This window comes from Myxococcus sp. CA051A, from assembly GCF_013336705.1.
GTDB classification, from domain to species: domain Bacteria; phylum Myxococcota; class Myxococcia; order Myxococcales; family Myxococcaceae; genus Myxococcus; species Myxococcus llanfairpwllgwyngyllgogerychwyrndrobwllllantysiliogogogochensis.
In genome coordinates this window covers 111,624-169,294 of record NZ_JABUMS010000020.1, presented here as the reverse complement: position 1 = coordinate 169,294, position 57,671 = coordinate 111,624, and the positions used below count along the sequence as shown (strand labels likewise).

At 68.0% G+C, this 57,671-nt stretch carries 47 protein-coding genes and 2 tRNA genes (2 of these 49 cut by a window edge); 16 read left to right on the top strand and 33 right to left on the bottom strand.

Annotated features, from left to right (window positions below):
• From HUA74_RS38675 to HUA74_RS38660, 4 genes are all read right to left on the bottom strand, one after another.
• Window positions 1-1,867 carry the 5' portion of an amylo-alpha-1,6-glucosidase gene (locus HUA74_RS38675; protein WP_174458591.1) on the bottom strand. It extends 152 nt beyond the left edge of the window, so the window shows 1,867 of its 2,019 coding nt (coding positions 1-1,867); it begins with the start codon at window positions 1,865-1,867; its stop codon lies beyond the left edge, outside the window.
• Window positions 1,864-3,768 (bottom strand): malto-oligosyltrehalose trehalohydrolase, encoded by a 1,905-nt coding sequence (gene treZ, locus HUA74_RS38670; protein ID WP_174458590.1) that lies wholly within the window; start codon window positions 3,766-3,768, stop codon window positions 1,864-1,866. Before treZ ends, HUA74_RS38675 begins: the two co-directional genes overlap by 4 nt.
• A gap of 303 nt (window positions 3,769-4,071) precedes the next feature.
• Window positions 4,072-5,103, bottom strand: coding sequence for a sugar phosphate nucleotidyltransferase (locus tag HUA74_RS38665; protein ID WP_174458589.1), 1,032 nt, complete (start codon window positions 5,101-5,103; stop codon window positions 4,072-4,074).
• A 28-nt stretch (window positions 5,104-5,131) separates the two neighbouring features.
• Window positions 5,132-6,172: an aminoglycoside phosphotransferase family protein gene (locus tag HUA74_RS38660; RefSeq protein ID WP_141642399.1), complete on the bottom strand. Its 1,041-nt coding sequence runs from the start codon at window positions 6,170-6,172 to the stop codon at window positions 5,132-5,134.
• A gap of 374 nt (window positions 6,173-6,546) precedes the next feature.
• Between HUA74_RS38660 and HUA74_RS38655 the strand changes: the two genes are divergently transcribed.
• The 4 genes from HUA74_RS38655 (at window position 6,547) to HUA74_RS38640 (ending at window position 10,962) form a co-directional block, all read left to right on the top strand.
• A complete protein-coding gene (locus tag HUA74_RS38655; protein ID WP_174458588.1) occupies window positions 6,547-7,914 on the top strand; it encodes a pyridoxal-phosphate dependent enzyme in 1,368 nt (455 codons plus the stop codon).
• A gap of 135 nt (window positions 7,915-8,049) precedes the next feature.
• Window positions 8,050-9,558 carry an AlkA N-terminal domain-containing protein gene (locus HUA74_RS38650; RefSeq protein WP_174458587.1) on the top strand — a complete coding sequence of 503 codons (1,509 nt, stop codon included), beginning with the start codon at window positions 8,050-8,052 and terminating at the stop codon, window positions 9,556-9,558.
• The gene (gene ogt, locus HUA74_RS38645) at window positions 9,551-10,087 is read left to right on the top strand and encodes a methylated-DNA--[protein]-cysteine S-methyltransferase (RefSeq protein WP_174458586.1); all 537 of its coding nucleotides are present in this window, start codon (window positions 9,551-9,553) and stop codon (window positions 10,085-10,087) included. The genes HUA74_RS38650 and ogt overlap by 8 nt, the downstream gene beginning before the upstream one ends.
• A gap of 59 nt (window positions 10,088-10,146) precedes the next feature.
• Window positions 10,147-10,962, top strand: coding sequence for an isocitrate lyase/phosphoenolpyruvate mutase family protein (locus HUA74_RS38640; RefSeq protein WP_174458585.1), 816 nt, complete (start codon window positions 10,147-10,149; stop codon window positions 10,960-10,962).
• Between the two features lie 162 nt (window positions 10,963-11,124).
• On the opposite strand, the gene HUA74_RS38635 is transcribed toward HUA74_RS38640, so the two are convergent.
• Window positions 11,125-11,583, bottom strand: a complete 459-nt coding sequence (locus HUA74_RS38635) for a MaoC family dehydratase (RefSeq protein WP_174458584.1) — start codon at window positions 11,581-11,583, stop codon at window positions 11,125-11,127.
• A gap of 187 nt (window positions 11,584-11,770) precedes the next feature.
• On the opposite strand from HUA74_RS38635, the gene HUA74_RS38630 reads away from it, so the two are divergent.
• Window positions 11,771-12,034: a hypothetical protein gene (locus HUA74_RS38630; RefSeq protein WP_174458583.1), complete on the top strand. Its 264-nt coding sequence runs from the start codon at window positions 11,771-11,773 to the stop codon at window positions 12,032-12,034.
• A gap of 221 nt (window positions 12,035-12,255) precedes the next feature.
• On the opposite strand, the gene HUA74_RS38625 is transcribed toward HUA74_RS38630, so the two are convergent.
• From HUA74_RS38625 to HUA74_RS38610, 4 genes are all read right to left on the bottom strand, one after another.
• Window positions 12,256-13,254: a hypothetical protein gene (locus HUA74_RS38625; protein WP_174458582.1), complete on the bottom strand. Its 999-nt coding sequence runs from the start codon at window positions 13,252-13,254 to the stop codon at window positions 12,256-12,258.
• A gap of 164 nt (window positions 13,255-13,418) precedes the next feature.
• Window positions 13,419-15,014, bottom strand: a complete 1,596-nt coding sequence (locus HUA74_RS38620; RefSeq protein ID WP_174458581.1) for a caspase family protein — start codon at window positions 15,012-15,014, stop codon at window positions 13,419-13,421.
• Window positions 15,011-15,781 (bottom strand): hypothetical protein, encoded by a 771-nt coding sequence (locus HUA74_RS38615; protein WP_174458580.1) that lies wholly within the window; start codon window positions 15,779-15,781, stop codon window positions 15,011-15,013. The genes HUA74_RS38620 and HUA74_RS38615 overlap by 4 nt, the downstream gene beginning before the upstream one ends.
• On the bottom strand, window positions 15,778-16,329 hold the full coding sequence (locus tag HUA74_RS38610; protein ID WP_174458579.1) for an RNA polymerase sigma factor: 552 nt from the start codon (window positions 16,327-16,329) through the stop codon (window positions 15,778-15,780). The genes HUA74_RS38615 and HUA74_RS38610 overlap by 4 nt, the downstream gene beginning before the upstream one ends.
• Before the next feature lie 205 nt (window positions 16,330-16,534).
• Between HUA74_RS38610 and HUA74_RS38605 the strand changes: the two genes are divergently transcribed.
• Window positions 16,535-17,542 (top strand): hypothetical protein, encoded by a 1,008-nt coding sequence (locus HUA74_RS38605; protein WP_174458578.1) that lies wholly within the window; start codon window positions 16,535-16,537, stop codon window positions 17,540-17,542.
• Between the two features lie 10 nt (window positions 17,543-17,552).
• On the opposite strand, the gene HUA74_RS38600 is transcribed toward HUA74_RS38605, so the two are convergent.
• Complete coding sequence (locus HUA74_RS38600; RefSeq protein WP_141642409.1) at window positions 17,553-18,206, bottom strand: TetR/AcrR family transcriptional regulator; 654 nt, start codon at window positions 18,204-18,206, stop codon at window positions 17,553-17,555.
• 55 nt (window positions 18,207-18,261) lie between these two features.
• On the opposite strand from HUA74_RS38600, the gene HUA74_RS38595 reads away from it, so the two are divergent.
• From HUA74_RS38595 to HUA74_RS38585, 3 genes are all read left to right on the top strand, one after another.
• Window positions 18,262-18,993, top strand: coding sequence for a nitroreductase family protein (locus tag HUA74_RS38595; protein ID WP_174458577.1), 732 nt, complete (start codon window positions 18,262-18,264; stop codon window positions 18,991-18,993).
• Between the two features lie 93 nt (window positions 18,994-19,086).
• A complete protein-coding gene (locus HUA74_RS38590) occupies window positions 19,087-20,277 on the top strand; it encodes a hypothetical protein (RefSeq protein ID WP_174458576.1) in 1,191 nt (396 codons plus the stop codon).
• Window positions 20,278-20,351: 74 nt separating this feature from the next.
• Window positions 20,352-21,851, top strand: coding sequence for a tail fiber domain-containing protein (locus HUA74_RS38585; protein WP_174458575.1), 1,500 nt, complete (start codon window positions 20,352-20,354; stop codon window positions 21,849-21,851).
• 148 nt (window positions 21,852-21,999) lie between these two features.
• On the opposite strand, the gene HUA74_RS38580 is transcribed toward HUA74_RS38585, so the two are convergent.
• The 3 genes from HUA74_RS38580 to HUA74_RS38570 form a co-directional block, all read right to left on the bottom strand.
• Complete coding sequence (locus HUA74_RS38580; RefSeq protein ID WP_174458574.1) at window positions 22,000-23,877, bottom strand: metallophosphoesterase; 1,878 nt, start codon at window positions 23,875-23,877, stop codon at window positions 22,000-22,002.
• Window positions 23,878-24,068: 191 nt separating this feature from the next.
• Window positions 24,069-25,214 carry a cystathionine gamma-synthase gene (locus tag HUA74_RS38575; RefSeq protein WP_141642414.1) on the bottom strand — a complete coding sequence of 382 codons (1,146 nt, stop codon included), beginning with the start codon at window positions 25,212-25,214 and terminating at the stop codon, window positions 24,069-24,071.
• Between the two features lie 49 nt (window positions 25,215-25,263).
• Window positions 25,264-26,025 (bottom strand): crotonase/enoyl-CoA hydratase family protein, encoded by a 762-nt coding sequence (locus HUA74_RS38570; protein ID WP_174458604.1) that lies wholly within the window; start codon window positions 26,023-26,025, stop codon window positions 25,264-25,266.
• 613 nt (window positions 26,026-26,638) lie between these two features.
• Here HUA74_RS38570 and HUA74_RS38565 point away from each other — a divergent pair.
• Both HUA74_RS38565 and HUA74_RS38560 read left to right on the top strand, forming a co-directional pair.
• Window positions 26,639-28,894: an SIR2 family protein gene (locus HUA74_RS38565; RefSeq protein ID WP_174458573.1), complete on the top strand. Its 2,256-nt coding sequence runs from the start codon at window positions 26,639-26,641 to the stop codon at window positions 28,892-28,894.
• A gap of 383 nt (window positions 28,895-29,277) precedes the next feature.
• A complete protein-coding gene (locus HUA74_RS38560) occupies window positions 29,278-30,279 on the top strand; it encodes a class I SAM-dependent methyltransferase (RefSeq protein ID WP_174458572.1) in 1,002 nt (333 codons plus the stop codon).
• Window positions 30,280-30,313: 34 nt separating this feature from the next.
• Here HUA74_RS38560 and HUA74_RS38555 read toward each other — a convergent pair whose 3' ends face one another.
• Window positions 30,314-31,504: a hypothetical protein gene (locus HUA74_RS38555; protein WP_141642417.1), complete on the bottom strand. Its 1,191-nt coding sequence runs from the start codon at window positions 31,502-31,504 to the stop codon at window positions 30,314-30,316.
• Between the two features lie 235 nt (window positions 31,505-31,739).
• On the opposite strand from HUA74_RS38555, the gene HUA74_RS38550 reads away from it, so the two are divergent.
• Entirely contained in the window at window positions 31,740-32,405 is a 666-nt protein-coding gene (locus HUA74_RS38550) for an RNA polymerase sigma factor (protein ID WP_174458571.1), read from the top strand.
• Complete coding sequence (locus HUA74_RS38545) at window positions 32,392-34,224, top strand: FecR domain-containing protein (RefSeq protein WP_174458570.1); 1,833 nt, start codon at window positions 32,392-32,394, stop codon at window positions 34,222-34,224. The genes HUA74_RS38550 and HUA74_RS38545 overlap by 14 nt, the downstream gene beginning before the upstream one ends.
• Before the next feature lie 29 nt (window positions 34,225-34,253).
• Here the strand turns inward: HUA74_RS38545 and HUA74_RS38540 are convergent, their stop codons facing one another.
• Window positions 34,254-35,447: a DTW domain-containing protein gene (locus tag HUA74_RS38540; RefSeq protein ID WP_174458569.1), complete on the bottom strand. Its 1,194-nt coding sequence runs from the start codon at window positions 35,445-35,447 to the stop codon at window positions 34,254-34,256.
• A 146-nt stretch (window positions 35,448-35,593) separates the two neighbouring features.
• On the opposite strand from HUA74_RS38540, the gene HUA74_RS38535 reads away from it, so the two are divergent.
• Together HUA74_RS38535 and HUA74_RS38530 are read left to right on the top strand one after the other, a co-directional pair.
• Window positions 35,594-36,358 carry a 16S rRNA (uracil(1498)-N(3))-methyltransferase gene (locus HUA74_RS38535; RefSeq protein ID WP_174458568.1) on the top strand — a complete coding sequence of 255 codons (765 nt, stop codon included), beginning with the start codon at window positions 35,594-35,596 and terminating at the stop codon, window positions 36,356-36,358.
• A 33-nt stretch (window positions 36,359-36,391) separates the two neighbouring features.
• Window positions 36,392-38,014 carry an aminopeptidase P family protein gene (locus HUA74_RS38530; protein WP_174458567.1) on the top strand — a complete coding sequence of 541 codons (1,623 nt, stop codon included), beginning with the start codon at window positions 36,392-36,394 and terminating at the stop codon, window positions 38,012-38,014.
• A 114-nt stretch (window positions 38,015-38,128) separates the two neighbouring features.
• On the opposite strand, the gene HUA74_RS38525 is transcribed toward HUA74_RS38530, so the two are convergent.
• From HUA74_RS38525 to HUA74_RS38440, 18 genes are all read right to left on the bottom strand, one after another.
• The gene (locus HUA74_RS38525) at window positions 38,129-39,298 is read right to left on the bottom strand and encodes a winged helix DNA-binding domain-containing protein (RefSeq protein WP_254625447.1); all 1,170 of its coding nucleotides are present in this window, start codon (window positions 39,296-39,298) and stop codon (window positions 38,129-38,131) included.
• 273 nt (window positions 39,299-39,571) lie between these two features.
• Entirely contained in the window at window positions 39,572-40,129 is a 558-nt protein-coding gene (locus HUA74_RS38520; protein WP_141642423.1) for a DUF4123 domain-containing protein, read from the bottom strand.
• A gap of 14 nt (window positions 40,130-40,143) precedes the next feature.
• On the bottom strand, window positions 40,144-40,674 hold the full coding sequence (locus HUA74_RS38515; protein WP_174458565.1) for a hypothetical protein: 531 nt from the start codon (window positions 40,672-40,674) through the stop codon (window positions 40,144-40,146).
• Window positions 40,675-40,724: 50 nt separating this feature from the next.
• On the bottom strand, window positions 40,725-42,155 hold the full coding sequence (locus HUA74_RS38510; RefSeq protein ID WP_174458564.1) for a DUF2914 domain-containing protein: 1,431 nt from the start codon (window positions 42,153-42,155) through the stop codon (window positions 40,725-40,727).
• Between the two features lie 77 nt (window positions 42,156-42,232).
• Window positions 42,233-42,553, bottom strand: a complete 321-nt coding sequence (grxD, locus tag HUA74_RS38505; RefSeq protein WP_141642426.1) for a Grx4 family monothiol glutaredoxin — start codon at window positions 42,551-42,553, stop codon at window positions 42,233-42,235.
• Window positions 42,554-42,569: 16 nt separating this feature from the next.
• Entirely contained in the window at window positions 42,570-42,827 is a 258-nt protein-coding gene (locus tag HUA74_RS38500) for a BolA family protein (protein WP_141642427.1), read from the bottom strand.
• Window positions 42,827-43,372 (bottom strand): YqgE/AlgH family protein, encoded by a 546-nt coding sequence (locus tag HUA74_RS38495; RefSeq protein ID WP_141642428.1) that lies wholly within the window; start codon window positions 43,370-43,372, stop codon window positions 42,827-42,829. Before HUA74_RS38495 ends, HUA74_RS38500 begins: the two co-directional genes overlap by 1 nt.
• An 86-nt stretch (window positions 43,373-43,458) precedes the next feature.
• On the bottom strand, window positions 43,459-43,920 hold the full coding sequence (locus HUA74_RS38490) for a response regulator (protein WP_141642429.1): 462 nt from the start codon (window positions 43,918-43,920) through the stop codon (window positions 43,459-43,461).
• A 93-nt stretch (window positions 43,921-44,013) separates the two neighbouring features.
• Complete coding sequence (locus HUA74_RS38485) at window positions 44,014-44,826, bottom strand: ABC transporter permease subunit (RefSeq protein WP_174458563.1); 813 nt, start codon at window positions 44,824-44,826, stop codon at window positions 44,014-44,016.
• A 193-nt stretch (window positions 44,827-45,019) separates the two neighbouring features.
• Window positions 45,020-45,904 carry an ABC transporter permease subunit gene (locus HUA74_RS38480; RefSeq protein WP_141642431.1) on the bottom strand — a complete coding sequence of 295 codons (885 nt, stop codon included), beginning with the start codon at window positions 45,902-45,904 and terminating at the stop codon, window positions 45,020-45,022.
• A 160-nt stretch (window positions 45,905-46,064) separates the two neighbouring features.
• Entirely contained in the window at window positions 46,065-47,651 is a 1,587-nt protein-coding gene (locus tag HUA74_RS38475) for a peptide ABC transporter substrate-binding protein (RefSeq protein ID WP_217443681.1), read from the bottom strand.
• Between the two features lie 242 nt (window positions 47,652-47,893).
• The gene (gene lon / locus HUA74_RS38470; RefSeq protein ID WP_141642433.1) at window positions 47,894-50,344 is read right to left on the bottom strand and encodes an endopeptidase La; all 2,451 of its coding nucleotides are present in this window, start codon (window positions 50,342-50,344) and stop codon (window positions 47,894-47,896) included.
• A 198-nt stretch (window positions 50,345-50,542) separates the two neighbouring features.
• Entirely contained in the window at window positions 50,543-52,612 is a 2,070-nt protein-coding gene (locus HUA74_RS38465) for a prolyl oligopeptidase family protein (protein ID WP_254623996.1), read from the bottom strand.
• Between the two features lie 288 nt (window positions 52,613-52,900).
• A complete protein-coding gene (gene clpX, locus HUA74_RS38460) occupies window positions 52,901-54,184 on the bottom strand; it encodes an ATP-dependent Clp protease ATP-binding subunit ClpX (RefSeq protein WP_141642435.1) in 1,284 nt (427 codons plus the stop codon).
• Window positions 54,185-54,399: 215 nt separating this feature from the next.
• Complete coding sequence (gene clpP / locus HUA74_RS38455; RefSeq protein WP_141642436.1) at window positions 54,400-55,020, bottom strand: ATP-dependent Clp endopeptidase proteolytic subunit ClpP; 621 nt, start codon at window positions 55,018-55,020, stop codon at window positions 54,400-54,402.
• 51 nt (window positions 55,021-55,071) lie between these two features.
• Window positions 55,072-56,349, bottom strand: a complete 1,278-nt coding sequence (gene tig, locus HUA74_RS38450) for a trigger factor (RefSeq protein ID WP_174458560.1) — start codon at window positions 56,347-56,349, stop codon at window positions 55,072-55,074.
• Between the two features lie 101 nt (window positions 56,350-56,450).
• Window positions 56,451-56,532, bottom strand: a tRNA-Leu gene (locus tag HUA74_RS38445).
• A gap of 115 nt (window positions 56,533-56,647) precedes the next feature.
• Window positions 56,648-56,720, bottom strand: a tRNA-Lys gene (locus HUA74_RS38440).
• 392 nt (window positions 56,721-57,112) lie between these two features.
• Between HUA74_RS38440 and bet the strand changes: the two genes are divergently transcribed.
• Window positions 57,113-57,671, top strand: the 5' portion of a protein-coding gene (bet, locus tag HUA74_RS38435) for a phage recombination protein Bet (protein ID WP_174458559.1). Its footprint extends 533 nt past the window's final position; 559 of the gene's 1,092 nt are visible here — the first part of the coding sequence; its start codon is at window positions 57,113-57,115; its stop codon lies off the right edge, out of view.

The window sequence follows — 57,671 nt, the reverse complement described above, 5'->3', positions numbered from 1 at the left end:
CGTCACGCACGTGCGCGCGGGCCGGCTGAACCCTGAGCGCGGCGTCCACGTAGTGGCCAATCAGCCAGCTCCACACCGTGCCCTGGTGGTACGCCGCGTCACGCGCGCGCAGGTCTCCGTCATACGTGGCCTTGTAGTCGTCGTGGTCCGAGGCCAGCGAGCGCAGCCCCACCGGGGTGAGCAGCTCCGTCTCCACCTTGCGCAGTACGTCCGACCAGTGGTCCGGGTTCAACACCGGGTACTTGAGAGACAGGGCGAAAATCTGGTTGGGCCGCACGGCGGCGTCATTGCCGCCCCCTTGCGCGTCCACCACGTCGAACAGGCACCCCTCGGCCGGGTTCCAGAAGCGCCGGTTGAAGGAGTCCTGCGCCTGTTGCGCGGCCATCGCGTAGGGCGTCCCGTCCAGTCCCTGGAGCGCGGCCCACTCCGCCATCAGCCGCATGGCGTTGAACCACAGGGCGTTGAGCTCCACGGCCTTGCCGCGTCGGGGCGTCACCACCCAGCCGTCCACCTTCGCGTCCATCCAGGTGAGCTGGTAGCCCTCTTCGCCCTGCGTCAGCAGCCCATCCGTGGGGTCGATGCGGATGTTGTGGCGGGTGCCCTGCTGGTGCCTGCGGACGATGTCCTCGAACGTCGGGTAGAACTCCCGCAGCAGCTCCAGGTCCCCGGAGGCCGTCACGTAGCGGTCCACCGCGTGGAAGAACCAGAGCGTCGCGTCGGCCGTGTGGTAGAGCCCGTCGGCCTCTCCCTCCGGGAAGAGGTTGGGCAACAGCCCGTCCTTCACGTGGTGACGGAACGTGCGCAGAATCGCCGCCGCCTCACGGAAGCGCCCCGTGGACACCGTCAGGCCCTCCAGCGAAATCATCGTGTCGCGGCCCCAGTCGGTGAACCAGGGGTAGCCCGCGATGACGCTGCGGGCATCCTCGCCAATGGCCCGGGCCCACGCATCGTCGCGCGGACGCATGGGGTCGACGATGAACTGGTCGCCCGCGAGGACCAGGCGCGCCGCCGTGCCCGTCCTCGCCGCCACGGGCGCGCGCTCCAGCAGGCGCCACTCGCGCTCGCGCTCCATGTCGAAGCTCATGGACGGGTCCCGGTCCAACAGCGCCCAGTCATCCACCGTGGCACCGAGCGACAGGCGACTGCCTGGCCTCACCGTGCACTCGAAGTAGCCAGGGCTCGCCTGCGTCTCGATGTGGGGCATCCCCCGGGAGCGCTCCGTCCGGTAGAGCAGGGGTGAGGAAATCTCAGGCATCGCCACGAAGGGCACGATGCCATCGCCGTACAGCCGCAGCCGCAGCGAAGGCGCATCCTTCGCCGCCTGCATCTCGATGCGCTCTCCCTGGAGAATGACCTTCGGCTGGCAGTAGTCGTGCGGGAAGTCGTGCTCGTGCACTCGAAACACCGGGAAGGGCCGCAGCCGGAGCTTCACCGGAGGGCCGGACAGGTGCGCCCACTCGATGAAGAGCGTGTTCTCCCCGTGCACCAGCACCAGCCTGCGACGCAGACGGGAGGCGCCCAGGACGTACTCCCATTCGGGAATGAGGCCGTCGAGCCGGAAGGAGCGCAGCAGCGAGGCGTCCCCCATCAGCGCGCCGTCCGCCCGCACCTCGCCGTCCAGTCGGCACGTCTGCCCCTCCACCCGGGCCGTCTCCACCAGGCGGGACAGCATGACGGTGCGGCCCCGCTCGGGCAGGGTGGGGATGAAGAGGCCGTGGTAGCGGCGCGCGTTCACCCCCGCCAGGGTGCTGGACGCATAGCCCCCCAGGCCGTTCGTCATCAGCCACTCCCGTCCGAGCACCTCGATGGCCGGCGCTCCCACCGGCCATGCGAACTTCAGCTCCGGCAGCCCGCGCACCCGGCTCATCCGGCCTTCTGTGGGCCGAGCCCCTGGCCGCTCCTCCCGGTGCTCGTCATCCACAGGGCGGTCATCCCCGGTACGCGCCACGACGTCTCGACCCTCAGTGACTCCAGTGAGCAAGACCCTGCACCTCCGAATCGAACCTCTTCACTCGACAGTCCAAGACGCCACCCTTCATCCCGAGGTGGTGCGAGTAATGGTTCGGGGCACGGAGAGAGCTCCAGCTCGCCCCCCAGGTTGACGAGCAGCAGCCGGTCGCCTTCCTGTTCGCTGCCCGAGTAGCGCAGCACGAGCGCGAGCGGGGAGAGGACCGCGCCGGTGAGCTGGCCGCTGTCCTGCCGGGCAAGCACGGAGTCCTCGCGGCGCAGTCGGAGCAGCTCCCGGTGCAGGGTGAGCGGCCCGGTGTGGCGCTCGCGCTCGCTCCAATCGAGCCGGGAGAGGGTGAACGCCTTCTCGTCCACGTGCTCCACGTAGCCCTCGTGCTCCAGCGCGTGACGGGCGCTCTCGAACTGGCCGAGGAACTGGTCCCGACCCTTGCGCACCAACGGCTGCAGCTCCGGCTTGTGGTCCACGAAGTAGAAGAAGGGGGAGTTCGCGAACCACTCCTGGCCCATGAAGAGCAGCGGCGTCTGGGGCAGCAGCAGCCACAGCGTGGTGAGCGCGCGCGCCAGTCGCTCGCCGCAGATGCGGTGCAGCCGCTGGCCCTGGAGCATGTTGGCGAGCTGGTCGTGGTTCTGGAGGTAGAAGACGCACGCGCTCGCGGGCACGCGCAGCAGTGGACTGCCTCGGGCCTTCTTCTGCCAGCGGTAGTACTGCCCCTGATAGAGCGAGTTGCGCAGCGTGCACGACAGCAGCTCCTGCGCGGTGCCGCGATAGTCCTGGAGGTAGGCCTCCGCGCGTCCCGTGGCGGCGACACGGGCGGAGTGGTGGAAGTCATCCACCCAGAGGGCATCCGTGCCCCAGCCGCCCCGCTCCACCGACCTCACGCACAGTTCGTCCTGGGGCTCGTTCTCGGCGATGACGAGCACACCGCGGCCAGCCGCGGCCTCGCGCACGGCGCGCGTCAGCTCCTGGACGATGTGGCACGGCCCGTCGTCATACAGGGCCTGCGTCGCATCCAGGCGGAGCCCGTCGAAGTGATACTCGGCGACCCAGGCGCAGGCGTTCTGGATGAAGAAGTCGCGGCTGGGGCCCGCGGCGGCGCCGTCGTCGAAGTTCGTCGGCTCGCCCCACTCGTTCTCGTACTTGCGGGTGAAGTAGTCCGGTGAGTACTGGGCCAGGTAGTTCCCGTCGGGCCCCAGGTGGTTGTAGACGACGTCCACCAGCACGCCGAGCCCCAGCGCGTGCGCGGCCTCCACGAAGGCGCGCAGGTCCTCCGGCCGGCCGTACTGCCCGCTGGGCGCGAAGAGCTGCGCGCCGTCATAGCCCCAGTTGAAGCGCCCGGGGAACGTGTGCAGCGGCATCAACTCCAGGCAGGTGACGCCCAGCTCCTTGAGCAGCGGCAGCTTGGCGATGGCCGCCCTGTACGTCCCCTCGGGCGTGAAGGCGCCCAGGTGCAGTTCGTAGAGCACCTGCCCCCGGATGCAGGACACGCCCTTCCAGTCGCCGTCCGTCCACGGGTGCGCGTACGCGTCGACGACCTCGCTGAAGCCATGCGGGCCCTCGGGCTGGAAGCGCGACGCGGGGTCTGGGAACTCCTCGCTCGAATCCAGGCGGTACTTGTACAGCGCCCCCACGGCCACCGGATGCACGGCCTCGAAATAGCCCTGGGCGTCCCCCGCGAGTGGGAGCGGGCGGGAGCCTCCCTTCACCACGACCTCCACACTGCGCCTGCGTGGCGCCCACACACGGAAGTGAGTGCTGTCTCCCCCCGCCGGCCTGGCCCCCAGAGAACCTCGCCACTTCATGCCCCAGACCTCCCCTTGTTCCCCGCCGGAAACCCCCGGCGCAGGCAGGCTGTCCGTGGCGAAAGGTAGGGCCCATTGTCCGAAACGGCGACCTTCGTGCGGACGACAGAGCTCGCTCGCACGCCGTGCGGTAACAGACCCTTCCCGCGCGGGGTTCGTGCGCGCGCGGACAGGAGTCGACAGGCCACACCGTGCGGCCCGCCCCACGCGCTCGCGGCGACGGCACGCGCGAGCGGGCAGCGCACGGCACCCGCTGGCCGCGCACGCGGTCAGCTCATCCGAGGGCCTGTCGGCTCGTGCGAGTCAGCGCCCCGAAAGCGGCGCGGGAATCCGATGCTCCCGCCACGCGAGCAACTCCGTGAGCGACTCACCCGCCGCGATCACGGTCTGCTCGAAGACGGCGGCGTTCTGGAGGCGAGCCTCCGCGTCCACCTTCACTCCGGCGCCCAGCGCCACGGACTCGCCGACGACGGCGCCCTCCGCCACCGTGACGCCCCGGCCAAAGTACGCGGGGCCCTCCACCTTCGCGCCACACACATTCGCGTCGGGATGCGCCCACGAGGACCCCGGCCCTCGCACCGTGCCAGCGAGCGGCGAGTCCGCCCCCAGCCACTCCAACCGCACGCGGCCGGCGAGCACGTCCCGCACCGTGGCCAGATACCGCGACGGCGTGCCCAAATCGGACCAGTAGCCATCCACGCGCACGCCTCGCACCACCTGTCCCTGGGACATGGCGCGCGCGTAGACCTCGCGGTTGATGTCCTCGGGTCCTTGCGCGCTCATGAAGTCGAAGACGCGCGGGGACATGACGTGCACGCCCGTGAAGTGCCACGGCGTCAGGCCCTCGCCTCCAGGCCCGTGTCCCGCGATGCGCCGCACCCGTCCGGACGCATCCAACTCCACCGACGCGTACTTCTCCCCCTCCGGCATGGGCAGCAACACCATCGTCGCCAGCGCACCGGACGCCTGGTGCACGGCCACCACCGGCCGCAGGTCCACCGGGTAGAGGATGTCGCCGTTGTAGACGATGAAATCTCCGTCCGAGAGGAAGTCGCGCAGGCCCCGGATGCCGCCGCCGGTGCCCTGGATGACGGGCTCGCGCACCACGTGCAGCGCCAGCTTCGCGCGCGCGCACTCCTCGCGAGCCACCTCCTCCATCGTGTCCGGCAGGTGGTGGGTGTTGATGCCCACCGCCGTGACACCCGCGGCCTTCAGCACCGCCAGGTGGTAGCGCAGGAGCGGCTGCCCCAGGAACGGGAGCGCCGGCTTGGGCCAGCGCTCCGTCAACGGACGCAGGCGGGTTCCCAGACCCGCGCAGAGCACCATCGCCTTCATTGTCGACTCCCCTCCCCCGCCAATGGGCTCAGGCCGCCAGCTCCGGGACGTACTTCGCCACCAGCTCCTGCAGCCCTCGCAGCTCCGGCCGCTGACGGAATGCCTCGCGCACGTAGCGCAGCGACGCGGGGATGGAGACGAGGAAGCCCGGATTGCCCTTCACGCGGTTGATGTACTCGAAGCGGCCCGCGTCCTTCAGCTTGCGCTGCACGGTGAGCAGGTCGAAGAACGCCTTGAACTCCACCGCGTTGATGCGCTCGCCGCTCGCCTCCTGGAACGTGGCGATGTAGCGGTCCAGCATCGCGTCCACGAAGGCCCGGTCCAGCTCCACGTAGCTGTCGCGCAGGAGCGCCACCAGGTCGTACTGCCTGGGGCCCTGGAGCGCGTCCTGGAAGTCGATGACCACCAGCTCGCCCTCCTTCACCATGATGTTGCGGCTCTGGTAGTCGCGGTGCGTGAAGCCCCGGGGCGCGGCGGCCAGCTGCTTCGCGATGTCCCGGAACGTCGCGTCCAGTTGCGCGCGCTCGGCGTCCGTGGGCAGCTTGCCGCTCCACGCCTCCAGGCCCCACTCGCGGAAGTGGTGCAGCTCCCAGTCGTACAGGTCCTCGTCGAACGAGCGCGTGAAGGCCAGGCAGTCCGGGTCCTGGTGCTTCTCCGCCTGCACCCGCAGCCGCGCCAGCAGGTCCACCGCGCGCGTGTAGAGCGCCTCGTTGTGCTTGCCGCCTTCCAGCGCGGACTCGAAGGTGATGTCGCTCAGGTCCTCAATCACCATCATCCCCGCCGGCTCGTCGTAGCGGAGGATGGCGGGCACGCGCACACCGAGCTTGTTCAGGTAGCGGTGCACGTTGACGAAGGGCAGCTCCTTCGGAGGCTCACCCTTGGTGGCCTCCTCGCTCTTCTTCGTCGCGTCCAGCGGCATCACCATCACCACCCAGCTCTCCGGGGGCGCGCCGACGCGGTAGTACGAGCGATTGCTCGCGTCTCCCTTCAGCTTCTTGATGGGAGCATGGGGCACGGGACGGCCAGTGGCCTGTCCCACCTGGTCGCGCAGGGCGGCCTCGAGTTCCATATCGACGGGGTTCTCCAAGGGGGTTGGGAGAAGAGGCTTGCGAGTATGGGAGGGGCGACTTTCCGCGTCAAAGGCCCGGCGCGGCGATTGCCCCCTGGCCCCTCGGGCTGTCACGTAAGCGACGGCGAAACCTTGAGCCCCCAGTTCCCGTCGCGACGCGTCGCGCGCCCGGCCGCCCCCTGACGAAGCAGGCCCGTCCCTGCTGGCAGGTCGCCAGGAGACACCCCGGGTCCTGCTGCTCCAGGGGTGCGGGGGAAGTGCCCAGGACGGGGCACTGTTACTTCTCGACCGGGGAGATGGACTCCCGCTGTCGACCGGGCCCCTCCGGCGGCATATAAGACGCGCCGCGAACCCCCTTTTTTCTGGAAGCCCCGATGGACATCCACGACACCATTCTCTCCGCCATTGGCAACACGCCCCTGGTCAAGCTCAACAAGCTCGTCGGACCGAACGATGCGACTGTTCTGGTCAAGTGCGAGTTCATGAACCCGGGCGCGTCCATCAAGGACCGCATGGCGCTGTACATCATCGAGAAGGCCGAGCGGGAGGGGAAGCTCAAGCCCGGCGGGACCATCGTGGAGAACACGTCCGGCAACACCGGCATGGGCGTGGCGCTGGCGGCCGCGGTGAAGGGCTACAAGTGCATCTTCACGATGCCGGACAAGATGTCGCTGGAGAAGATCAACCGCCTGAAGGCGCTGGGCGCGCAGGTGGTGGTGACGCCGACGAACGTCGCGGCCGAGGACCCCCGCAGCTACTACGAGACGGCCAAGCGGCTGCACCGTGAGACGCCGGGCGCGTTCATGCTGAACCAGTACCACAACCCCGACAACATCGAGGCGCACTACCAGCTCACCGGTCCGGAGATCCTGGAGCAGACCGGCGGCAAGATGGACTACTTCGTCTCCGGCCTGGGCACCGGCGGGACGATGAGCGGCGCGGGCAAGTTCCTCAAGGAGAAGATCCCCGGCCTGAAGAACGTGGGCGTGGACCCCGAGGGCTCCGTCTACGAGGGCTACTTCAAGACGGGCAAGCTGACCGAGCCGCACGTCTACAAGGTGGAAGGTATCGGCGAGGACATGCTGTGCGGCGCCATGGACTTCAAGGTCGTGGACGACGTGCGCCAGGTGGATGACCGCCAGTGCTTCGCGGCGGCGCGGCGGCTGGCGCGCGAGGAGGGCATCTTCGCGGGTGGCTCCTCCGGCGCGGCCGTGCACGTGGCCGTGCAGCTGGCGAAGGAAGTGGGCAAGGGCAAGACGATTGTCGTCGTGCTCCCCGACTCCGGCAGCAGCTACATCAGCAAGTTCCACTCCGATGAGTGGATGCGCGACAACGGCTTCGCCGAGGACAAGAGCACCGGCACCGTGCGCGACATCATCGGGAGCAAGCAGCGCGACGTGAAGACGGCGCGCAAGGGCGACCGGGTGGACCAGGTCGTGGAGACGATGCGCGGTCACGGCATCAGCCAGATGCCCGTGGTGTCCGAGGACGGCCGCGCGGTGGGCATGGTGCACGAGTACGACCTGCTCAACGCGCTGGTCGCCGGGAAGGCGAAGTTCGCCGACACCATCGACGCCATCGTCTCGCCGCTGCAGGGCGCGCTGTCGCCGGACACGAGCATCGCCCGCCTGCGGGAAATCTTCGCGCAGGACAACGTGGCCGTCGTGAAGGAGGGCGAGAAGGTCATCGCCATCGTCACGAAGATCGACCTCATCGACTTCCTGCACCGCACGGCGGCCTAGTCGGCCTCCAGGCGGTCGCGTCTTGAAGAGGGCCTCTCACCGGTGGTGGGAGGCCCTTTTCGCGTCCGGAGGGCGCGTGCCATCGATGTCCGAAAACCGCGAGCGCGCACGGCGCCCCGATGACACTGTCTGGTCATGGACCTGCTCGATTCCGACGCCTGCTACCGCGTGCTCCAGACGCGGGATGCCCGCTTCGACGGCCGCCTCTTCGTCGCGGTGACGTCGACCGGCATCTACTGCCGGCCCATCTGCCCCGCGCGCACTCCGAAGCGGGAGAACTGCCGCTTCTTCGCCTCCGCCGCCGCGTCCCAGGAAGAGGGCTTCCGGCCGTGTCTGCGCTGCCGGCCGGAGACGGCCCCGGACCTCGCCTCCTGGCGGGGCACCTCCAACACCGTGTCGCGCGCGCTGGCCCTCATCGCGGAGGGCGCGCTGGACGGAGGCGAAGCGGGCGTGGACGCGCTGGCGGAACGGCTGGGCGTGGGAGGACGACAGCTCCGCCGTCTCTTCAAGCAACACCTGGGCGCCACGCCGGTGGCCGTCGCGCAGACGCGGCGCGTGCTCTTCGCCAAGCAGCTCATCCAGGAGACGCGGATGCCGCTGGCCGAGGTCGCGCTCGCCGCGGGCTTCGGCAGCATCCGGCGCTTCAACGAGACGTTCCAGGACCTCTACCAACGGCCCCCCAGCGCCCTGCGCCGCAAGCAGGCGGTGGAGACGACCTCCAGCGCGGCGGCGGAAGCGGGCGTCACGCTGCGGCTGCGCTACCGGCCGCCGTATGACTGGGCGGCGATGCTCGCCTATCTGTCCGCGCGAGCCATCCAGGGCGTGGAGCAGGTGTCCGACTCGCGTTACCTGCGCACGGTGTCCCAGGACGGCGCGGTGGGCACGGTGGAGGTGTCCCACGAGCCCGCGAGGAACAACCTCGTGGCGAGGATTCGCTTCCCGCGCGTCCAGTCGCTCCCCGCCATCGTCGCGCGCGTGCGCAGGGTGTTCGACGTGGGCGCGGACATCGAGGTGATTGGCGCGCACCTCTCCAGGGACCCCTTCCTGGCGCCCCTCGTGGCGCTGCGTCCCGGGCTGCGGGCCCCTGGCGCATGGGACGGGTTCGAGCTGGCGGTCCGCGCGATTCTGGGCCAGCAGGTGACAGTGGTGGCCGCGCGCAGGCTCGCGGGCCAGTTGGTGGGACTGTGCGCTGACGCCCCCGTGGACGGACTTGCTCCGGGCCTGTCGCGGGCCTTCCCTTCACCGGAGCGCGTCGTGGCGACGGACCTGGGAGCGCTGGGAATGCCCTCCGCGCGCAAGGCGTCGCTGAAGGCCCTGGCGGAAGCGGCGCTCGCGGACCCGCTGTTGTTCCAGCCGTTCGGCACGGTGGAGGAAGGCGTCGCCCGGCTGCGCTCCATCCGAGGCGTGGGCGAGTGGACCGCGCAGTACATCGCCCTGCGCGCGCTGCGCGAGACGGACGCGTTCCCCGCCAGCGACGTGGCGCTCTTGCGGAGCGCGGCGACCGACACGGGCGCGCGTCCCACACCCGAGGACCTGCTTCAACGCGCGGAACCCTGGAGGCCCTGGCGGGCCTATGCCGCGCAACACCTGTGGGCCGCGGACCCGGGCCTGCTTCCACGACTTCAAGAGGTGCGTCATGGCTGAGACTCTCCGCTTCCTCATCGACAAGACGGACACCCCCATCGGCGAGCTGGTCATCATCGCGGACCGCGACGGACACCTGCGCGCCGTCGACTGGACGGAACACGAAGGCCGCATGCGGCAGCTGCTGCGCCTGCACTACGGGGCCGGAGGCTTCGAGTTGGACGCCGCGCGAAATCCGGGCGGACTCACGGAGACGATGCGGACGTATTTCTCCGGGCGGCTCGACGCCATTGAGGGACTGTCGGTCCGCACCGAAGGCACGCCCTTCCAACGCGAGGTGTGGGCGGCGCTGCGGGGCATTCCCTGCGGCGCGACGGTGTCCTACTCGGAGCTGGCGAAGCGCATCGGCCGTCCCGCGGCCGTACGCGCGGTGGGCCTGGCGAACGGCGCCAATCCGGTGGGCATTGTCGTGCCGTGTCATCGCGTGGTGGGTGCCAATGGCTCCCTCACCGGCTACGGAGGTGGCATCGAGCGCAAGCGCTGGTTACTCGACCACGAGTCGCGAGTGCGACGGACATCCACGGCCTGAAGCGCTCTGCGTATCATCCGGCCCCGCTCCACACCCCTGTCGAAAGAGGACCTCTGCCCATGCCTGTCGCTCCGCCGAACTCCGCCCGGGACTTCCGTCAGTTGCACGAAGCGGGCTTGTTGCTGCTGGTCAACGCGTGGGACGCCGGAAGCGCCCGCGTCATGGAGAGCCTGGGGGCCAAGGCCCTCGCCACGACGAGCGCGGGCGTGGCCTGGGCCCAGGGATACCCGGACGGCGACCTGCTGCCGGTGAGTCGACTCCTGGACACCGTCGCCGCCATCACCCGCCTCGTGAAGGTGCCGCTGACGGTGGACATCGAAGGGGGCTACTCGGAGGACCCTCACGCGGTGGGCGAAGTGGCCGCGGGGGTGCTGGAGGCGGGCGGCGTCGGCATCAACCTGGAGGATGGCTCGGGCTCGGTGGACCTGCTGTGCGCCAAGATTGAAGCCGTGAAGCGCGCCGCCGCGCGAAAGGGCGCGGACCTGTTCGTGAACGCGCGCACGGATGTGTTCCTGCGGGGCATTGGCCCGGCGGAGCGCCGCGTCGAGGAGACGCTGGCCCGGGCCCGTCGCTATCGCGCCGCGGGCGCGGATGGGCTCTTCGTTCCGGGCCTGAAGACGCCGGTGGACATCAAGGCCATCGTCACGGAAGCGGGCCTGCCCTTGAACCTGATGGCGATTGGCGGCCTGCCTCCCGCGTCGGAGCTCGCCTCGCTCGGCGTGCGTCGCGTCAGCGCGGGCGCGGGCATGGCCCAGTCCATCTTCGGCCGCATCGCGGCGCTCAGCGCGGACTTCCTGCGGGACGGCGCCTCCGCGCCTCCGCCCGAGGCGGGCATCAACTATCCCGCGCTCAATGCCCTGATGGCCCAGCGCTGAGCCGCCGTCGCGCGGGCGGACAACAAGACGGCGCGGTGTCGCTCGCCCACGTGGAGGGGCGCACCGACGTCGGGTCCAGCCAGCGCCAGGCAGGTGAAGCGTAGCCGCGCCGATGAATGGCGCGGCCCTTGCCACCGGTGGTTCCCGAAAGATGGCTCGCGGCTACTTCGCCGCGCCGCCCTCGGGCCGTCGGGCGAACAGCGCGTTGGCGACCTCCGTCATCACCACTTCGCCATTCTGGTTGCGGACCTCGAAACGGAACTTGATGGCGCCGCGGTCCGGCTTGCTGCGCGACGGCGTGGTGGAGAGGACCTCGAAGCGCGCGCTGAGCGCATCCCCGGGACGCACCGGCCGCAGCCAGCGCAGCTCGTCGAGCCCCGGTGAACCCAGGCTCGCGGACTTGCCCAACAGGCTCTCCACCGCGAGCTTGTGGCAGATGGAAGCGGTGTGCCATCCACTGGCGATGATGCCGCCGAAGATGCCCTCCCGACCTCCCTCATCACTCAGGTGGAAGGGCTGCGGATCAAACTGCTTCGCGAAGGCGATGATCTCCTCCCGGGAGACCACGTAGGGCCCGGCCTCAATCGCCTCACCAGGTTGGAAGTCGTCGAAGTAACGCATGGGACTCCTCGGATACGGGTGACTCTTGCTGCGTGGCCCCCTGGCGCATTGCATAGGCCGCTCGCGGGGCCAGGGCAACGCATTGCGGCGCCCTCTCCCTCGCGAACCAACTATCCTCGACTTTCTGGACTGGTTGTTTTCATGACAGACTGGCGTGGCCTCGTCAGGCACTGCCAAGGAGACACGCATGTTCGCGAAGCTGCTCAAGAGCCAGTGGTCCATGGTGCTGTGCATGTTGCTCGTGGTGGGGCTCGCCGCCCTGTCCATGGGTGAGCCTCAGGCCGCGCTCGTCGAAGTGGAAGGAGACGCGACGTGTGACCTGGAAGTGAGCACGCCGCCGGAGGGCATGCTGCTCGCCGACAGCGAGCACGCCAACGCGGCCTGTCGTCCCGGCTGCGTGGGTCCGTGCTGGTTCTGCCTGCTGGGTGTCTGTGAAAACCGCTGTATGTAGACAGTCCTCGGAGCGTTGAGCCACCCAGCATGGATGGACGCGGCCAATCTCTGCTCAGAAGTGCCCCATGAATCCGTCGCCTGGGATTCATGGGCTCGCGGAGTCAGGGGTCGCGGTCCTCGTCACGACAGGCTGTGACACTCGGAAGTCTTCCGTGCCGCCGTCGGGTGACTCGTCGCGAAGGGGCAGCGCACCCGGCCTGCCCCCTCGCGGTCCTCACCTCAGGGCGCGGTCACCGGGCAGGGCCACCACGCGGGAGGAGAGGCCCGGTCATCCCAGGCGCCATCCCAGTAGTCTCGCAGCGTGTACGCCACCGTGTTCGCGGCGGTGCAGAAGCGCTCCGGATGGGGGTTCACGAGCAGCACCTGGTCGAGGCGCGACACGGGACGGATGTACGTGCCGCAGCGCTGGGTGCTCCCCGGCGGTGGCGGCCCCATGGTGGAGGCGCGCACCGAGTCCACGAGGACGCTCGCGTTGGGCAGCTCACAGGCCATCTGCTGGAGGGCCTGGCTCGCCTTCAGGACGACGTTCACGTCCACCTTGCGCGTCGTCACGAAGCACTCCTCGGAGGTAGGCGTGTAGCGCATCGTCACCACGGAGTACCCCTGGGGAATCTCCGGGCAGTTCGGGAAGTCCAGGTGGAAGAGCGGGTGGAGCGCGCCCTCGCGAAACATGATGAAGGAGCTCTCCGTCTGTTCTCCGTCGAAGCCCTCCTGAAACCCGACGACGATGTCAGGGCTGGAAAGAGCCTCGGTCGGGACTCGGTCCAGCTTGCCGTTGCCGTTGCCGTCCACGTAGGCCATCACATAGGCCATGCCCAGCCGGGAGCCTTCCTCCCCCATCAGTGCTCCAGGCTCCGGCAGGCGATTGAGGGGCATGCTGAAGGAGTTGGGGAACCGGCCGTTCACCTTCACGTCCACCCCGGGATGGTGGAACGACGACCTGGGGCTCAGCCGCGCGCACTTGGAGATGCCCTCCGGGTACGTTTGCTGGACCAGGCAGTCCACGACGACCTTGGGCCAGGTGTTCCAGAGCAGCGCCGCTCGCAGCCGGTCGGAGTTGGAGTTGCCCAGATCGAATGAAGCGCTGGATTGAAGCGTCCCCTCCAGCGTGAGCAGCGGCTCATCCCCCGCCTCGTCCCCCAGGACACCGCCGCACCCCGCCAATGCCAGTGAAAGCAGGCCCCACTTCCAGAAACCGCGCTCCAGCCTCGTCGTCATATGGCCTTCCTCTCGGTGCATGGGAGCAATCCCATGTCGCGTGACAGACACCGGCCAGGAGACACGCGCGCCGTGCTTCGAATGCGCTCGGGCCACCTGAACGATGCGAGAAAGGAGACGCGCGGACAGCGAGGCGTGGGACATCCCTTTCACGCGCTTCCGTGTCACAGCCCCCAGGTGCAACCCAGCAGCAGTTGTGGCGCGAGTTGCGTGCGGAGCTTTTCATCCTCGCGCATCAACGCGACATGGCCGCCCAGCCGAGCGAAGAGGCCCGTGCGCGCCCCCACCGGCACCTCCGCGGAGAGCGAGGCGAACGCGGCTGCTCCCGCGCCCGTGCGTGTCCGCCGCGCGGGCAGCCCCAGCTCCCGGCGTCGCTCCGCGTCCGGGCTCGTCGCGCGTTGAACCAGGCCCAGCACTCCGAGGCCCGCATGGGCTCCGGCCCAGACACGTCCCAAGGAGCCCGCCACGCCCAGGCCACTCCACAGCCCCAGCTCCAACTGCTCCAGGTCCTGAGCGGTGGTTGAGCCCCGGGTGGCTCCCAGCGTGAGGCCCCCGAGGAAGGACACTCCCAGCCCTCCCGTGCCCTCGCGCGCGAGCAGCACGCCCACCTGCGGCCCCCATCCGCCCAACTGCGTCGAGGAGCGGCCCGCGCCCAGCGCCGCTTGAAGTCGCCAGGAGCTGGCATCCAGGAGTTCGCCCTTGCGCTGGTGCAGGGCCAGGGTGCGCACCTCCAGGGACTCGGGATTCAAGCGCTGCCTCTCGCCCCAGTGCAGGTACACCTTGCCGTAGAGCACCTGCGAGCCACGCCGCACCTGCACGCGGTAGCGCCCCGAAGGCAGGGCGATGCTCACCGGGTCCTCGGCCCGCGGCTCCACCTCCGCCATCACCTGCAACGTGCGCTCGTCCACGAGCACGACGCTGTCCCCCACCAAGGGAGGAAGTTCGAGGTGCGCGTGGGCTCGCGAGAGCGTGGTGAGGAACAGGTCTCCTTCTCCCGCGAGCTGGCTGGACAGCTCCGGGTGCTGCACCGCCGCCGTGGAGCCATGGGAGCCCGCGAGCGTGCGGTGGTAGACGTGGCCATATGCTTCCGTGAGGGTGACGCGGCCATCGGCGTCCACATCCGCCGCGCCCCGCAGGCCCGAAATCAGGTGGTGCGTGAAGAACGAGCCCCGGAGGCTGTCCGACTCCTGCGCGACCTCGTGTGCGCCGGCGGAGGCGATGAACACGCGGCCCTCCGGCCCCACCTGTCGGAGGAAGGAGACATCGAAGGCGGGCGCGGACTTGAGTCCCTTGGACCGGCCGCGCACGAGCGCGCCACTGTGACACGCATCCAGCATGGCGATGGTGACGGTGGCCGGGACTTCGGCGAGCAGCCGTTGCAGCTCCGCGAGCGGGAGGGCCTCCCCACCCAGGCGCAGCGCGGCCTCGTCTCCATGACCCGAGTAGAAGAAGAACAGCAGCGTGCGCTCCCCGGCGCGTCGAGCCTCCTCGATGCGGCCTCGCATCCGCGCCAGTCCCAGCCGGAGATTCGAGACCGACTCACCGCGCAGGAGGATGCGGCGGTCCTCGGGCACGCCGCCAAGCTGGCCGAAGACCGCGTCCATGCGTTCGGCGTCCTGCTGGGCCCAGCGAAGGGGCTCATCCGTGTCCCGGCCCAGGTTGTGTCCCACGCTGATGGAGAACCGGTTCTCCGCGCTCGCGACAGAGGCGGCGAGGAGGACGAGCAGACCTCCGAGCACGCGAGCGGCCCCGGCGCTCAAGGCAGTTCCTTGGGCAGCGCGCGCACGGCGTGGCGGGTGCCGGGCAGCGGCGTGAGTGGCGGTGGGAAGTCCGACTCTCGCGCCGCCTGTTCCAGCCAGCGATGGATGGCCTCTGGCGACGGTGCATCACGGGCGTCGGCCGCGAGCACCACCACCAGCGCCTCCTGCTCGGGGGCGTCATCCAGCTCCAGGCTCCCGGGCAACACCCACCGCCCCGGCACCATGGACAACGTGCCACCCGTGGCCGGAAAACCCTGGAGCGGAGTGACGCGGCCACGCTCACTCACCGCCAGCACATAGAGCGCGCCCCCCTCCACGTCCTCCACCTCCACGCGCACCCTGTCGCCGGAACGCAGCACCGCGCCGGGCCCCTGCTCGAAGACGACCTCGCCTCGCTTGACGAGCACCCGCGCGGTGAGGCCACCGCGCACGCGCACCCGCTCCACCTCCTGGAGCGAATGAAGCCGTGGCAGCACCGCCGCCAGCACCACGCCGAGCACCAGCACGGGCTGGCTCCAGCGCCAGAGCATCCGCCAGCGGCTCGGACGAGGCAGCTCCAGACGCGCGCGCACCGGCCCGAAGGGACGCACGAGGGCGAAGGCCGCCTTCTCCGCCCGTCGCTCGCGCAGGTGCGCGGCCAGCGCGGGCGAGGCCCTGGCCGCCTCCTCCACGTGACGAGCCTCTTCCGAAGAGAGTTCGTCACACAGGTAGCGCTCCACCAGGAGGTCCGGCACGCCCGGAAAGTGAGGAATGGATGAGGTGCTCATGCGGAGGCCGCTCCCTTTCGCGGCTCAGGACGGGGGGCGACTTCCAGCAGCCGCCGTGCGGTGTCGAAGAAGGCCTGGAGCTTGCGCTGCACCGTTTTGCGCGAGACGTCGAGCAGCGTGGCGATCTGCTCCTGCTCCAACTCGTCGATGAAGCGGTGGGCCACGATGCGCTGGACGTCCTCCGGACAGTGGGCGAGGACGCGTCTCACCAGGTCCGCATCCACCAGGAGCCGCTCCAGCGTGGCCTCTGGGGAAGCGTGGGCGTCCGGAAGCGGAGCCAGTCGCGTCAGCGCGCTGGTGACCTCCGTGCGGCGGCGACGCAGCACCGAGAAGCACTGTCGGTCCGCCACGGTGAGCAACCACGACAAGGCAGAGCCGGCGGCGCGGAGCTGCGTCAGGTGCGCGTGGGCGCGGAGGAATACCTCCTGCGTCGAGTCCCAGGCCAGCGCGTCGTCGCCAAGCAAGCGCAGGCAACGCCGATGCACGGCCTCACCGTAGCGACGGTAGTAGCCCTCGGTCTGCTCGACCTCGTTCACTGGCTCGCGCACGCAAGGACCTCACCCTGGGCCGACACCTGCCCCCACAGTCAGTCTCGCCCGGCGCGGGCGTCGGGGGAGGCTCGACCCACGAAGCGAGACGCATGACCCTCATTCCGTGGGACATTTCCCGAGCCCATTCTTCTCGGCTTGACGGGAAGCAGACGGCTCGTTCCAGGCGGGCGGGCCTCACCGGCCACCCTCGGCGGAATCCTCCATGACCCGGTATGCCAATACGCAGGTGATGTGCGCCGTCTGCGCCAGCGTGAGCGAGCAGCGCACCCTCCAGTGTGTCACGAGCTTCGAACGCCCCGACCTCGATGGTCGCCCCTCCGAGATGGCACGGTCGACCATGGACACCTGGCTCGAGAGGTGTCCCTCCTGTGGCTACTGCGCGGCGAGCCTCGCGAAGGCACACGCCAGTGCCCGGGAGGTGGTCCCGTCGGAGGCCTACCGCGCGCGACTTCGCCATCCGGAGGCGCCGGTTCTGCTCAACCAGTTCCTGTGCCTGGCGCTCCTCCATGACGCGGCGAGGCTCGCGCGAGACTCCGCCGCGGTCCGAACGCATGCCGCATGGGTAGCGGATGACGCGGGCCTGGAAGCACTCGCCCGACGCTGTCGCTCCGAAGCGGCCGACCTCCTCCTGAATGCGCCCCCGCTCAAACATTGGGAAGACCGCGAGGACCCTGATTGGCGAGGCTGGCGTGGCGTCCGGTTGGTGGATGTGTTGCGCCGCGCGGGCCGTGGCGAAGAAGCGCTGCGTGAGGTGGACCGCGTCCGCCGGGTGGGAGCATCCTCGCTCATGAAGCAACTGCTGGCCTTCGAGAGCGCCGCCATCGCACGGGGCGACACGGGCCGGCACACCGTCGACGAAGGACTGGGGCTTCCCCTCCCCCTGGAGCGCCGGCCCGCCGATGACCCGCTCCTCCAATATCTGGTCGACAACTACCGCCGACTCTTGACGGACACGGAGGAGAAGGCCGCGCGGATGGAGACCTTCAACACCGAAGAGGGGCCACGCTGGGCCACGGACCAGCCGGAGATTCTCGCGCTGCTCGCCGAGGGGAAGGCGGGGCTGGGCCGTGCCCTGGAGCGCAGACTCCTCGCGGACCATCCGGACAAGGTCGTCATCAACCGCTGTTCGAAGTGTGGTGCCCTCGCGCGGACGGCCAAGGCCCGCCAGTGCCGCGTGTGCCCCCACACCTGGAGAGAGACACCTCGCTGAGGCGGGCCCGTCAGGCTCCCCGCGCGCGCGTGCGTGAGCGCGCCGGGGCCGCTCGGCGAAGGTAACGGTCGAGCAGGCACACCACCTCACTGGCGAAGTCAGGTCGGTCCAGCAGCTCCGGCCTCGAAGTGGCCGCCTCGTGAATCACCGCGTGCAGCGTCACCCGGACGAAGAAGGCCGCGAGCGGCAGGTCCGTCACGTTGCGCACGAATGGGGCCAGCACCTCCCTCCAGAACCGGTCCACCTGCGCATCCGGCACCTCCGAGGGAGCCCGGGCCGAGCGCGGCAGCTCCTCGGAGAAGATTCGGTGCAGCTCCGGCGCCACGCGATGCTCGGCGATGGCCCCCTCCACCACGAGCTCGAGCACGCGCGGAAGCGTCTTCTGCGCCCGCAGCGCGGAGATGGCCCCCTGCATCCCCTCCCGTGACTTCGCGACATGTCGCCGCTGGAGTTCCACCACGATGGCTTCCTTGTTGGGGAAGTACTGGTAGAGCGAGGCGATGTTCACCCCGGCCCGCTCCGCCACGCGGTTGGTGGTGAAGCCCTCCCAGCCCTCGCGGACCAGAATGTAAGTCGCCGCTTGCAGAATCGCGTCGACCGTCGCGACGGAGCGGTCCTGCTTGGGCTGTTTGCGGGGAGAGGTCCTGGGCTTTCGCGCGGCCATCGCTGGGTCCTGAATGCAAGTTGTGAATCCAAGCTCCAACTTACATTCTTGACACATGACAGACCAGACCCATACCGAGCCTCGCTGGAGCCACTTCTGCGAGGTCAACGAGCACCGCCGCGCCATCCGCGATTTCGATGGAGTCCCCCTCCCGGACGAAGACGTGCGCGCGGTGTTGCAGGCCGCGCTGCTGGCGCCGTCGAGCGGCAACCTCCAGCCCTATGAGCTGCACTGGCTGCGGGACACGGACCTGAAGCAGCGCGTGGCGGAGGCCTGCCACGCCCAACGCGCGGCCCGGTCCGCGTCGACGCTGGTCGTCGTCGCCGCCAGCAGGCGCATCGGCCTCAGGACAGCGGCGCGACAGCTCGAGCACGTCGAGCACGCCACGGACCTGGATGCCCGGTCCAGGACCTATCACCTGGGACAGGTCCGCAAGTTCACGCGCTTCCTGAAGCTGGCCCCGCTGCTGCTCTGGACGCCGATGCGCGCCCTGCTGTCGCTGCTGAATCCCGTGCACTCGCTCCTGCCCATCGGCACGTCGGGCATGCGCAACTGGGCGGCGCGCAGCGGCATCTACGCGGCCCAGACGCTCTTGCTGGCGGCGTCCGCGCGCGGACTGGACTCGTGCCCCATGGAAGGCTTCGACGCCCCCAAGGTCGCCAAGGCGCTGGGGCTGCCGCGCGGCACGGTGATTCCGATTGTCATCGCCCTGGGCCATCGCAGCGCGGACGCACGGCTGGAGCCGCGCTGGCGCAGGGCGCTCACGGACGCGGTCATCGAGCACTGAAGCTGTCCCGCAGAGTCCTCCACGAGCAGGCGGGGCACCGGGCCTCGCCCCTCCGTCGCTCCTAGCTTCAAGAGGAGACGCTGGAGGTGCGTCATGCCCAATCCCCACACCCTGTTGAGCAGCCCGGAGCTGATTGCCCGGCACATCATCGAATACGGCGCCACGGTGGACGAGCAGCCACTGGAGGCGACGGCCCTTCCCAGAGGCCCCCTGCCCGCCGAGGTGGCCCTGGGGCTGACCTGGCCCACGGGCCTGGAGCCGCGTCCCCGACGACTGCCGACCACACCCGAACCCGGCGCCGCGCTTCCGCAGGCCGACTACCTGGTCGTCACGTGGACGGTCGCCGAAGTGGAGGCCCTGGCGGACACCCTCACCCCGGGCGTGCGGCGCACCGCCTGGTACCCATACGACAGGAACTTCCAGAGCCACTACCAGCCGCTCATCCGCAAGTCGGCGCCCGCCCAGCGCGTGCAGCGCCTGGGAAGCTGGTTCCTCACCGACATCGGTGGCCGGAGCGTGCTGTGCTTCAAGTCGGAGCTGCACCTCAACCAGGACGGCGTGCGCACCGGCGTCGGCACCGCGACGCTGCCGGTGAAGGACCTGTTCCACCAACTGCTGCGGGAGGTGAAGCCTCGCATGGTCATCACCGTGGGAACCGCCGGAGCGACGTTCGCGGACCACGAACTGGGCGACGTCATCGTCACCCGAGCCGCCCGCTTCCGCCTCTCCCAGGAGTTCCGCAACGAACCCTTCAACGACAAGACATACCGCTGCGAGATGGACGTCCCCACCCGCTTCTTCGACGACGCGGAGCGGCTGATGGCCCAGCACGCGCCACAGCTCGGCGAGCCGGGCTTCGGGCCGCCCACCAAGCGCTACGCCTTCGACGGACCCTTGCTCCAGGGCCCCCGCAACTCCCCCGACATCAAGCTCGATGGCAGGGACCTGCCCGCCTTCCACCCCATCCTCACCACGGACTTCTTCGAGTTCGGCACCTCGCGAAACGGCCTGGAAGCCGTTGGCGCGGGTGTGGAGATGGGCGACGCGGTGCTCGGCATGGTGGCGGAGGAGCTGGGTAACACCGCACCCCTGTGGCTCGTCATCCGCAACGCCTCCGACCCTCAAATCAACGGAGACCTGCCGGATGCGCCCAGCCGGCTCGACATGCAGGCGCACTGGGCCGTCTGGTACTACGAGGCCTACGGATACTGGACCAGCGTCAACAGCGCGCTCGCCACCTGGGCGGTCATCGCCGGGCAGACAGCCCCCGGGGTACGACACTGAAGGCAGTCCATCTCCCGAGATGACCTGGCGCGTAGGGCGGTAAGCTCCCCGCCCTATCTGCCTGGAGGCATCGAATGAAGGTCGGGACGTGGCTGGCCGCGCTGGGAGTCGTCTTCGCCGGCCTGGGCTGTGGTGGGTCCGATGGTGTGAACGGCGCGCAGGGCGGCCAGGGACTCCCGGGGCCCCAAGGCGCGGCGGGGCCTCAAGGCGTCGCGGGACCCCAGGGCGTCGCGGGGCCTCAAGGTCCCATTGGCCCCGTGGGCCCATCCTGGCAGGTGGGGACAGGGTTGGAGCTGAAGGACGATGTCCTGAGCCTCCGGTACGGAGACGAAGCCACCGCCCCCGTGCCGAGCAGCGACCCGCGCCTCACCGATGCGCGCCAGCCCCTGCCGGGCAGCACCAACTACATCCAGAATGGCGTCCTCGCCCAGGACGCCTCCTTCTCGCTGTCGGGCACGGGCACCACGCGCGGGCGGATGACGACGCGCTCCGACCTGCTCGTCGATGCGGCGACGGCCATCGCCACGCCCACGTCCCTCCTGAAGCTCCAGAACACGACGTCGGACGGCGTGAGCTGGACCGCGTTCCCCCTCTTCACCGTGGACTCCGCCGGTGGGCTGCTGGTGCGAGGCGAGCAGGGCCAGGGCAAGCTCCCCATGACGGGCAAGGGAGCCCGCCTCATGTGGGCGCCCCACAAGGGGGCCTTCCGCGCGGGCAACGCCGACACCCAGTGGGATGAGAGCGGCGTCGGGTTGTTCTCCTGGGCGGGCGGCACCCTCTCCACCGCCAGCGGGAAAGCATCGTTCGCCATGGGTGAGAGCTGCATCGCGAGCGGCGAGACCTCGACGTGCCTGGGCAAGTCCAGCAGTGCCAATGGGGCCAGCAGCGTGGCCCTGGGCCTTTCGAACAGCTCAAGCGGCCTTGGGGCCTTCTCCGGGGGACTCTTGAACGTCGCCTTCGGCCAGGGCGCCGTGGCCCTGGGCTCGGGCGTCACGGCGAACGCCGACTACAGCATCGCCCTCGGTCAAGCGGCGTCGACGAACGGCCACACCGGCTCGTTCATCTGGGGAGACCAGTCGACGGTCGCCGTCATCAACAACACCGGCAACAACCAGTTCATGGTGCGCGCCGCGGGTGGTATCCGCCTGCGCGTCACCGCGGACGCCAGCGCGGGCTGCGACCTGGCGCCGGGCGGCGGCAATTTCACCTGTACGTCGGACCGGAACCAGAAGGAGGGCTTCCGGAGCGTCGACGGCGAGCTGCTGCTGGCGAAGGTCTCCGAGCTGCCCATCTCGACCTGGCGCTACAAGCAGGAGCAGTCCGATGTGCGGCACCTGGGCCCCATGGCACAGGACTTCCGGGCGGCCTTCGGCCTGGGCGCGGACGACACGAGCATCGGCATGCTCGATATTGGCGGCGTGAATCTGGCCGCCATCAAGGCGCTGGAGGTCCGCACGCGGGAGCTGCGCGAGAAGACCGCCGAGGTCGACACCCTCAAGGCCGAGCTGGCCGAGCTGAAGCGCGGTCTGTCGCGCCTGGAAGCCGCCGTCCACGCACAGGCCGCGCGCCCGTAGCCATCCGGACTTGCGCCACGGCACGCGGCCCTGGAGCCGTCGCGCCGTGGCACCCGCGCTCCACCACCGCTGGAGCGATGAAGGGCCTCCCGACTCCAGGGAGGGAGCACGGGAGTCCCTGTTCAACCCCGGCGTCGTGATGCCGGGCCTACTCGGACTCGGGGGCTTCGGTCCGCGCGGGAGGCTCGGGCGCGTCGGCCACGTCCTCCAGCCGGTCCGCTGGAGGCAGCGGAGGCCGAACCCTCAGGCTCTCCGGCATGTGGGCCGGGTCATCCACGGGTCCAGGCACCGTCTCCATCGGCTCCAGCTTCTGGGTCTGGGACGACGTGCGCACCGCCGGCAGCGACTTCGTCACCGTGAGGGTGTCGCGCACAGTCCCCGTGGAGGTGATGAGCCGCGCCATCAGCGTGCCGCCGTCCACCACCACATCCATGAAGCCATACACCTGGTTGTCGCGCAGGGCCGTCCACGAGGGCTGGCTGCCCGCGAAGGGGCGCAGTGTCGCGCCGCCGCTGCCCACCACGACATGGGGAATGCCACGCGTGCCCGACGGCGCCACGGCGTCTCCCTTCATCGGCTTGCTGCGCTCGTAGTTGTGGTCATGCCCGGTGAGCACCAGGTCCACGCCATACTTCTCGAAGAGCGGGCCGTACGTGCGGCGCATGGTGAGCTGCGAGCCGTGCTCTCCGCTGGACCAGGGCGGGTGGTGGAAGAAGACGACCTTCCACGGCAGCGCGCTGGCCGCCAGGTCCTGCTCGGCCCACGTCTTCTGCGCCGCCGCCGAGCACCGGTCCGACGACGCCATTCCGATGGCGCAGTTGGAGTCGAGCGCGGTGAAGTGCACGTTGCCCCAGTCGAACGAGTAGTAGCGCTCGCTCTTCGCCGGGTTGTTGGTGGGCAGGTAGAAGTTGTCCAGGTAGGGCTGCCCCTGGTTCGTCACGTACTCGTGATTGCCCAGTGAGGGGAACACCGGCACCTCGCGCAGCAAGGCCCCCATGGGCTTGAACATCCGGTCCTGGAACTCCTGCTCGGTACCGGAGGAGTAGGCGTTGTCCCCCAGCGCGACGAGGAACTCTCCGCGCCACTCCGGCTTGTTCATCATCGCCATCACCTTCGACTGCGCGGAGCCGCCCGTGCCGAAGTCACCCATCGTGGTGAAGCGCACGCGCCGCGTCCCCGGCGCCGAGGCCGTGCGGAACGTCCGCAGCCCCGTGACGGATCCACACGCCTCCACGCTGTAGCCATACGCGCGGCCCGGCTGCAGGCCCTCCAGCTTCACCGCGTGACGCCAGCCCGCGACGGTGGCCGTCGCCGTGCGCGCCAGCAACGTGCCCTCGCCGAAGCGGACGAAGGGCGTGCAGGACACGCCGGAGCGAAACACGACGATGGCGCTCGTGGGCCCCACGCTCTGGAGGTACGGCAGGCGCGGCAACACCGGCCCGGAGTCCGCGGTGGGCGCGGGCGGCACGGTCTGCTCACCACACGCGCGCGTCTCCGCGATGGAGGCCCAGTCATTCACCGTGTTGCCATTCACGGTGATGCGCACGTAGCGGGCCTTGCGCGCGCTGAACGCATACGTCTGCGCCTGGTTGTTCAACGCGCTGTCGGCCGCATATGCCTGGGTGAAGGTGCCGCCGTCCTCGGACGTGGAGAGGACGAAGTGGTTCTGTCGCTCGTTGCCCCGGTGCCACGCGACGGTGGTCCCCACCAGCGTCTGGGACTCGCCCAGGTCCATGATGAGGAACGCGCCCTTGCCTGGGCCACTCCAGCGCGTGTCCAGGTTGTCGTCCTGCGAGTTGGCCGCGACGCTGCCATCACCGTCGTCACCGCTCGCCGTCACGGAGGCGGTGGCGAGCATGCGGCAGTCGGGCGCCGTCAAGGCGGCCTCGGAGACCTGTGACTCCGTCGTGGGGATTTCAGGTGGAACGACGTCCTGGTCGGCGGACGCGGGGAGCTCGTCGCAGCCAGCAACGGCCGCGAGCAGCACGCCCAGGAAGCATGTGGAGAGATTGCGTCGGTCGCTCATGATGGGAGCCCAAACGGAACCCATCTGGCGACATTCCATTTGTGAACACTCGCCCTTCCCCCCAGGCGGCAGGGCAGCCGAGCGCGAGCCACGGCTGGCAGGGCATGGACAGACGAAGGGCCTCCGCGCGTCCCAGGTGCGAGGGAGCGGGGAGGCCCTTGGAAGCCCGCAAGGCGCGGGGGCTGACGCGGTTACTTCACCGCGTCGAGCGCCTGGGACAGGTCATCGATGAGGTCTCTCGAGTCCTCGATGCCTACGGACAGGCGGATGAAGCCATCGGCGATGCCGAGCTTCTCGCGCGTCTCCTTGGGCACGGAGGCGTGGGTCATGATGGCCGGGTGCTCGATGAGGGACTCGACGCCGCCGAGCGACTCCGCGCAGGCGAAGACCTTCACCGTCTTGAGGAAGCGGCGCGCCGCCTCCAGGCCGCCGTGGATGTCGAACGTCAGCATGCCGCCGAAGCCCGTCATCTGCTGGCGCGCGAGCGCGTGCTGCGGATGCGTCTCCAGGCCCGGGTAGGTGACCTTCTTCACCTTGGGGTGCGTGGCGAGGAACTGGGACACCTTCATCGCGTTGTGCGCGTGGCGGTCCATGCGGACATGGAGCGTCTTCACGCCGCGCAGCACGAGGAAGCTGTCGAAGGCGCCGGACACGCCGCCCACCGCGTTCTGGAGGAAGTACATCCGCTCGGCCACGTCCTCGCGGCTGGTGCAGACGAAGCCGCCCACCACGTCGCTGTGTCCGTTGAGGTACTTGGTGGTGGAGTGCGCCACCACGTCGAAGCCGAGGTCCAGCGGGCGCTGGAAGTACGGCGTCATGAACGTGTTGTCGGCGACGGCGAGGATGTTGTGCTTCTTGGCGACCTCGGCGATGCGCGCCAGGTCGATGAGCTTGAGCATCGGATTGGTGGGGGTCTCCACCCACACCATCTTCGTCTTCGGCGTAATCGCCGCCTCGAAGGCTCTCGGGTCGGACAGGTCGACGAAGGAGAAGTTAAGGCCGCAGCGCTTGTAGACCTTGTCGAAGAGGCGGAAGGTGCCTCCGTAGACGTCGTCGGAGACGATGACGTGGTCACCGTGATCCAACATGTGCATCAGCATGTCCGTGCCCGCGAGGCCGGAGGCGAAGGCGGCGCCGTACTTCGCGCCCTCGAGCGCGGCCAGACAGTCCTGGAGCGCCTTGCGGGTGGGGTTCTGCGTCCGGCTGTACTCGTAGCCCTTGTGCTCCCCGGGCCCGTCCTGGACGTAGGTGGAGGTCAGGTAGACGGGGGTCATGATGGCGCCCGTCGTGGGGTCCGGCTCCTGACCGGCATGGATGGCGAGAGTGTCGAAGCGCATGGGCGGGGGAGTAACACAGCCCCCTGGGCCGTGCATCAGCCCCGCTGCCCTACTCGAACGTCCCGTGCCGCCCCGCCCCCTTCGCGAAGCGGGTGGCCCCGGCGATGGACTCCGATTCCAGCACCTTCACGCCCCCCACGAACTCCTGACGCAGCGCTTCTTCCAGGCCCAGGCCCCCCTGGGCGTAGGCCGAGGCCCGGTCCGCGTTCATGCAAGCCTGCGGAAACGCGGCCACTTCCCGGGCGAGCGCTTCGGCTGCCTCGCGTGCCTGCCCCCGGGGCACCACGCGGTTGACCAGTCCCATGGCCAGCGCCTCCTGAGCCGACACGGGGCGTCCGGTGAGGATGAGGTCCATGGCCCGGGACAGGCCGATAAGCCGGGGCAAACGCACGGTGCCGCCGTCGATGAGCGGCACGCCCCAGCGCCGGCAGAAGACGCCCAGCACCGCGTCCTCCTCCGCCACACGCAAGTCGCACCACAACGCCAGCTCCAGGCCACCCGCCACGGCGTGGCCTGAAATCGCCGCGATGACGGGCTTGCCCAGCACCATGCGCGACGGGCCCATGGGGCCGTCTCCGTCGACTTGAAGGCGCGGCATGCGGCCCTCGGAGACGGCCTTGAGGTCCGCGCCCGCGCAGAAGGTGCCACCGTCGCCGTACAGCACCCCCACGCGCGCGTCGGAATCGGCGTCGAAGGCGCGGAAGGCCTCCGCGAGGACCTGGGCGGTGGCGCCATCCACCGCGTTGCGCACCTCGGGCCGCTGGAGGACGACGGTGGTGATGGGGCCGCTCTTCTCGACGCGCACGCGCACTACTATAATCCGCATTTGCAGAGCTTCAATCACCCCAACAGTCCTGAACGGAGTTTGGACTGGATTGGTCGTTGGCATGGATTTCCCTGCTTGAGGGTCATTGTTCGCGAACTCGCTTCTGGCGCACTTAGTCAGTACGTGGCCGCTTGCCAGCTGCGTCGTCGCTCAATGTTAAGCTAGGCTGAGCCTCACAGGACGAAGTAAGTCACGAATCGCAGCAGTTACTGGGGAGGGATTCGAACGGAGAAAAACCCACCTCCGTCCAACACCAGACCAGAGCACCACTACACCAGCAGACAACCAAAGCACATCCAGCACCACAGCCCATCACCACAATCAATCTCAGAATCCAACGAAAATGACAAACACAACAAGCAACATACTGGAATACCTTAGATTCCAACTAGAAACCGGACGCGCCACATTATTCACAGGCTCAGGCTTCGCACTAGGAGCGCGCGATCTCGATGGAAAGCTTCTTCCTACGGGCCCTGGACTTGCCGACGAACTATGGCAACTCTGCTTTCCGGGAGAACCCAAAGACCCGAGCAGCAGCCTTCAAGACCTATTCCATGCTGCGCAATCAACACAAGGAAAAACACTTGAGCGATACTTGCAGCGCAGATTCTCCATAGATGCGAGCTCCCTACCGCAGCACTTCGAAACGGCCTTTTCGCTCCCCTGGCGAAGAATATACACTCTCAATATTGACGACCTAGAACTCGCCGCTGCGCGGCGTTTTAAACTCCCTCGCGACATTCTTCCAATCCAGGGAATTGCCAAGCAAACTGTCGATGGGGGACACCCCACACGCGCCAACAAGCTCGAAGTGGTTCATCTGAACGGCAGGATTAGCGAAGGGGTTAGCGCGGTCACGTTCTCAACCCCACAATATGCTGAACGAGCAGTCACACAAGAGCCCTGGTATGCCAGGTTCGCAGCAGACCTGCTCTCGCTTCCATTCGTCTTCATTGGCACACCCCTCGACGAGCCTGTTTTGTGGCAACACATTGAGTATCGAGGGACCAAAGGACACCGAGGACTTCGAGAACTCCGCCCTCGTTCCTTCTTGATTGCCCCAACACTATCGCGAGCACGTCAACTCCTGCTCGGAGAATACAACGTAGAATGGATCCAACTAAAGACTGCCGAATTCATTGACCAGTTCCTCAATCAACTTCGTTCGACCACATCAAAGGGCTTAACTGCATTAGGGGCCGGTGCGGCTAGCAGTGGACGCGCGCCCTCAGTTCCCTCGGATGTCTCTGCTCTCATAGCCTCACCAAGAACAACCCCGTCAATATTTCTTCTCGGCGACGAGCCAGACTGGTCCGACATTCAAGCAGGCCGAGCCATCGAACGCAGCATCGACAGTGAAATCTACACCAAAACAGATGAGCTACTTGCCCACCGAAAAATACCCGAAGGAGCAAAGCGCGCCTCGCTTTTAACAATCACAGGCACAGCCGGCTCTGGCAAGAGCACGGCCGCCATGCGATTAGCAATGCGCCTCACCGCTGCCGGTCACGTCGTAAAATGGGTCGCCAGAGAAACAGATCTAACGCCTCGAGAAATCAGAGCCAGCGCACAGACAGCCACCTCCCCATTCATCCTCTTCATTGATGACGCAGATCAATTTGGAACAGAGCTTGCCAGCATAATTTATGACATTTCCGAGACAAAAGACACCCAACTCATCGTAGCAACAGTACGATCCAGTAAAGTTGACAAGGCACTCAACCCAGTTCGTCTCGAGGATCTACATCGAGCTGAGATGACGTTGCCACACCTTACCGACGCGGACATTGGCGCGCTACTCGACATATTAGACCGCGAGAATAGACTCGGACAACTCAAGGGGAAACCGCGGCACCTCCAAGAGAAGATTTTTCGAGACAGAGCCGGGCGTCAAATCCTAGTTGCGATGCTTGAAGCCACCTCAGGCCAGCGCTTTGAGGACAAGGTAGTCGGAGAATGGCGGGAACTCAGCAACGAAGGCAAGGAGCTATATGCACTGATTGCGGCAGCCACAGGGCTCCGACACACCCTAACAAGGGAAGACCTACTGGTTGCACTTGGCGATCGTAGCAACCTCACACTGAACGCACTTGACATCCTCATTCGCAGAAACATCGTTGCCTCATCCACCGACGGCCGACTCAGAGCACGCCATCGCATAATAGCCGATACGCTCATCGACGAAATCCGACAACACGGAAACATCCTAACCAATGTCTTCTCTCGTCTAGCATTTCTCGCCTCGGTTCAAGTAACGCCTCAGATGCATCGAAGCAACAAAGCATGGCGATTCCTCAAGGCGGTAATCAGCCATTCTTTTCTATTGCGCCTAATAGAGCTAGAGGGGGCGAGAGCGGTATATGAGACAATTGAAAACAATCTGGCTTGGGAGTCCCACTATTGGCTCCAACGCGGCAGCCTTGAGGTCGAAGAAGGAGACCTAAGACTGGCAGAAAACTTCATCCAGCAAGCGCATTCAATTCTCCCCGACGACCCCTTTGTTGCGACCGAGTACGGGTACATGCTTTTCAAGAAGGCTGTGTCTCAACCTCAATCAGTCAATGCTGCCTCTTGGGTTAGTGAGGCCCTCAAAATCCTTCGCGACCTCATAAATGCCCGCGGCAAAATCGACCGCTATCCTTATCACGTACTCGGAAGCCAGTCGCTGGCATGGTCGAGACGGGCAAGCCTAAGTAAGGACGACAGGAAAACCCTGCTGCGCAGCGTATTGCATGACCTTGAAAACGGCGTGCAAAATCATCCAGGAGAGCAAGACCTCGCAACACTCATCGTCGACGTTAAGCGCGAGGTGCTCAGCCTCGAAGTAATTCCAAACCTACCCGGCACTTAGCATTTCAGGCCCATTTAAACGTTCCATGTTTACGCAAGCTCTCCTGCGCGGGGACTATTGCGAGAATGGGTAGACATGCAAATACCCGATCGAGCCATTGGACCAGACCACTCGGACTCTGGCTCACCTCCCCGCAGATGCTCGTGCGCAATCCATTGGCATGCGCCTATCCGACAGAGCAGAGGTGATCTCAGAATTGCCTCAAGAGAATGCAGCTATTTTCGGGTAGCCATCTGCGATGCACCCCCACAAAAAGGCGGGCGAGCCACGGAAGAAAAATGCGGCTCAATGTGCCCGTCTTCCACAGAGGACACGCCTGACCGCCCGAAGCGGCGTCTCGGTGCTTGTCGTCCGTCCGCGAGTCAGGGATGAGTGGGGCCGAGATGGCTGACCCACACGATACCCACGGCAACGGCGGCAACGAGGCACCAGGGCAGACCGAGGCGGCCATGTTCGCCAACCGGCTGCGCAAGGGCGCGAAGCACTTTCGCAAGTGGGCCCAGGCCCGGGGGCTGACGTCGTTCCGCGTCTACGACAGGGACATCCCCGAGTACCCCTTCGCGGTGGATATCTACGGCGACTGCGTCCACGTCACCGAGTACCCGCGCCGACGCGCGCTCAAGTCCGGCACGGCGGAGACGCAGCGCACGGAGGTGCTCGCGGCGGTGACGGAGGTGCTGGAGGTCCCCGCCGAGCGCGTCTTCGTCAAGACGCACACGCCCCAACCCTGGGGCCGCGCGCAGTACGGCCGCGTGGGCCAGGGCAATGGACGGCTCGTGGTGGAGGAGCGGGGCCTGAAGTTCTGGGTCAACCTGGGCGACTACCTGGACACCGGCCTCTTCATGGACCATCGCGACACCCGTCAGCGCGTGCGCGAGGAGGCCAAGGGCAAGCGCTTCCTCAACCTCTTCGCGTACACGGGCGCGTTCACCGTGTACGCCGCCGCGGGTGGCGCCGCGAGCACGGTGACGGTGGACCTGTCCAACTCGTACCTGGACTGGGCCGAGGACAACCTGGACCTGAATGGACTGGCGAACTCGCGCCACGAACTCATCCGCGCGGACGCGAAGGCGTGGGTGGAGGCCCAGGCCCGGGGCCCCGAGCGCTTTGACCTCATCGTCTGCGACCCGCCCTCCTTCTCCACCTCGAAGAAGATGACGGGCTCGTTCAACGTGCAGAGAGACCACCCGCGCCTGCTGGACGCACTCCGGACACTGTTGTCACCCGGAGGCGTCCTCTACTTCTCCAACAACTTCCTCGGCTTTCAGCTCGACGCCAAGGCGACGCGCGGCTGGAAGTCCGTGGAGGAGCTCACACCGGCCTCCATCCCCGAGGACTTCCAGCGCAAGGACATCCACCGCTGCTGGCGGATGGTGGCGCCCTGAGGACGGACCTCAGCGCGCCACCCGTCATGACGGACTACAGCCAGCAGACGTTTTCCTGGCAGCGCTCTCCCGCGGGGCACTCGCAGTTGGCCACGCAGGCCTTGCCGCTCCCTCGGTTGACGGGCTTGCACGCGCCCTCCGTGCAGGCCTCTCCCGCCGGGCACTCGCAGTTGGCGCGGCACACGGTGGTGGTGCCCGCATCCTGCGGCGTCGGAGGCGGAGGCGCGCGGCAGTAGTTGTTCGTGCACACCTGACCTGAAGGACAGTCGCAGTTGGCGGCGCAGGCATTGCCCGGGCCCGCGTCGGGAGGAGGAGGCGGCGGCGCGGGAGGACGGCAGTAGCCGCTGGTGCAGACCTGGCCGGAGGGGCAGTCACAGTTCGCCAGGCACGTCTGACCCGGTTCCGGCTCCGTGGAGCGGCACTGGCCGTTCGTGCAGACCTGGCCCGAGGGGCACTCGCAGTTGGCGCGGCACTCACCGCCGTGGGGAATGGGCAGGCAGTAGCCAATCTGGCAGGACTGGTCCGCGGGGCACTGCGTGGTGGACTCGCACTGCGCACGGCACTGGCCGTCCACGCAGTCCTTGCCACCCGAGCAATCCGCCGCCGTGCGGCACGCGTTCGGGTCCGGCGGACGCGGGCGGCACACGCCGAAGACACACGCCTCGGTGCTGGAGCACTGCCCATCCGTCGCGCAGCCACGGTGACACTGGTTGTTGATGCAGTAGTTCCCCGTGCCGCAGTCCGCGTTCACCTGGCACACGGGCCCCGGACCCGCATCCATCGGAGGATGCCCCCCGTCGGGAGGACCCGCATCGGGACGACCGCCGCCATCCGGGCGAGGACCACCGTCGGGCTTCGGGCCGGAATCGGGAGTGCCGCCGTCACGCGGCGGCCGCGAACTACTCGGGGTGCAGAAGCCGTCCTCGCACCTGCCACCGGAGGAGCACTCGGCGGTGCGGGTGCAGGGCTGATTGCAGACGGAGTTGATGCAGATCTCCGTGCCGGGGCATTCGAGCGTGGAGGTACACCGATCCGCGTTGGGCCCCAGGTCGCGACAGTAGCCCGCACGGCAGTACTGGTCGGCGTCACAGTCGGCGTTGGTGGCGCAGTAGCAGAGTTCCTCGTCGTCCAGCCAACTGTCATCGTTCTCGTGGATGATGCAGCCAGAGAATGCGAACAACACGAGGAGCGGCGCCAGCAGGCCGCGTGCGGGGTGGTGCCTCATGAGCGGGGACTCCATGCTTCGGGGAACCGGTCCGGCCACCGGGTGGGTTGTCCGGTTTCACCCGCGTTCGACTCCGAGGCGCTGACGGCTGATCAAAAATCTTTTTTGATCGGGTCACGTCGCTGCGGCGACCCAGGGGCACGGAGGTAGTGTGCTGGCCTGGACCTTTCACATGGACGGTGGGGCGCTCCTACAGGGGGGGACCTCATGGCGCGTCCCGGAGGGAGAGCGTCCGGTGATCTTCCGCGAAGCCCAGGCATTGGCGCCGGCCGCCTCGCCCGAGGAGCGCCCTGGACAGGGCCCTTCCTCACCTCCCACGTCGGATGAGCCCCAGCTCCAGTCGCTGGTGCGCCGGCTCCAGGAAGGAGACACCACGGCCTTCGAGCACCTCTACGAGCTGACCCGGGTGGACGCCGCGCGCACCTTGCGGCACCTGGTGGGCAATCGCGTCGACGTGGAGGACCTGCTCCAGGAGGTGTACCTGCGGCTCTTGACGGCGGTGAAGGGCTTCAGGGGCGAGTCGCGCTTCCGGACGTTCTTCTACCGGGTGTGCTCGAACGTGGCGCTGTCGCATCTGCGCTGGAAACGGCGCAGGCCCGAGGACTCGGTCGCGGAGCCGCCCGAGCAAGAGTCTCCAGACGAGGACCCGGAGCGTGCCGCATCGCGGCGGCAGGCGGCTCGGCTGGTGGAGGCGGCGCTGGAGAAGCTCAAGCCGAAGAAGCGAATCGTCTTCGTGTACTACGAGCTGTGCGGAATGAGCCCGGACGAAATCGCCGAGGCCGTGGGAAGCTCTCCCAACACCGTCCGCAGCCGCCTGCACCACGCGCGATTGGAGTTCAACGAGGCCATGCAGCGACTGCTCGCCACCCGCCGCCCTGGAGGCCCTCATGGCGCACCCTGAGGCACGGGCGCTGTGGGCGCTGGCGGCGAACGAGCTGAGCGCCGAGGACACGGCGAGCACGCGCACGCACCTGTCGAGCTGCGCGACCTGCACCGCCGAGTGGGAGCAGGTGCGGGCCAGCCGCGCCGTGCTGCACGAGGCCAGGAGCGTGGAGCCCCAGGTGAACTGGGACGCGGTGGGCACGAAGCTGCGCGCCGAGGCCGCCGCGCGGCTGGAGGTGAAGTCCTGGCGGTCCCGATGGCCGTGGAGCACCGCGACGGCGCGACGCTCCGGGAGCGAGGAACACGCGCGACAGGAGGGGAAGTCCACCGCGACCTTGTCGCCCGTGAGAACGGTGAGCGCGCGACGGGCGGACAAGTCATTCCGACCGACGTGGCCCTGGGCGCTCGCGCTCGCGGGAACCTGCGCCGTGGTGTTCGCGCTCTGGGTGAGCCGTCCAACAGGGCCGTCCGTGAGTCCCCGTCCTCCTGAAGCGGTGCTCGCGGAGCAAGCGGCTCCGCCTCCCGAGGCGACGGTGGCGATGGGCACGCCCACGTCCCCCGCCGAGCAGGATTCGACCCGAGCGGAGAGCACGACGGGCGCGGTGATGCGCGAGCGCGGCGGCGCGGAGCGAGAGCTGCGGGCCGGGATGCGTTTGCGCTCGGGGGCGGCGGTGAAGACTCCGGCGCGAGCCTCCGCGATGTTGCGCCTGCCGGACGCGAGCCGGGTGAGGTTGTCGTCGGACTCGGAGGTGGAGCTGTCTCGCGCGGAGGCGAGCGACGTGCACCTCACGGTGCGCCAGGGCCGGGTGTCCGTGAAGGCCTCGCATGCGGAGCGCCGTGGCTTCCTCGTGGACGTCGCGGGCCTGCGAGTGTCGGTGGTGGGCACGGTGTTCACCGTGGAGCGCACGGCCCTGGGGGCATCGGTGGCGGTCTCCGAAGGTCGAGTCCGCGTGGAGATGCAGGGCCAGCCCGCGCGGATGGTGGGCGCGGGCGAGCGTGTGGAGTTGTCCGAGCAGGGGGGCGCGCTAAAGCAGGAACCGCTGTCCGAGCCGGACCGCGATGCGCTCGACTCGATGGACCTTCCCACCGAGTCGTCCACGCAGGAGCCAGGCCCGACGGTGCCGACAGGTGCGAGCACACCCGAGGCAGCTCCGAGCGTGGTGCCGGCGGTGGCCCATGCCCCCCAGACGCCGAGCACCGTGAAGCCGGCCCTCGCAACGGAGCCCTCCCACAAGGTGGAGCGCAAGTCGAAGGTGGTGGCCGCATCCATGAAGTCTCGACAGGAGAAGGCTCCGCTTCCGCCAGAGGCATCGGAGGTCAGGGAGAAGTCCCCCGTGGAGCCCACGTCACCGCCGCCGACCGCGGTGGCCTCGTCAACGCCCTCGCCGGCCTCCACTCCTCGGAATCCCGCGGACCCCACGCAGGAGTTCGCGCCCTACCCCGCGCCGTCGGTGACGGAGAAGCTGCCTCCCGCGCAGCTGGCTCCCAACGTTCCCGAGACGAAACCGCCGGTGCAGGTGGCGGAGCGTCCTCAGCCCAAGAAGAAGGAGGGACTCATTCCGATGTCCCTGCTGTCGAAGGACGCTGACGAGCGGTTCCTGGGCTACGCGCGAATCCAGATGGGGCCACGGACGTGTGAGAACTTCCTCGCGGGCCTGGAGGAAATCGCGGACAAGAGCCCACGCACGGACCACCGCGAGCAGGCGCGCTATCTGCGCGCACGCTGCTTCGAGGAGCGGCTCCAGGGGCAGGACGCGAAGATGGAGTATCGCCAGTACCTGAACGACTTCCCGCGCGGCCGGTACGCGCGAGAGGCCGGCACCGCGCTGCTGCCCTGAACCCCGCGAGCACCCCGGTGCCCAACGCGTCAGCCTTCGGTGCCCGTGCGCTGTTGCTTCACCCGCTTCATCGGCTCCTGGGCGAGGCCACGCTCCACGAGCACGCGCAGCACGGACTCCAGCGCGCGGATGCGCGTGCCCGCGCGCCCGGGTGCCCACGAGGGCACGTCCGGACCGGCCAGCAGCTCCATCGCGTGCTCCACACCGCCGGCCTTGCCCTCCAACGCACGCGCCGTGGCCAGCCGCACGTTCCTCGCGGGCCTGCGCTTCACCCCGCCGCTCCACAGCAGGTCCAGCGCGAACGTCGTCCACACCGCCAGCTCGTCATCGGGACGCAGGAAGCGCTCGAACCGCTCCAGCGCCTGCACCCGAGGCTCACCCGCGCGCAGCACCTCTTCCGACAGCTCCACGTGCAACGTCGTGCTGCGAGCCAGCGGCTGCTCGGGCGCGATGATGGCCTCGAAGCGCTCGCCCGTGGCCGGACGACACGCCACCACGTGCACCAGCTCCGGCGGGATGTCCGCACCCGTCGGGTGCGCATTCGCCTCGCCGTAGAAGACGACGAGGTTCTCGAAGTCCTCCGCCAGCGAGCGCAGTTCCTGCGGCGGACGCCACGGACCAAAGTGGATGCGGCGCCGGTTCGGCGACGTCCGCGTCGACTGTCGCCCCAACTGCGTGTCCACCATGTACTCGAACGCCTTCAACATCGTGTCGAAGCGCTCCGGCTCACCTTCCAGCAGCCCGAGGATCTCCACCACCGCCTCGATGGTGGAGACGCAGTGGTCCGCGGGCTCCGCGCGGATGCGGTAGTTGCTCGGGCGGCGAGGCACGAAGCCGATGCGCGGCAGCCCGGCGAGCAGCGGGTTCCGGGCGACGACCTTCTTCGCCTGTGGCCAGGTGCCATCCACCACGATGAGCGTCTTCGGCGGATGCGCGCGCGCCTGCTCCACGGAGATGGCGTCCTCCCCAGGGAAGAGGACCGCGACGGACCCGGGGTCCGCGGCCAGCTCCTCCAGCCGGGTGTGGCCGGTGAAGTCGACGCCGTGGTGAAGCTCGGAGTTGGCCAGCGCCAGGTGCGCCATGCGCGCGGTGCCAATGGCCACGCGGCGCTCACGCGGGTGCTGGAGGAAGACGACGCGGGTGCGAGTGTCCAGCCGAGGCGGCAGTTGCGAGCAGTAGCAGGTGCTCTCGGGGCGATGGCAGCGAAGACAAAGGTTACGCACAGCCCGGCTTTACGGCACGGCCCGGGGCCGGGCAAGCACTGCTGGTGGAAGGGCGCCCCACCTGTCAGGGAGCCGGGCGCTCCAGGGCCACCCCGGAGGGAAGAAGGGCCCCACGGCGCCCCCTGGCCGGGGTACAGAAGCTCCCCGTGAACCTGCTGCTGCTCTTCGACGAGGACTTCCTTCCGGACGGCACCGCGCGCCTCACCGGCCGCCGGGCCCAGCATGCGCGCGAGGTGCTCCGCGCCGAGCCCGGCGAATCCCTGCGTGTCGGCCGCCTGGGCGGACTCATCGGCACCGGCGAAGTGCTGGAGAACAGCCCCGGCGTCCTCCACCTGCGCGTGGACCTCACCGAGCCGCCTCCGCCGCGCGCCCGCATCGACCTGCTGCTCGCCATCCCCCGGCCCAAGGCGCTCAAGAAGGTCCTCCCCGCCGTGGCCTCGCTGGGCGTGGACCGCATCGTCCTGGTCAACGCGGCCCGGGTGGAGAAGAGCTACTTCGACTCCAAGGTGCTCGACGGCGCCTTCGTGAGAGAGCTGCTCCTCCAGGGCCTGGAGCAGGCCCGCGACACGTACCTGCCGGAGGTCCTCGTCCGCGAGCGCTTCCGCCCCTTCGTCGAGGACGAACTCGACACCGTCTTCCCCCCCGACGCCGTCCGCCTGCTCCCCCACCCGCCCGCGAGCCAGCCGCTGCGCGCCGTGTCAGCAGCCCCCGGCCAGCGCTCCGTCCTGGCCATCGGCCCCGATGGGGGTTGGGTGTCGTTCGAGGCCCAACTGTTGGAGTCCCACGGCTTTCGGCCGTTCTCCCTGGGGCCTCGCATCCTCAGGGTGGAGACGGCGGTTCCCGTGCTCGTCGGGCAAGTAGCCCTTCTCGCGGAAGACACTGCTCCGCGTCAGGATGCATCTCGGGCTTGAGGAGCGCGGGGCGCTGTTGAAGAGTGCCTCGCCATGGCCACGTCCATCCCTTCGTCCCCGGTCGCTTCCGACAGCTCGCAGCCCGCGGTCGGTGAGCAGCAGCCCCTCGTCACGTCCGAGCCGCAGGCGCCAGCGAAGCCCGCCAGCCACGACTCGGTGCCGCCGCCCGCGCTGCTGGACTTCATGCTTCAGCAGTGGAAGCCCTCCGCGCAGAAGCTGCCTCCGCGCATCAAGTACGCGGACGCCTTCAAGGCCCGTCGCAAGGCGCTGTCACAGGCGTTCCCCGGAGAGACGCTGGTCATCCCCACGGGCCACGAGAAGGTGCGCGCCAACGACACCTACTTCCGCTTCCGCCCTGGCACGGACTTCTACTACCTGACGGGCAACCTGGAGCCGGACTGCGTGCTGGTGCTGGAGCCGAAGGACGGCGGCGGCCACACGGACATCCTCTTCGTGGAGCCCAACCCGGGCCGCGCCAACGCGACGTTCTTCACGGACCGCGTGAAGGGCGAGCTGTGGGTGGGCCCGCGCCTGGGCGTGCCGGAGAGCCGCGCGCGACATGACGTGGACGAGGCGCGCGGACTGGACACGCTCGCGGACTACCTGACGGGCCTCAAGGGCGCGGCGACGAAGCCCACGCGCGTGCTGCGCGGCCACTCGGCCAAGGTGGACGGCGCGGTGACGGAGGGCGGCGAGCGCGACAAGGCGCTGGCCACCACGCTGTCGGAGATGCGGCTCATCAAGGACTCGCAGGAGCTGCGCGAGCTCCAGATTTCCATCGACGCCACGCAGCGCGGCTTCGAGGACGTCATCCGCAGCCTGAAGGTCGCCAAGAGCGAGCGCTACGTGGAGGGCGTGTTCAACCTCCGCGCCCGCGTGGAAGGCAATGACGTGGGCTACAACACCATCGCCGCCAGCGGCTCGCATGCGTGCGTGCTGCACTGGACGCGCAATGACGGCCCGCTGGTTCCCGGGGACCTGCTGCTGCTGGACGCGGGCGTGGAGGGCCACACGCTCTACACGGCGGACATCACCCGCACGCTGCCCATCTCCGGGCGCTTCACACCGGAGCAGAAGGCCATCTACGACCTCGTGTATGCCTCGCAGGAGGCGGCCTTCGCGGCGGTGAAGCCGGGCAACGACTTCATGGAGCCCAACCGCGCCGCCATGCGCGTGCTGGCCGAGGGGCTGCAGAAGCTGGGCATCCTCGAGAGCGCGGCCGAGGCGCTCAAGGACGAGCACCAGTTCTACAAGCGCTACTCGCTGCACAACGTCAGCCACATGCTCGGCCTGGACGTGCACGACTGCGCGCAGGCGCGGCAGGAGGCCTACAAGTACGGCAAGCTCCAGGCGGGCATGGTGCTCACGGTGGAGCCGGGCCTGTACTTCCAGAAGGACGACCTCACGGTGCCCGCGCGCTACCGAGGCATCGGCGTGCGCATCGAGGACGACCTCGTCGTCACCGCTCGGGGTTGCAAGGTGCTCTCCGCCAACATCCCGCGCACGGTGAAGGACATCGAGGCGTGGATGGGCGGCCTGTGGAATGCCGACAAGGCCCCGGCCGCGAAGGCGAAGAAGTCCGCCGCGAAGAAGCCCCAGGCCCGCGTCGCGAAGAAGGCCCCCGCGAAGAAGGCGAAGGCCGGCAAGCGCAAGTAGCACGCGGCGACGGAGTCGGGCCCGACGGTCCGACTCTCGGCGCCCGACGCGGGGCTCGGAGTCACAAGCTCCGAGCCCACCTTGTGGCGCGAAGCCCGACGCCCCCCGTTCGCGTCAGGACACCGGCGCGAAGTGGACGTCGTGGGACGGGCTGTCAGGAGCCGCGAAGGCGAGCAGCCGCGCCCCCTCCTCCGTCAGCGCCGCGCGGTCCTCGCGCGCAATCCGTTCGAAGGGTTCGATGCGCAGCGTGACGCGCTCCTTCTCGCGCTCCAGCTTCCACATCCCTCGCACGAAGCCATCCACCAGCACCGTCGGACGGATGATGCCGTTGATGGTGAAGACACGCTTGCGGTAGGGCTCGGAGATGATGCGCGAGCGCTCCGCATGCGACAGCAGCAGGTTGTCGAACTCCGCCACCAAGCGCACCGGAGCCGGCGTATCCCCCTCTGGCCGAGGCCCGTCCGGCACATCGAACAGCTCGACCCCCTGCTCGTCGCGGAACGTTCGCAGCCGAGGACGAAGCTGCTCGACGGTGTCCGCCAGTCGAATCAGCCCGGACCAGGCCTGCATGTCCTTCACGCTCGCGGGACCGAAGGCGCCCAGGTAGCGCAGCACCACGTCCTCCAGGGGCAGCGCGGGGCCTGGCGGCTCACCGAACCACGACTTCGACGTGGCGAACTCCACCTCTCCGCCCACGCCCCACGTCCCGAAGGGAGGCACGGTGACGAGCGGCTCAGCCACCCGCACCACGAAGCTCAGCGCACGAGCATCCCGCTCCGGCCAGCGCGCCTGGAGGCGACGCCCCAACTCCACGGTGCTCAAGGGCTCCTTGGCGAGCAGCTTCCGTCCCTCGGCGACCACCAGGTCCAGGTCCAACCCCACCAGCTCCCGCGGATAGACGCTCTGTTTCATCATCCGGTCCAGGACCGCCTGGAGCGTGGGCCGCAGGCGCTGGAAGTCGCGCGCGGTGACGAGGTGCTGCGTGGACCGCATCATCGTCGCCCGAACGACGGTGCGCTCCTGGTAGCACCGCGTCAGGTCGTCGAGATGGAAGTCCTTCATCCGCGTCCAGAGAGCCAGGTAGGGCGCGTTGCCGGCCTGCGCTTGAAGCCCCACCAGGTGCTCAATCACCTCCGGGAGCGAGCTGGCCGTCCGGCGCAGCAGGTACTGCCGCTGGAGCAGGGCCCGGTTGAGCTCCCGCGTCGTCAGCACCGGAGCCAGTCCACCCTTCCCGCTCCGACGCGGGGTGGTGGCGGATGACGGGCTCTTGCTTCGAGGCGACAAGGCGACCTCCTTCACATTCCGGGGTGCGGCAACCACGCGCTGGCGACGTCCCGGGTTCTTCGCACCGCCCACCCTGGAGCGCGTCTCTTCGGCCGGAATGAAGGGGAAAGGCAAGAACATCAAGGGGATGGGAATCATGGGGCCTGGGGTCCTGGGCGGGTCCGGAAGCTCGACGGCTTCGTAAGACGCACCATGACCCTCGGGCGTGACAGCTATATGTCAGGTATCTGGGCAGGCGCCCCGCCGCCCGCGCGCGACGAGAAACACGGCAGCTCAGGCGGCGACGGTGTCGGCCAGGAGCGGCACGCGCTGGAGCAGGAGTTCCCCGTCGCGCAGCGAGAAGCGCAGCAGCGACGAGCCCTCCTCGTCCTCCATCAAGAACGAGCGGACGGGACCGAAGACGAACTGGAGTTCCTCGGCGTTGCACGTGGGCAGGTACGTCCGGAGCACTCGAGGGTCGTAGTAGCGGAAGTAGAGGCGCTTGCCCCGCTCGTCCTGGACCTTGAGGAACCGTCGGAAGTGACGGCGCAGCAACTCCGGCGCGACGGGCGCCTCGACGTAGAGCCCCCACGCGCGGCCCCACCCCGTACCGAGCAGCTCTCCCAGGAGAGGAGCATCGGGCCGCAGCCGGACCAGGTAGGGAGCCACCTCGGCCAGCTCGGCGGGGATGCGCCCTTCGTAGAGACACGAAGCGGCGGGCTCCCAGCGAATCAGCGAGTACACGCGCGGCTCACGGGCCGCGTCGAGCAGGGCGTAGCGCTCCAGCGGAGGCGAGCCCTCTTCCGGAGCCGCCCAGAGCAACGCTGACAAGTGTCTGGCGCGCGGTGACATCCTCGTTCTCCCCTTCAGGCGGCGCGCTTCTGGGGCCCTTGCAGGGCCTTCTTCGCGCACTCCTCGCAGAAGGGCGTGCCGTCGGCGGCCGCCTGTCGCAAGGCGCGCACCTGCGCGGCGATGTCCTGCTCGAGCGTGGGAGGCGGAGGCGCGGGACGCTCCACCGGAGCCTCGCGTTCGATGACCACCGGCTCGGTGAACGGAGGCGGCACGTGGCGTACGAGCGGCACCTCGCGCACCGTCAGTTCGCCATCGAGCAGGGCCCGCTCCAACCGCTGCTTGAGCCGCTGTTCGAAGTGCGTGCGCTCCAGCGTGGACAGGCCCATGGGACACATGCCGCCCAGCGTCTCGTAGAGCGAGTACACCGTCGCCCGCGAACCCGCGAGCCACCGGTCCAGGTGCCAGATGGCCAGCCCGCCCGCCACCGGCGCGAAGCCCTCGCCGTCCTCGAACGTCATGTCGACGGCGCGCGCAATCTCGTAATCGAGTTGCGTTCCCGGCAGCAGCCAGGACCGCGCATGGGAGGACTTGCGGCGAGGAAGCATGAGCTCAGTATCTCACAGGGCTTCGCGCGAAGTGACGGCCCCGCGCGCGACTAGGGCGTGGGCGAGGGGGCGACTTCCACGGGGATGGGGGCTTCGTCGGTCGGAGCCGACGCGGGCGGTGCCGTCTCACCCGGAACCTTGTCGGTAGGCTTGCGCGTCTTCGCCCACTCCTCGGCGGAAAGGGGGATGATCTCCTTGAGCGTGGAGTACTCCACCTTGAGGTCGCGCGGCTCGGTGCGAGTGTCCAGACCGGCGGTGAAGGACAGGCGGTTGATTTCGTGCCCGGCCTCCGTCTCCAGCACCACGCGCCAGTTGCCGGGCTTCAGGTTGGACGTGGTGGCGTAGAAGCGGTAGCCGCCGTCCGTCCCGTTGCTGCTGACGTTGGCGATGAAGCCGTTGCCGCTGGTCGTCCAGCCCTTCTCCGGGTGGTCGTAGTACCAGCGCACGCGCACCTTGTAGGGCGCGAAGTGCTTCGGGGCGAAGATGCGGAAGAAGTAGTACGGCTTGTCGCCGGGCCGAATCACGAAGTCCGGGCCGAACCACGTCCACGGCTTGTACCAGAGCGAGTCGTCCACCGAGGTGAGCTGGTACAGGCCCGGACTGACGCGCTTCACCTCGTGGAAGATGCCCGAGTACTGCACGGCCAGGGGAATCGGCGGGATGACGCCCACCAGGTAGCAGATCAGCAGCGCCGCCTGTACGCCGAAGCCCGGCAGGGCCACCTTGCGCACCACGTACTCGACATCCGGGCGCAGGCGCTCCATCAGCCGCATCAGCCCGAACACACTCGCGCAGCCCAGGGACACGGCCAGCAGGAACACCCAGAAGCCCATCCGGCCGATGAGCACGGGCAGGAGGAAGGCGAAGTACATCGTCACGCAGAGGCTGAGCAGCGACACGCGGACGATGGGGCCCAGTTGCCGGAAGCGCGGCAGCTCGTTGGCCACCAGCAGGCCGAAGAGGCCCACGATGAAGAGGTACGGCGTGAAGCCCGACGTGCTCTTGAACAAGAGCAGCATGAAGACGCTGAGGAGGCTTCCGAAGAAGAAGTGGATGGCGTCTTCGCGCCAGCGCCACACCTTCGACAGCACCCCCGGGGGCGGCGTGCCCTCCGGAAAGCGCTGCTCCAACAGGATGAGGGTCGCCAGGATGAGCAGGTAGGCGAAGCTCTGCACCATCGTCAGCGTGTCGTCGATGCGGCTGAGCGAGACGATGTCGTAGAGGAAGCCGCCGAAGAAGAAGGCGGCCATCTCCCACTTCTCGTGCCGGGTGCGGAACGCCTGCACCTTCTCCATCAGCGTGGGCGTCTTCGCCGTGGCCACCAGGTCATCGGGGTCCACCACCGCGGGCACGACGCCCGGTGGGGCATCCGTCAACACGACAGCGGCGTTGGTGGCGGCGTTGGAGACCGGCGGGGCACCCGACGGGTCTGCGGTCTCTTCGGTCTTCTCGGACGGGTTGGGCTGAGTGGCGGTGACCACGGTGTTTCCTCGCGGGAGCGGCCACCCATTCTACCCGCAGGAGGGGAGCAAATCTCCCCTCCCCCCTCCAGCCCGGGTCAGGCCGGGGGCTTGCCAGCGACCAGGTCGGTCAGCTCGCCGCGCTCCGCGATTTCGGCCAGGATGTCCACGCCGCCGACGAACTGCCCGCGGATGAAGATCTGCGGGATGGTGGGCCAGTTCGTGTAGTCCTTGATGCCCTGGCGAATGGCGGGGTCGGACAGCACGTCCACCGTGAAGACCTCACCGTGGGGCTGGAGTATCTGCAGCGCCCGCGCGGAGAAGCCGCACTGGGGGAACAGGGCATTGCCCTTCATGAAGAGGACGATGGGGTGCGACTGGGTCAGCTCGTCGAACCGGGCCTTGAGCTCTGGGTTCATGGATGGGTCTCCTTCGTTAGCGGTTCCCGAGCTTCTTCCACTGCTCGGGCGAGTAGGTCTTAAGGGCCAGGGCATGCAGTTCGCCCGACTTCAGCCATTGCTGGAGCGGCGCGTACACGAGCTGGTGTTGCTGCACCATCGCCTTACCGGCGAAGTCGGGGCTGATGACACGGGCCTCGAAGTGGTCGCCCGTCCCCGTGGTGTCCTGGACCTCCACCTCGGAGCCCGGCAGGGCCTCCAGGATTCGGCTGCGGACGAAGTCTGCGTCAAGCATCAGTTCATTCCCCTTCCCATCACCAGCATGGCTGGGTCCACGCCCATGCCACGCAATGTCGTCTCCCACAACTTGCCAGGCTCCATATCCAGCACCGCGTCCGCGCTGGCCTCGGTGAAGAGCCAGGAGCCAGCGGCAATCTCGCTCTCCAGTTGCCGGGGTCCCCAGCCCGCATAGCCCAGGCAGAAGCGCAGGCGGGGCGCCCCGCGCTCCAGCAGCGGCCCCAGGGCATCCAGCGTCACGCTGAGGAACAGCCCGGGCAGCACCGAGTGCTTCTCCAGGACACCTCCGTCGTCGTGCAGTACGAAGCCCCGTTGAGGCTCCACGGGGCCGCCGACGAAGACGGGCTGGCTGGTGCGCTCCGTGTGGATGTCCAGGTTCTGCCCGCGCGCCAGCTCGCCCAGGGTCAGCGGTGCGCCCCGGTTGACGACGAGCCCCATGGAGCCGGACTCCCCATGCTCAATCATCAGGATGACGGAGCGGTAGAAGTTGGGGTCCCCGAGCTGAGGCATGGCCAGCAGGAAGCCGGGAGCGAGGTTCTTCACGAGCCGAGCATCAACCGTTCGAGCGGGCGGCGCAACCGGAACCGCCCCCGTCGGGGCTCGCTCCGAGCACGCCGCCGCCCTGGCTTTCAGTGCCAGCTGGTGTGCTTGGACTGCAGCGCCTCGGAGAGTCGCTCCGGGTTGAGCGGCTTGCCGATGAAGAGGTCCGCGCCCAGGCCCTTGCACTTGCGCGCCATGGCCGCGTCGCTCATCGCGCTCACGCCGATGAGGACCGCTTGCGGGAAGCGCTCGCGCAGTCGGGACATCAGCGTGGCGCCGCTGCGACCGGGGAGGAACACATCGACGATGGCGGCATCCATGCGCTTGTTGCGCACGGCGAACTCCGCCTCCTCGGCGCTGCCCACGGGCATGGGCTCGTATCCCCAGCCCGCCAGCATCTCCACCAGGATTTCGCGGTGGGATGGATCATCCTCCACGACAAGGACCGAGCTGCGCACGGTCTCCACCTTCAACTCGTCGCTGCGTTCCGTGCGCTCCTTCGCGTCGTGGCCGAGCACGGGGATGGTCTCTTCAGTGGTAGGCAGGGACATGAGGGCACCGGTTGGGCAAAAGGTTTCCGTGTGATGGGAACCCACATTTCCACGGTGGGAATTCCTCACACCCACCGGTGCCCCGGTGCTTGCTCAGGTGGCCTTGCGAGGGCTCGCCGAGAGTGCCTGGGAGGCGAGCGAAGCGCCGAGCACCAGGAGGACGAGCAGCGCCCAGGCGGGCAGGACGACGCGAGCGCCGCCCTCGTAGATGAGGGCCGCGTAACTGGTGCCCAGGTAGCGCCCGAGCGACATGGGTTCCATGCGCGCGATGCCGAAGAAGCTCACGGTGGACTCGGTGAGGATGGCGGTGGGCAGGCGGCTGAGGAACACGGCCAGGGCGAAGGGGCGCAGGGCGGGCCAGAGGTGGACGCGCAACACATGCGTGCCGCCACCGCCGAGTGCTCGGGCCGCGGCGACGAACTCCTGTCCTTCCAGTGTGGCCAGGCGATTGCGGAACATGCGAGCGGGGCCCGCCCAGCCGACGAGCGCGAGTGACGCCACCATCAATCCGAAGGGGCCCAGGCCGCCGCTGTGTCCCGCGTCCGCGAGGGATTGGCCCGCGAGTTGGAGCACCATGACGACGAGCACGTCGGGCAGAGCGAAGACAGCGTCCACGCCGCGCAGCAGGGCCTGCTCCCACGCGCCACCGACGAGTCGAGCCACGGCCGCGACGATGAGGCCGATGAGCGTGGAGAGCCCGCCCGCGCACAGGCCCACGGCGAGGGACACCCAGAGCCCACCAAAGGCCAACTCGCACACCGTGCGGTCCGGCCGCGTCGGGTCCACGCCCAGCGGACAGGTGCTGGCGAGCCAGTCCGGGAACAAGCGCCCGGCCACGAGGCTCAGCGCGCCGAGGCCCACGAGGAGGATGAGCCCGAACGTGGCGCGAGCGGGAACGCGTCTCATGCGAGCACCTCGAGTGGAGCCGGCGACCTCGGGCTCACGACACCGTGCATACGGCGAGCCCCGCGTGTGCGCGGCATCAGCGAGTCACACGACCGCGGTCTCACGAAGCCGCGCGCGGGGCGAGCGTGACACGTGCGCGGAATCTGCGCATCGCACAACCCCGCTCCGTAGCAGGTGGATGCAGGAACAGGCCTCATGCGCGTGCCTCTCGTGAGCGAGGGTCCACCGCATACCGCGTGAGTTCTACCGCGAGGCTGACGACGACGAGAAGCGAGGCAAAGGTGGTGGTGGCCACCACGACGACGGCCACCTGTTTGTTGAGGACGGCGAGGACGTAGAGCTGACCGAAGTACGGCAGTCCCAGCACACGCTCGGCGGCGAACGAGCCGGCGAGCAGCGCCGTGGCCACCGGCCCCACCGCATCCAGCAAGGCGGGCAGCACGTTGGGCAACACGTGACGGCGAAGCACCGTGCCGGGGGCGAGCCCCTTGCCCAGCGCGGTGCGCACGTAGTCGCGCGACAGTTCCGTCTCCAGCGAGTCACCCACCAGGGTGCCCAGGAAGATGCCGGGCCAGATGGACGTGACGAGCGCGGCGCAAAGCTCCGGCAGCATGTTGCCGCGCTCCACCACGGCGGGAGCGAGCAGGAGCGCGGGGATGAAGACAGGCGTGCCGAAGGCCAGCGCGGGCACGACATCGCCCAGCGCGGCCCAGCGGCCCCGACGCCAGCGCGTGCGCACCATCGCGAAGCCGAGCGCCCACGTCAGCGCCAGGGGCAGCGCGAGCAGTCCGACGCCGACACTGCCGGACAGCTTGCGCGCCAGCTCGTCGCCGGTGACTCCTTGCGCGCTCGTGCCCAGTCGCTCGCCGCGCCAGAGCTTCTGCCACGGACGAAGGAAGCCCAGCGGCTCGCCGATGCCCAGGTCCCGTCGATACGACGCGGCCAGCTCCGGTGACACCTGTCGCTTCGCTTCGCTCTCCGTGGTGAGCGGAAGCATCGCCATGAGGAAGTACGAGGCCACCGCCACGAGCGGTACCAGCACGAGCTGTCGCGCCAGCTTCTGGAGCACCGACCTCATGGCGTGACCTCGGCGCGCTGCGACTCCACCGGGAGCAGACACAACGGGGCCAGCGCCATGTGCCACAAGCACCCTGCCTTCATGGCGTGACCTCGGCGCGCCGCAGCTCCAACGGGAACAGCCATGATGGTGCCCGCGCCGCGCGCCGCACGCATCGCCGTCATGGCGCCACCTCGGCCTGCTTCGGTTCCGGAGCGGACCGGCGCAGCGTGCGCAGCGCCAGGAAGTTGAACGGGTCCACGTCCAGACCGCGCAGCGTGTCCCGAGCACGGAAGTAGCGGTCAGGGTGGTAGAGCGGCGCAATCACCGCTTGCTCCCCCACCAGCACCTCCTGCGCCTGGGTGTACAGCGCATGGGCGCGGGCCTCATCCGCCTCACCATCCGCCGCCTCCAGGAGTCGCTCGAAGCGGCCCATCGGCTCCCCACCCGCCTGCGTCTCCCAGCCCGTCTGATGGTTGCCCTCGCGCTCGAAGAGCGTGAAGAACGTATTCGGGTGCGCGTAGTCCCCGCCCAATCGGCGCAGATACAGGTCATACGCGCGAGGCCCCTGCGCCGTGCGCCGAGCCACCTCCGCCATGAAATCCGAGCGCGCTTCCAGCACCACCTGCACACCCACGCGAGCCAATTGCGCCGCCACGCGCTCCGCGATGGCGACCTCCGGCACGAAGTTGTCCCCAGCGCGATACACGAGCCGCAACGGCCGCTCCAACCCGGGCACCCCAGTCAGCTCCTGCTTCGCGCGCTCGGGCTCGTAGTGCGGCAGTCGCGCCGCCTCCTCCGTCGAAGCCGCACCCGGAAGTTCCGGAGGCAACAACACATGCGACGGACGCGAAGCCGGCAGCAACCCCGCCACCAGCGCTTCCCGGTCCAACGCCCGTGACAGCGCGCGACGCACCTCGGGCCTGTCCAGCGGAGCGCGCTCCGTGTTGAAGGCCAGGTAGTACGTCGACAGCAAAGGTTCGCGCTGCAGGTCCTCGGGCCGCTTCACGCGCAGGGCCGCGGCACTGTCCACGAAGACGAAGTCCACGCGGCCCCGCTCGTACAGCGCCGGGCCAATCTCCGACTTCATCAAGGTGATGACGGGCACGGGCGCCTCGCCGGGCACCAGCGGCGGAGGAAACGCCGAACGCGGGTTGTACACCAGCCGCACCCGCTCGCCCGCGCGGTCCCAGCTCTCCACGCGGTACGGCCCCAGCGCCAACGGACGTCCGTCACGAGGCCGGTCGAAGTAGTCACGGACCTCCTCATCCGCCCTGCCCTCCAGGTCCGCGGCCGGCGCCGGATAGAAGATGTAGACGTTGGCCACACGGGCCAGGAAGTAGCTGCGCGGATGCACCAGCGTCACCCGCAGGGTGTGCGCGTCCACGGCCTCCACGCCCACCCGCTCCATCGCCGCGCGGAGGTCCGCCTCGGGCGCCATGCGCTCCTGGAGCGCCAGCACCTCCGATGCGCCATCCAGGTCCGCCATCTCCCCGCGCTCCCGCCCGCGCAGCGCACGTCGCCATCCCACGACGAAGTCGCGCGCGGTGAGCAGCGAGCCATCGGACCAGCGCACATCCCGACGCAGGTGGAAGACGTAGACCTCGCGGCCCTTCTCATCGCGGGTGCGCTCCCAGCGCTCCGCCAGCCCCGGCCGCACCGAGTGGTCCGCCCCCAGCACGGTGAGACCGCGCTGCGTGGCCAGCATCACCGGATAGTTGGCCCAGCTCTCGGGGTCCGAGTGACTCCAGTCCAGTGTGGTGGGCATCGCGGGCACCACCACCTTGACGCCCGCGTCGGGCTGAAAGCCGCACGGCCCGCAGGCCCCGGTCACCCAGGCCAGCAAGAGACACCACCAGGCGAGTCGCGCGCGAGGAGCCACCGGAGCACGTTGTACCCCGAAGCGCCGCTCCCCCGAAAAGGAGAAGCCAGGAGACCGGCGACTCCTGGTCGGCCGGCATCCTGGCTTCGGTACCTCACGGAGGAAACTCCTCCGCTGTCACCCCGGAACTAGGCCGGGGCGGGGGCCGGCGTGGACGGAAGGTCCGGCGGCGCGGCCTTCAGGCTGTCGGAGAACGGCTTGCGGCCGAACTCCTCCGGCTTCTCCAACACCAGCGCCTCGCGCAGCACGTCGTCCACGAACTCCACCGGGACGATGCGCAGCTGCTTGCGAATCTTCAACGGGATGTCCTTCAGGTCCTTCTTGTTCGCCTTCGGGATGAGGACCGTCTTGATGCCCGCGCGGTGCGCGGCCAGCGTCTTCTCCTTCAGGCCGCCGATGGGGAGCACCCGGCCACGCAGGGTGATTTCACCCGTCATCGCGACATCGCGACGGATGAGGACCCGCGTGAGCGCGCTCACCAGCGCCGTGCAGATGGTGACACCCGCCGAGGGACCGTCCTTCGGAATGGCGCCTTCCGGCAGGTGGACGTGGATGTCGTAGTTCTCGAACACCTTGCGGTCGATGCCGAAGCGCTCGGCGCGGCTGCGCACGTACGACATGGCCGCCTGGGCGGACTCCTGCATCACCTCACCCAGCTTGCCGGTGATGATGAGCTTGCCCTTGCCCGGCATCACGGTGGCCTCGGTGGTGAGAATCTCACCACCCAGCTCCGTCCACGCAAGGCCGGTGACGATGCCCACCTGGTCCTCCTGCTCCGCCACGCCGTACCGGTAGCGCGGGGTGCCCAGGAACTTCATCGCCATCTTGCGGTCCACCGCCATGTCCCGCTTGCCGTTCTTCAACACGTCGCGGGCAATCTTCCGGTACACGCCGCCAATCTCACGCTCGAGCGAGCGCACGCCGGACTCACGCGTGTAGCGGTGGATGATGGTCTTCAGCGCCTCTCGGCTGATGTCCACCTTGATGTCCGCCAGCCCGTTGGCCTCCTGCTCCTTCGGGATGAGGTAGCGCCGGGCGATGGAGAGCTTCTCCGGCTCGGTGTACCCCGCGATGCGAATCACCTCCATGCGGTCCTGGAGAGGACCGGGGATGTTGTGCATCGTGTTCGCGGTGCAGATGAACATCACCTTCGACAAGTCGTAGTCGAGGTCCAGGTAGTGGTCGTTGAAGTTGTGGTTCTGCTCGGGGTCCAGCACCTCCAGGAGCGCCGCGCTCGGGTCGCCTCGGAAGTCCGTGGACATCTTGTCGATTTCGTCGAGCAGGAAGACGGGGTTGTTGCTGCCCGCCTTCTTCAGCGACTGGATGAGCTTGCCCGGCATCGCGCCGATGTACGTGCGCCGGTGGCCGCGAATCTCGGCCTCGTCACGCACGCCGCCCAGGGACAGGCGCACGAACTTGCGGCCCGTGGCCCGAGCAATGGAGCGCGCCAGCGACGTCTTGCCCACGCCCGGAGGACCCACGAAGCACAGCACGGGGCCCTTGAGCTTCTTCACCAGCTGCTGCACGGCCAGATACTCGAGGATGCGCTCCTTCGGCTTCTTCAAGCCGTAGTGGTCCTCGTTGAGCACCGTCTCCGCTTCCGTCACGTCGAGCCTGTCTTGCGTCTCGTCGTACCAGGGGAGGCTGATGATCCAGTCGATGTAGTTGCGGACGACGGTGGCCTCGGCGCTCATCGGGCTCATCATCCGGAGCTTCTTCAGCTCCTTCTTGACCTTGAGCGTGGCCTCCTTGCTCATCCGCTTGTTCTTCAGCTTCTCTTCAATCTCCTGAATCTCGTTCTTGAACTCGTCGCGCTCACCCAGCTCCTTCTGAATGGCCTGCATCTGCTCATTCAGGTAGTACTCCTTCTGGGTCTTCTCCATCTGCTTCTTGACGCGGGTGCGGATCTTCTTCTCCACCTGGAGAATCTCGATCTCCCCCTGCATCAGCTCGTACAGCTTCTCCAGCCGCTTGGCCGGGGACTCCGTCTCGAGCAGCGCCTGCTTGTCGTTCAGCTTCAGCGACAGGTGCGCGACGATGGTGTCAGCGAGCCGCGCCGGGTCGTCGATGCTGGCGACCTGCATCAGCATCTCTGGCGGGATGCGCTTGTTGAGTTTGACGAAGGCCTCGAACACGGAGTGGACGCTGCGAACCAGCGCCTCCAGCTCCACGCTCTTCTCCGTCTGCTCTTCAACCTCCTCCACCTCCACCATGAAGAAGGCGTCGTTGGGGTGGAACTTCTTCACCTTGGCCCGGCGCACGCCTTCCACCAGCACCTTCACCGTGCCGTCAGGCAGGGGAAGCAGCTGGATGACATGGCCCATGGTGCCGAAGTGGAAGATGTCGTCAGGAGAGGGGTCATTCGTCTTGGCCTTCTTCTGGGCGGCCAGCAGGATGACGGCCTTGTCGTCCGGCCCCTTGTGAGCCATCGCGTCCTTCAACGCCGCGATGGACTTCTCCCGGCCGACGAACAGCGGAACCACCATGTGCGGGAACACGATGATGTCCCGAAGGGGCAAGAGCGGGACGGTGAGTCCCCGCTTCTGGGCTTCCTTCTTGTCGTCACGTCCGAAGAACATGTATCCGCCACCTGCTGGCCTACCGGGAGGGTAGGCCCCTGAAGAGTTGCCCGGTTGCTCGCCCGACGAGCGCTTACCCGGGGTGAAGCATGTCTATAACACGTCGGTTTCAGGCGCCGTTCCCCGCCTCAAGATTGGGGAACGACTTGCTGCCTTCAAGGGAACACCCGGAGCCGACTCGGGTGTCCGCCTGGGGTGTCAGCGGCCCTGCGCTGACTGCCCACCCTGGAGCCCTCCCACCTCCAACGCCTGGAACAAGAACGCGTACTGGTCCGCGCTGGATTCAATGCTCTTGGCCACCTGGTCCGCGCCACCATGTCCCGCGTTCATTTCGATGCGGAGCAGGGCGGGTGACAAGCCGCCAGGTGCGTTCTGCACCGCCGCGATGAACTTGCGAGCGTGCATGGGGTCCACCCTGTCATCGTGGTCCGCGGACATCATCAAGAGCGCGGGGTAGCGCACGTCCGAACGGACGTGGTGGTAGGGCGAATAGGCGTGAAGCGTCCGGAAGTCCTCGGCCTTCTCCGCCGTCCCGTACTCGGGAATCCACGTCCGCCCGCTTCCGAAGAGGTGGTAGCGCACCATGTCCAGCAGGGGCACCTGGCACACCACCGCGCCGTACAGCTCCGGGCGCTGAGTCATGGCCGCCCCCACCAGCAGGCCGCCGTTGCTGCCGCCCTGGATGGCCAGGCGGCGAGGCTGGGTGTACTTCTCGCGGATGAGGTACTCGGCGGCGGCGTGGAAGTCGTCGAAGACGTTCTGCTTGTTCGCCTGGCGACCGGCCTCATGCCACGACGTCCCGTACTCGCCGCCCCCGCGCAGGTTGGCCACCGCATACACGCCTCCCGCGTCCAGCCAGGGCAGGATGCTGGCTCGGAAGCTGGCCTCCATGTTCACGTTGAAGCCGCCATACCCGTACAGCAGCGTGGGGGCGTCACCGTCCCGCTTCAGGCCCTTTCGGTACACCAGGAACATGGGCACGCGGGTGCCGTCCTTGGAGGGGTAGAAGACCTGGTCCACGGTGTAGGCCGTCGGGTCCATGGGCAGCTCCACCTGGGCCCACAGCTCTGACTTCCCGCTCTGGACGGACGTCTTGTAGACGCGCCGGGGCGTGGTGAAGGACGTGAAGACGAAATAGGCCTCATCCTCGTCCTCCAGGCCGGACAGGTTGGAGGCCGCGCCCACGCCCGGCAGCTCCACCTCGCGCACGGGCTTGCCCCGCAGCGTCGTCACGCGGATGACGGTGGTGGCGTCCTTCATGTACTCCAGCGCCAGGTGCCCCCCGACGATGTTCATCGTCTGGAGCGAGGCCACCGGGTCCTCGGGGACGAGCTCCTTCCACGAGGCACGTGCGGGGTGCGCCGGGTCCACCTCGAACACGCGCTGGCGCGGAGCGCCCTCGTCGGTGTTGACGTAGAAGCGGCCCTTCCAGGCCAGCGCGGTGTAGCGGGCGCCCTGCCCCTTCACCAGCAGACGGAAGTCCTTCTCCCCGGGCCGCTTCCAGTAGATGTCGTTCTCGTTCCAGCCCCGGAGCACGTAGACGAAGAGGAACTGGCCGTCGCGGCTCAAGTCGCCCTGGAGGAAGGTGCTCGGGTCACCCGTGTGCGGGTGCACCAGCGCATCCTTCGCGGGGTCCTCGCCGAGCGCGTGGAAGCGCAGCGTGGTGTAGCCCGGCCGCGCGTCCACGGGGATGGAGGCGTCGGTGGGCAGCCACTCGTAATAGAAGCCCTTGCTGTCCGGCGTCCACCGGGGCTGGGCGTACTTGGCCCCCTCGATGACATCCGCCTTCGACCACTGGCCCGAGTCCACGTCCATCACGTGCAGCACGGCCTCGTCGGCCGCGTTGGGCTTTTGCGCGAAGACGAGCTTCTTGCCGTCCCACGAAGGTGCCCACGTGCCCAGCGACACGGAGCCGTCCTGGCTCCAGCCGTTGGGGTCCAGGAGGACTTTCTCCGCGCCCTTCTCACCGTCGCGCCAGTAGAGGACCGCCTTCTCCTTGTCCTTGTGGGTGCGCATGTAGAAGTAGCGGCCCGCGCGCCGGCTGGGCATGGAGATGGAGTCCACGTAGAACAGCTCGCGGAAGCGGCGCACCAGCGCGTCGCGGCCGGGCACCTTCGCCAGGGCCTCGCGCGCGACGGCATCCTGCGCCTTCATCCACGCCTGGACTTCGGGTGCCTTCTCGTCTTCCAGCCAGCGGTAGGCGTCCGACACCGGCACGCCGTGCACCGTGTCCACCACCGCGTCCACCCGTGTCGCCGGGTATGCCATGCGCGAGTGTTCCTCCTGGGCCCGCGCCCCCACCGGAGGCGCTTCCCGTTCCGCCGGCTTCGAGCCAGCGCAGGCAGAGAGCATCAACCACAAGGCGGGCAGGGGCAGCCGTCTCATGGAGCCAGCACATACAGAAAGCCCCACGCCCGTCCCACAAAAACCGTGGGCCGCCTGGAAGGCCGGCCCTGCTCCAGAATGGATGGGGCGCGTCGGGCCTGCTGCCTGGCCCTTGACGCGCCCCGTCACATCTCAAGGGGCCGCCCCTGGAAGAGGCGGCCCGGCGCCGCGCTAGGCGGATTCCTTCTTCGGCTCCGCGGGCTCTTTCTCCGCCGCGGAATGGAGGATGACGGGCTCGCTCTTCTTGAGGATGACCTCCTCGGAGATGAGCACCTCGCGCACCGTCTTGCGGGACGGGATTTCATACATCACGTCCAGCATGGCCGACTCGAGGATGGAGCGCAGGCCGCGGGCACCGGCCTTGCGGCGGATGGCCTCGCTGGCGATGGCCTTGAGCGCGCCGTCGGTGAACTTCAGCGCCACGCCGTCCAGCTCGAAGAGCTTCTTGTACTGCTTGGTGAGCGCGTTCTTCGGCTGGTTGAGGATGTTGATGAGCGCGGGCTCATCCAGCTCCTCCAACGCGGTGATGATGGGCAGACGGCCGATGAACTCCGGAATCATGCCGAACTTGAGCAGGTCCTCCGGCTCCACGTGCTTGAGCAGCTCCGTGAGGTTGCGCTGCTTCTTGGACTGGATGTCCGCGCCGAAGCCCAGGCTGCGACCACCCAGGCGCCGCTCGATGACCTGGTCCAACCCGCCGAAGGCGCCACCGCAGATGAAGAGGATGTTGGTGGTGTCCACCTGCAGGAACTCCTGCTGGGGGTGCTTGCGGCCACCCTTGGGCGGAACGTTGGCCACCGTACCTTCGATGATCTTCAGCAGGGCCTGCTGAACGCCCTCGCCGCTGACGTCGCGGGTGATGGAGGGGTTCTCCGACTTGCGGGCAATCTTGTCGATTTCGTCGATGTAGACGATGCCGCGCTGCGCCCGCTCGATGTCGTGGTCGGCCGCCTGGAGCAGGTTGACGATGATGTTCTCGACGTCCTCGCCCACGTAGCCGGCCTCGGTGAGGCACGTGGCGTCCGCAATCGTGAAGGGGACGTTGAGGATGCGCGCCAGCGTCTGCGCCAGGAGCGTCTTGCCGCTGCCCGTGGGGCCCAGGAGGAGGATGTTGCTCTTCTGGAGCTCCACGTCCTCGAGCGCGACCTTGGACTCGATGCGCTTGTAGTGGTTGTGAACGGCCACCGACAGCGTCTTCTTCGCCCGCTCCTGGCCAATGACGTACTCATCCAGCACGGCCTTGATTTCAGAGGGCCGGGGGATGCGCAGCTTGGTGTCCTTGGTCTCCTCGCGGTCGATCTCCTCCGCGATGATGTCGTTGCACAGCCCGATGCACTCGTCGCAGATGTAGACCGTTGGCCCCGCGATGAGCTTCTTCACTTCCTTCTGCGACTTGCCGCAGAAAGAGCAGCAGAGGGTCTGGTTGTCTCGCTTCTCCACGTTCTTGCCCGCCATGAAATCCCTCGCTGCGCCTGTAAAGCCGCCACCCTGCCTCGCGCCACCCGACCCGGCCTCAAAGCAATCTAGTCAGCCCCCATCAGGGACGTCCACGCGCCTTCCCGGTACTTAACAGGGAGAGTGGGTCGGCGCAGAAAGCAGAAAGCCGGAGGCGCGGGGACGAATTCCCGCGGCTCCGGCCACCGGCCGAGGCGTCAAGCCCCGGCGAACGGCTACTTCTTCTCGTCCTTGCCCAGCCCCACGACCTTTCGGGGGTTCTGGATTTCATCCACGATTCCGTAGGCTTTCGCCTCCGTGGCGCCCATGAAGTAGTCGCGATCCGTGTCCTTCTCGACGCGCTCGATGGTCTGCCCGGTGTGCTTGACGATGATCTCGTTGAGCTTCGCCTTCATCCGGAGGATTTCCCGGGCCTGGATTTCGATATCCGTGGCCTGGCCCCGCACCCCGCCCAGCGGCTGGTGGATCATGATGCGGCTGGAGGGCAGCGAGTAGCGCTTGCCCTTCGTCCCGGCGAGCAGGAGCACGGCCCCCATCGACGCCGCCTGCCCCACGCAGATGGTGGAGACCGGCGGCTTGACGTACTGCATCGTGTCGTAGATGGCCATGCCCGCCGTCACGGAGCCGCCCGGCGAGTTGATGTAGATGTTGATGTCCTTGTCCGGGTCTTCGGACTCGAGGAACAGCAGCTGGGCGACGATGACGTTGGCCACGTCATCGTCGATTTCGGTGCCCAGCATGATGATGCGGTCCTTCAGGAGCCGACTGTAGATGTCGTACGAGCGCTCACCGCGGTGCGTCTGCTCGATGACGTAGGGAACGGGCATGAAGGGCATGTCGACCTCGAGTAGCGGGCTGAAGCGCTGAAGACGGCTCGGAAGAGAACCTCAGGAATACTTCGCCCGGCCCTTCAGGAATTCAATCGTCTTTTCCTCGCGCAGTCGCAGAGACAACCCGAGGCGCTCGTCCGGACCCTTGAAGTACTTCTTCACGGCGGCCACCGGCTGGCCCGCCTCGACGGCGAGCTGTTCGATGCGCGCTTCCACGTCCGCGTCGGACGCCTGCACGCCCTCCTTGAGGGCGATGGACTCCAGGAGCAGCGTGCCCTTCACTTCCTGGAGGGCCTTCTCGCGCATCTCCTCGCGCAGCCGGTTGAAGTCCAGGTTCAGACGGCTGGGGTCCACGCCCGAGCGCTGCAGCTGCTGCAGGGCGCCACGCAGCATGGAGTCCATGGCGCGCTCCACCATGGCGCGGGGGACCTCGAACGGATTGCGCTCCACGAGCACCTTCACCAGGGCCTCGCGCTCGTCGTTGTCCGCTTGCGAACGGCGCGCCTTCTCCATGTCGGTGCGCAGCTTGCCGCGCAGCTCCTCCATCGTCTGCGCGATGCCCGTCTCCTTGGCGAACTCGTCGTTGAGCTCGGGGCTGATCTCCTTCTTCAGCGCCTTGAGGGTGACGTGGAAGCGGCCCGTCTTCCCCTTCACCTCTTCCACCCGGTAGTCCGCGGGGAAGGCGTAGTCGATGTCCTTGGACTCGCCCACCTTCACGCCTTCCAGGGCGGCGATCTTCGACTCCACCAGCTCGCCGGGCTGCACCTGGACGGTGATGCCCTCGGCCTTGCTGCCGGTGAACGGCTGGCCGTCCACGGTGGCGTCATAGTCCACGGTGGCGTAGTCGCCGGAGGCCGCCGAGTCGCGGTCGGCCACGGGCTCCAGCCGGCTCAGCGACTGGCGCATGCGGTCCAGTTGCTCGTTGACCTGCTCGTCGGTGACGGCGGCGTCCGACTTCGTCAGGGGCAGCTCCGCGTACTCCTTCGCCTCGACCTTGGGCTTGACCTCCACCCGGGCCTCGAAGGTGAACGGGGCGTCGGCCTTGAGGCCCGCGTTGGTCACCTGCGGGCTGGCGACGACCTCCACGTTGTGCTCGCGCACGGCGTCCAGGTAGGCGGTCTGCACCACGCGCTGGATGACCTCGTCCTCGACCTGGTCCTTGAAGCGCTGCTCCAGGATGCGCCGGGGAACCTTGCCCTGGCGGAAGCCGGGCAGCTTCACCTGCTTACTCAGCGCGGAATAAGCGCGGTTCAGCTCTTCCGCCACGCGGGCGGACTCGACCTCGATGGAGAGCTTCTTCTCAACGGGAGAGAGCTCCTCGACCTGGACCTTCATACGGGCCTCGCTCGCCGCCGCCTCGGACAGTCGTCCCGAGCGGCGCCGGTTAAGTGGGACGTGCGCCTTTAGGGGATAGGCACGAACGGGTCAACGCGAAATGGGCGAGGAGGGACTCGAACCCTCACACCTTGCGGTACCAGATCCTAAGTCTGGCGCGTCTACCAGTTTCGCCACCCGCCCGGATGCGCCGCGTGCCGTGTTCCGTACATACCGCGAAACGTCCGCTGGACATCAGCATGCGGCGGCTGCGCGGAAAAACAAACGGGGCCTCTCCATTGCTGGAGAGACCCCGTAATGAGAGCGGAGGGAATCGAACCCACAACCTATGGATTAAGAGTCCATTGCTCTGCCAATTGAGCTACGCTCCCGGCACTGCGCTTGGCCCGTCGGCTGCGTGACGTCCAAGTGGCGGCGGTAACTATAGAAGGCCGGCCGCGCTGTCAAAAAGTATTTTCGTCCCCCCTGCATTACCACGCTGAGCGATCACCTCTCGGAGACGCCGAGTCCGGGTGACGCCTCGCCGCCCGCCCCACGGGCTGGCGCCACCGTGGGTCCTCGCGCGGATGAAACAGACTCCCAGGACCTCTGTTGAACGAGGCCACGTCGGGCCTTCCTTCCCAGTCCACCGGGACGGCGGGCACGCACGGCCCCCCATTCGGGATTCGCACGGGTGCACCGCCGAGGCACAGGCGGGCGGACGGAGGTCGTCCGCCCTTTTCGCGCAGGACGTATGCAGGAGACGACAGTGACGGAAGCCAACATGTCCCCGAAGGTGGAGGAAACGGGCTCGGCCCTCGGCAACTGGAGCCGGGAGCGCATGGAGCTGATTCGACGCACCATCTGCCCGCGGGGAATCAGCGAGGACGAGTTCGCCCTCTTCATCGAGCAGTGCAAGCGCAGCGGGTTGGACCCCCTCCTCAAGGAGGCCTTCTGCGTGGCCCGCCGGCAGAACATCGGCAACCGGGAGCGCCCCAACTGGGTGAACAAGTACGAGTTCCAGCCCTCCGAGGCCGGCATGCTAGCCCGAGCGGAGCGCTTTCCGGACTTCAAGGGCATCCAGGCGAGCGCGGTGTTCGCCGAGGACGATATCGTCGTGGACCAGGGCAAGGGCGAGGTCGTGCACCGCTTCAATCCGGCCAAGCGCAAGGGTGCGCTGGTGGGAGGCTGGTCTCGCGTGGTGCGCGACGGAAAGCTGCCCGTCGTGGTGTGGCTGGACTTCAGCGGGTACGTCCAGCAGACGCCGCTGTGGGCCAAGATTCCCACGACGATGATTGAAAAGTGCGCCCGGGTGGCGGCGCTGCGCAAGGCGTATCCCGAGG

Bases quoted from the DNA above. Each gene is read 5' to 3' on its own strand.
- HUA74_RS38650 (WP_174458587.1), top strand. From the start codon at position 8,050: ATGGACCTGCTCGATTCCGACGCCTGCTACCGCGTGCTCCAGACGCGG.
- HUA74_RS38615 (WP_174458580.1), bottom strand. From the start codon at position 15,781: ATGAGCACCTCATCCATTCCTCACTTTCCGGGCGTGCCGGACCTCCTG.
- clpX (WP_141642435.1), bottom strand. From the start codon at position 54,184: ATGGCGGGCAAGAACGTGGAGAAGCGAGACAACCAGACCCTCTGCTGC.
- HUA74_RS38490 (WP_141642429.1), bottom strand. From the start codon at position 43,920: ATGTCCCTGCCTACCACTGAAGAGACCATCCCCGTGCTCGGCCACGAC.
- HUA74_RS38595 (WP_174458577.1), top strand. From the start codon at position 18,262: ATGACAGACCAGACCCATACCGAGCCTCGCTGGAGCCACTTCTGCGAG.
- HUA74_RS38515 (WP_174458565.1), bottom strand. From the start codon at position 40,674: ATGCTTCCTCGCCGCAAGTCCTCCCATGCGCGGTCCTGGCTGCTGCCG.
- HUA74_RS38625 (WP_174458582.1), bottom strand. From the start codon at position 13,254: ATGACGACGAGGCTGGAGCGCGGTTTCTGGAAGTGGGGCCTGCTTTCA.
- HUA74_RS38590 (WP_174458576.1), top strand. From the start codon at position 19,087: ATGCCCAATCCCCACACCCTGTTGAGCAGCCCGGAGCTGATTGCCCGG.
- HUA74_RS38500 (WP_141642427.1), bottom strand. From the start codon at position 42,827: ATGCTTGACGCAGACTTCGTCCGCAGCCGAATCCTGGAGGCCCTGCCG.
- ogt (WP_174458586.1), top strand. From the start codon at position 9,551: ATGGCTGAGACTCTCCGCTTCCTCATCGACAAGACGGACACCCCCATC.
- HUA74_RS38520 (WP_141642423.1), bottom strand. From the start codon at position 40,129: ATGTCACCGCGCGCCAGACACTTGTCAGCGTTGCTCTGGGCGGCTCCG.
- clpP (WP_141642436.1), bottom strand. From the start codon at position 55,020: ATGCCCTTCATGCCCGTTCCCTACGTCATCGAGCAGACGCACCGCGGT.
- HUA74_RS38655 (WP_174458588.1), top strand. From the start codon at position 6,547: ATGGACATCCACGACACCATTCTCTCCGCCATTGGCAACACGCCCCTG.
- HUA74_RS38605 (WP_174458578.1), top strand. From the start codon at position 16,535: ATGACCCGGTATGCCAATACGCAGGTGATGTGCGCCGTCTGCGCCAGC.
- HUA74_RS38630 (WP_174458583.1), top strand. From the start codon at position 11,771: ATGTTCGCGAAGCTGCTCAAGAGCCAGTGGTCCATGGTGCTGTGCATG.
- HUA74_RS38555 (WP_141642417.1), bottom strand. From the start codon at position 31,504: ATGAGGCACCACCCCGCACGCGGCCTGCTGGCGCCGCTCCTCGTGTTG.
- lon (WP_141642433.1), bottom strand. From the start codon at position 50,344: ATGTTCTTCGGACGTGACGACAAGAAGGAAGCCCAGAAGCGGGGACTC.
- HUA74_RS38635 (WP_174458584.1), bottom strand. From the start codon at position 11,583: ATGCGTTACTTCGACGACTTCCAACCTGGTGAGGCGATTGAGGCCGGG.
- HUA74_RS38665 (WP_174458589.1), bottom strand. From the start codon at position 5,103: ATGAAGGCGATGGTGCTCTGCGCGGGTCTGGGAACCCGCCTGCGTCCG.
- HUA74_RS38640 (WP_174458585.1), top strand. From the start codon at position 10,147: ATGCCTGTCGCTCCGCCGAACTCCGCCCGGGACTTCCGTCAGTTGCAC.
- HUA74_RS38600 (WP_141642409.1), bottom strand. From the start codon at position 18,206: ATGGCCGCGCGAAAGCCCAGGACCTCTCCCCGCAAACAGCCCAAGCAG.
- HUA74_RS38475 (WP_217443681.1), bottom strand. From the start codon at position 47,651: ATGCCCACCACACTGGACTGGAGTCACTCGGACCCCGAGAGCTGGGCC.
- HUA74_RS38560 (WP_174458572.1), top strand. From the start codon at position 29,278: ATGGCTGACCCACACGATACCCACGGCAACGGCGGCAACGAGGCACCA.
- HUA74_RS38585 (WP_174458575.1), top strand. From the start codon at position 20,352: ATGAAGGTCGGGACGTGGCTGGCCGCGCTGGGAGTCGTCTTCGCCGGC.
- HUA74_RS38530 (WP_174458567.1), top strand. From the start codon at position 36,392: ATGGCCACGTCCATCCCTTCGTCCCCGGTCGCTTCCGACAGCTCGCAG.
- HUA74_RS38545 (WP_174458570.1), top strand. From the start codon at position 32,392: ATGGCGCACCCTGAGGCACGGGCGCTGTGGGCGCTGGCGGCGAACGAG.
- tig (WP_174458560.1), bottom strand. From the start codon at position 56,349: ATGAAGGTCCAGGTCGAGGAGCTCTCTCCCGTTGAGAAGAAGCTCTCC.
- HUA74_RS38575 (WP_141642414.1), bottom strand. From the start codon at position 25,214: ATGCGCTTCGACACTCTCGCCATCCATGCCGGTCAGGAGCCGGACCCC.
- HUA74_RS38660 (WP_141642399.1), bottom strand. From the start codon at position 6,172: ATGGAACTCGAGGCCGCCCTGCGCGACCAGGTGGGACAGGCCACTGGC.
- HUA74_RS38580 (WP_174458574.1), bottom strand. From the start codon at position 23,877: ATGAGCGACCGACGCAATCTCTCCACATGCTTCCTGGGCGTGCTGCTC.
- HUA74_RS38480 (WP_141642431.1), bottom strand. From the start codon at position 45,904: ATGAGGTCGGTGCTCCAGAAGCTGGCGCGACAGCTCGTGCTGGTACCG.
- HUA74_RS38485 (WP_174458563.1), bottom strand. From the start codon at position 44,826: ATGAGACGCGTTCCCGCTCGCGCCACGTTCGGGCTCATCCTCCTCGTG.
- treZ (WP_174458590.1), bottom strand. From the start codon at position 3,768: ATGAAGTGGCGAGGTTCTCTGGGGGCCAGGCCGGCGGGGGGAGACAGC.
- grxD (WP_141642426.1), bottom strand. From the start codon at position 42,553: ATGAACCCAGAGCTCAAGGCCCGGTTCGACGAGCTGACCCAGTCGCAC.
- HUA74_RS38465 (WP_254623996.1), bottom strand. From the start codon at position 52,612: ATGGCATACCCGGCGACACGGGTGGACGCGGTGGTGGACACGGTGCAC.